The organism is Sphingomonas sp. Leaf17, assembly GCF_001421505.1.
Classification (GTDB): domain Bacteria; phylum Pseudomonadota; class Alphaproteobacteria; order Sphingomonadales; family Sphingomonadaceae; genus Sphingomonas.
The window spans coordinates 277,627-335,297 of record NZ_LMKL01000006.1 but is presented as its reverse complement, the minus strand read 5'-3'; the positions used below and the strand labels follow the sequence as shown (position 1 = coordinate 335,297).

General features: G+C 68.2%; 49 protein-coding genes (2 of these 49 only partly in view). 35 read left to right on the top strand and 14 right to left on the bottom strand.

The window, feature by feature from the left end:
* From feoB to ASE75_RS10575, 5 genes are all read left to right on the top strand, one after another.
* Positions 1-988, top strand: partial view of a ferrous iron transporter B gene (feoB, locus tag ASE75_RS10595; protein ID WP_055933081.1) — the 3' portion only. 884 nt of this gene lie to the left of the window's left edge; only the last 988 of its 1,872 coding nucleotides appear in the window; the start codon falls outside the window, past its left edge; it ends in the stop codon at positions 986-988.
* A gap of 19 nt (positions 989-1,007) precedes the next feature.
* Positions 1,008-1,583, top strand: coding sequence for a single-stranded DNA-binding protein (ssb, locus tag ASE75_RS10590; protein ID WP_055933079.1), 576 nt, complete (start codon positions 1,008-1,010; stop codon positions 1,581-1,583).
* Between the two features lie 50 nt (positions 1,584-1,633).
* The gene (locus ASE75_RS10585) at positions 1,634-3,151 is read left to right on the top strand and encodes a sensor histidine kinase (protein ID WP_055933077.1); all 1,518 of its coding nucleotides are present in this window, start codon (positions 1,634-1,636) and stop codon (positions 3,149-3,151) included.
* A 25-nt stretch (positions 3,152-3,176) separates the two neighbouring features.
* Positions 3,177-4,727: an ABC1 kinase family protein gene (locus ASE75_RS10580; protein ID WP_055933074.1), complete on the top strand. Its 1,551-nt coding sequence runs from the start codon at positions 3,177-3,179 to the stop codon at positions 4,725-4,727.
* A 117-nt stretch (positions 4,728-4,844) separates the two neighbouring features.
* The gene (locus tag ASE75_RS10575; protein ID WP_055933071.1) at positions 4,845-5,210 is read left to right on the top strand and encodes a CsbD family protein; all 366 of its coding nucleotides are present in this window, start codon (positions 4,845-4,847) and stop codon (positions 5,208-5,210) included.
* A gap of 7 nt (positions 5,211-5,217) precedes the next feature.
* Here the strand turns inward: ASE75_RS10575 and ASE75_RS10570 are convergent, their stop codons facing one another.
* Positions 5,218-6,111: a LysR family transcriptional regulator gene (locus tag ASE75_RS10570; protein ID WP_055933070.1), complete on the bottom strand. Its 894-nt coding sequence runs from the start codon at positions 6,109-6,111 to the stop codon at positions 5,218-5,220.
* A gap of 86 nt (positions 6,112-6,197) precedes the next feature.
* Here ASE75_RS10570 and ASE75_RS10565 point away from each other — a divergent pair, with 86 nt between their 5' ends.
* The 5 genes from ASE75_RS10565 to ASE75_RS10550 all read left to right on the top strand — a co-directional run bounded on the left by ASE75_RS10565 (position 6,198) and on the right by ASE75_RS10550 (position 11,716).
* Positions 6,198-7,337, top strand: a complete 1,140-nt coding sequence (locus tag ASE75_RS10565) for an isovaleryl-CoA dehydrogenase (protein ID WP_055933067.1) — start codon at positions 6,198-6,200, stop codon at positions 7,335-7,337.
* Entirely contained in the window at positions 7,334-8,932 is a 1,599-nt protein-coding gene (locus tag ASE75_RS10560; protein WP_055933064.1) for a carboxyl transferase domain-containing protein, read from the top strand. Before ASE75_RS10565 ends, ASE75_RS10560 begins: the two co-directional genes overlap by 4 nt.
* 74 nt (positions 8,933-9,006) lie before the next feature.
* Positions 9,007-9,420, top strand: coding sequence for an endonuclease domain-containing protein (locus tag ASE75_RS15160; protein WP_082463913.1), 414 nt, complete (start codon positions 9,007-9,009; stop codon positions 9,418-9,420).
* A complete protein-coding gene (locus tag ASE75_RS10555; protein ID WP_055933061.1) occupies positions 9,417-11,264 on the top strand; it encodes an acetyl/propionyl/methylcrotonyl-CoA carboxylase subunit alpha in 1,848 nt (615 codons plus the stop codon). The genes ASE75_RS15160 and ASE75_RS10555 overlap by 4 nt, the downstream gene beginning before the upstream one ends.
* Positions 11,264-11,716: a MaoC family dehydratase gene (locus ASE75_RS10550; RefSeq protein WP_055933058.1), complete on the top strand. Its 453-nt coding sequence runs from the start codon at positions 11,264-11,266 to the stop codon at positions 11,714-11,716. Before ASE75_RS10555 ends, ASE75_RS10550 begins: the two co-directional genes overlap by 1 nt.
* Positions 11,717-11,720: 4 nt before the next feature.
* On the opposite strand, the gene ASE75_RS10545 is transcribed toward ASE75_RS10550, so the two are convergent.
* Positions 11,721-13,022 (bottom strand): hemolysin family protein, encoded by a 1,302-nt coding sequence (locus ASE75_RS10545; RefSeq protein ID WP_055933055.1) that lies wholly within the window; start codon positions 13,020-13,022, stop codon positions 11,721-11,723.
* 139 nt (positions 13,023-13,161) lie between these two features.
* On the opposite strand from ASE75_RS10545, the gene ASE75_RS10540 reads away from it, so the two are divergent.
* The gene (locus tag ASE75_RS10540; protein WP_055933052.1) at positions 13,162-13,839 is read left to right on the top strand and encodes an OmpA family protein; all 678 of its coding nucleotides are present in this window, start codon (positions 13,162-13,164) and stop codon (positions 13,837-13,839) included.
* 214 nt (positions 13,840-14,053) lie between these two features.
* On the opposite strand, the gene ASE75_RS10535 is transcribed toward ASE75_RS10540, so the two are convergent.
* Both ASE75_RS10535 and ASE75_RS10530 read right to left on the bottom strand, forming a co-directional pair.
* Positions 14,054-14,485 carry a nucleoside deaminase gene (locus ASE75_RS10535; protein ID WP_055933049.1) on the bottom strand — a complete coding sequence of 144 codons (432 nt, stop codon included), beginning with the start codon at positions 14,483-14,485 and terminating at the stop codon, positions 14,054-14,056.
* A gap of 74 nt (positions 14,486-14,559) precedes the next feature.
* Positions 14,560-14,769: a hypothetical protein gene (locus ASE75_RS10530; protein WP_055933046.1), complete on the bottom strand. Its 210-nt coding sequence runs from the start codon at positions 14,767-14,769 to the stop codon at positions 14,560-14,562.
* A gap of 184 nt (positions 14,770-14,953) precedes the next feature.
* Between ASE75_RS10530 and rpmB the strand changes: the two genes are divergently transcribed.
* Positions 14,954-15,244, top strand: a complete 291-nt coding sequence (rpmB, locus tag ASE75_RS10525; protein WP_055933042.1) for a 50S ribosomal protein L28 — start codon at positions 14,954-14,956, stop codon at positions 15,242-15,244.
* A gap of 110 nt (positions 15,245-15,354) precedes the next feature.
* On the opposite strand, the gene ASE75_RS10520 is transcribed toward rpmB, so the two are convergent.
* Positions 15,355-16,329 carry an esterase-like activity of phytase family protein gene (locus ASE75_RS10520; RefSeq protein ID WP_235512642.1) on the bottom strand — a complete coding sequence of 325 codons (975 nt, stop codon included), beginning with the start codon at positions 16,327-16,329 and terminating at the stop codon, positions 15,355-15,357.
* Between the two features lie 270 nt (positions 16,330-16,599).
* Between ASE75_RS10520 and ASE75_RS10515 the strand changes: the two genes are divergently transcribed.
* Both ASE75_RS10515 and ASE75_RS10510 read left to right on the top strand, forming a co-directional pair.
* Positions 16,600-16,944, top strand: coding sequence for a glycine zipper 2TM domain-containing protein (locus ASE75_RS10515; protein ID WP_443025330.1), 345 nt, complete (start codon positions 16,600-16,602; stop codon positions 16,942-16,944).
* 155 nt (positions 16,945-17,099) lie between these two features.
* Positions 17,100-17,672: a hypothetical protein gene (locus ASE75_RS10510; protein WP_055933036.1), complete on the top strand. Its 573-nt coding sequence runs from the start codon at positions 17,100-17,102 to the stop codon at positions 17,670-17,672.
* 10 nt (positions 17,673-17,682) lie between these two features.
* On the opposite strand, the gene ASE75_RS10505 is transcribed toward ASE75_RS10510, so the two are convergent.
* Entirely contained in the window at positions 17,683-18,294 is a 612-nt protein-coding gene (locus ASE75_RS10505) for a hypothetical protein (protein ID WP_055933033.1), read from the bottom strand.
* Positions 18,295-18,560: 266 nt separating this feature from the next.
* Positions 18,561-21,230 carry an aconitate hydratase AcnA gene (gene acnA / locus ASE75_RS10500; RefSeq protein ID WP_055933030.1) on the bottom strand — a complete coding sequence of 890 codons (2,670 nt, stop codon included), beginning with the start codon at positions 21,228-21,230 and terminating at the stop codon, positions 18,561-18,563.
* 270 nt (positions 21,231-21,500) lie between these two features.
* Here acnA and ASE75_RS10495 point away from each other — a divergent pair, with 270 nt between their 5' ends.
* From ASE75_RS10495 to phbB, 5 genes are read left to right on the top strand one after another with little or no spacing between them, the layout of a single operon-like run.
* Entirely contained in the window at positions 21,501-23,336 is a 1,836-nt protein-coding gene (locus ASE75_RS10495; RefSeq protein WP_055933027.1) for a sensor domain-containing diguanylate cyclase, read from the top strand.
* Between the two features lie 39 nt (positions 23,337-23,375).
* Positions 23,376-23,750 (top strand): STAS/SEC14 domain-containing protein, encoded by a 375-nt coding sequence (locus ASE75_RS10490; RefSeq protein ID WP_055933024.1) that lies wholly within the window; start codon positions 23,376-23,378, stop codon positions 23,748-23,750.
* A gap of 54 nt (positions 23,751-23,804) precedes the next feature.
* Positions 23,805-26,042 carry a molybdopterin cofactor-binding domain-containing protein gene (locus tag ASE75_RS10485; protein ID WP_055933021.1) on the top strand — a complete coding sequence of 746 codons (2,238 nt, stop codon included), beginning with the start codon at positions 23,805-23,807 and terminating at the stop codon, positions 26,040-26,042.
* A gap of 9 nt (positions 26,043-26,051) precedes the next feature.
* A complete protein-coding gene (gene hemH, locus ASE75_RS10480; protein WP_055933018.1) occupies positions 26,052-27,059 on the top strand; it encodes a ferrochelatase in 1,008 nt (335 codons plus the stop codon).
* Positions 27,060-27,089: 30 nt separating this feature from the next.
* Positions 27,090-27,812, top strand: coding sequence for an acetoacetyl-CoA reductase (phbB, locus tag ASE75_RS10475; RefSeq protein ID WP_055933015.1), 723 nt, complete (start codon positions 27,090-27,092; stop codon positions 27,810-27,812).
* A gap of 297 nt (positions 27,813-28,109) precedes the next feature.
* Here the strand turns inward: phbB and ASE75_RS10470 are convergent, their stop codons facing one another.
* A complete protein-coding gene (locus tag ASE75_RS10470; RefSeq protein WP_055933013.1) occupies positions 28,110-28,844 on the bottom strand; it encodes a hypothetical protein in 735 nt (244 codons plus the stop codon).
* 179 nt (positions 28,845-29,023) lie between these two features.
* On the opposite strand from ASE75_RS10470, the gene ASE75_RS10465 reads away from it, so the two are divergent.
* Genes ASE75_RS10465 through ASE75_RS10450 form a run of 4 tightly spaced genes read left to right on the top strand, consistent with a single transcriptional unit; the run spans position 29,024 to position 34,176 of the window.
* Complete coding sequence (locus tag ASE75_RS10465; protein WP_055933010.1) at positions 29,024-31,036, top strand: HAD-IIB family hydrolase; 2,013 nt, start codon at positions 29,024-29,026, stop codon at positions 31,034-31,036.
* Positions 31,033-32,166 carry a glycosyltransferase gene (locus tag ASE75_RS10460; RefSeq protein WP_055933007.1) on the top strand — a complete coding sequence of 378 codons (1,134 nt, stop codon included), beginning with the start codon at positions 31,033-31,035 and terminating at the stop codon, positions 32,164-32,166. Before ASE75_RS10465 ends, ASE75_RS10460 begins: the two co-directional genes overlap by 4 nt.
* 13 nt (positions 32,167-32,179) lie before the next feature.
* On the top strand, positions 32,180-33,106 hold the full coding sequence (locus tag ASE75_RS10455; RefSeq protein WP_055933004.1) for a galactosyltransferase-related protein: 927 nt from the start codon (positions 32,180-32,182) through the stop codon (positions 33,104-33,106).
* Positions 33,103-34,176, top strand: coding sequence for a glycosyltransferase (locus tag ASE75_RS10450; RefSeq protein ID WP_055933001.1), 1,074 nt, complete (start codon positions 33,103-33,105; stop codon positions 34,174-34,176). Before ASE75_RS10455 ends, ASE75_RS10450 begins: the two co-directional genes overlap by 4 nt.
* A gap of 23 nt (positions 34,177-34,199) precedes the next feature.
* On the opposite strand, the gene purD is transcribed toward ASE75_RS10450, so the two are convergent.
* Entirely contained in the window at positions 34,200-35,489 is a 1,290-nt protein-coding gene (gene purD, locus ASE75_RS10445; RefSeq protein WP_055932998.1) for a phosphoribosylamine--glycine ligase, read from the bottom strand.
* Here purD and xseA point away from each other — a divergent pair.
* From xseA to ASE75_RS10425, 4 genes are all read left to right on the top strand, one after another.
* The gene (gene xseA / locus ASE75_RS10440) at positions 35,488-36,876 is read left to right on the top strand and encodes an exodeoxyribonuclease VII large subunit (protein ID WP_082463911.1); all 1,389 of its coding nucleotides are present in this window, start codon (positions 35,488-35,490) and stop codon (positions 36,874-36,876) included. The genes purD and xseA overlap by 2 nt on opposite strands.
* 18 nt (positions 36,877-36,894) lie before the next feature.
* Complete coding sequence (locus tag ASE75_RS10435) at positions 36,895-37,095, top strand: DUF2093 domain-containing protein (protein WP_055932996.1); 201 nt, start codon at positions 36,895-36,897, stop codon at positions 37,093-37,095.
* The gene (locus ASE75_RS10430) at positions 37,092-37,946 is read left to right on the top strand and encodes a peptidoglycan DD-metalloendopeptidase family protein (protein WP_443025329.1); all 855 of its coding nucleotides are present in this window, start codon (positions 37,092-37,094) and stop codon (positions 37,944-37,946) included. Before ASE75_RS10435 ends, ASE75_RS10430 begins: the two co-directional genes overlap by 4 nt.
* Before the next feature lie 339 nt (positions 37,947-38,285).
* Positions 38,286-41,192 (top strand): TonB-dependent receptor domain-containing protein, encoded by a 2,907-nt coding sequence (locus tag ASE75_RS10425; RefSeq protein WP_082463929.1) that lies wholly within the window; start codon positions 38,286-38,288, stop codon positions 41,190-41,192.
* A gap of 82 nt (positions 41,193-41,274) precedes the next feature.
* On the opposite strand, the gene clpB is transcribed toward ASE75_RS10425, so the two are convergent.
* Positions 41,275-43,854 (bottom strand): ATP-dependent chaperone ClpB, encoded by a 2,580-nt coding sequence (gene clpB / locus ASE75_RS10420; RefSeq protein WP_055932990.1) that lies wholly within the window; start codon positions 43,852-43,854, stop codon positions 41,275-41,277.
* A 158-nt stretch (positions 43,855-44,012) separates the two neighbouring features.
* On the opposite strand from clpB, the gene ASE75_RS10415 reads away from it, so the two are divergent.
* Positions 44,013-46,838 (top strand): M16 family metallopeptidase, encoded by a 2,826-nt coding sequence (locus tag ASE75_RS10415; protein ID WP_055932987.1) that lies wholly within the window; start codon positions 44,013-44,015, stop codon positions 46,836-46,838.
* A gap of 21 nt (positions 46,839-46,859) precedes the next feature.
* Positions 46,860-47,159: a hypothetical protein gene (locus ASE75_RS10410; RefSeq protein WP_055932984.1), complete on the top strand. Its 300-nt coding sequence runs from the start codon at positions 46,860-46,862 to the stop codon at positions 47,157-47,159.
* Positions 47,160-47,547: 388 nt separating this feature from the next.
* On the opposite strand, the gene ppc is transcribed toward ASE75_RS10410, so the two are convergent.
* The 3 genes from ppc to ASE75_RS10395 all read right to left on the bottom strand — a co-directional run bounded on the left by ppc (position 47,548) and on the right by ASE75_RS10395 (position 51,634).
* Positions 47,548-50,295: a phosphoenolpyruvate carboxylase gene (gene ppc / locus ASE75_RS10405; protein ID WP_055933365.1), complete on the bottom strand. Its 2,748-nt coding sequence runs from the start codon at positions 50,293-50,295 to the stop codon at positions 47,548-47,550.
* Between the two features lie 197 nt (positions 50,296-50,492).
* On the bottom strand, positions 50,493-50,861 hold the full coding sequence (locus tag ASE75_RS10400; RefSeq protein WP_055932981.1) for a hypothetical protein: 369 nt from the start codon (positions 50,859-50,861) through the stop codon (positions 50,493-50,495).
* Between the two features lie 206 nt (positions 50,862-51,067).
* Complete coding sequence (locus tag ASE75_RS10395) at positions 51,068-51,634, bottom strand: HNH endonuclease (protein WP_055932979.1); 567 nt, start codon at positions 51,632-51,634, stop codon at positions 51,068-51,070.
* Positions 51,635-51,801: 167 nt separating this feature from the next.
* Here ASE75_RS10395 and gluQRS point away from each other — a divergent pair, with 167 nt between their 5' ends.
* The 5 genes from gluQRS to egtD all read left to right on the top strand — a co-directional run bounded on the left by gluQRS (position 51,802) and on the right by egtD (position 55,852).
* Positions 51,802-52,656, top strand: coding sequence for a tRNA glutamyl-Q(34) synthetase GluQRS (gene gluQRS, locus ASE75_RS10390; RefSeq protein WP_055932976.1), 855 nt, complete (start codon positions 51,802-51,804; stop codon positions 52,654-52,656).
* A gap of 9 nt (positions 52,657-52,665) precedes the next feature.
* Positions 52,666-52,893: a twin transmembrane helix small protein gene (locus ASE75_RS10385; RefSeq protein WP_055932973.1), complete on the top strand. Its 228-nt coding sequence runs from the start codon at positions 52,666-52,668 to the stop codon at positions 52,891-52,893.
* 75 nt (positions 52,894-52,968) lie between these two features.
* On the top strand, positions 52,969-53,532 hold the full coding sequence (locus ASE75_RS10380; RefSeq protein WP_055932970.1) for a cob(I)yrinic acid a,c-diamide adenosyltransferase: 564 nt from the start codon (positions 52,969-52,971) through the stop codon (positions 53,530-53,532).
* A gap of 81 nt (positions 53,533-53,613) precedes the next feature.
* Positions 53,614-54,870 carry an ergothioneine biosynthesis protein EgtB gene (gene egtB, locus ASE75_RS10375; RefSeq protein WP_055932968.1) on the top strand — a complete coding sequence of 419 codons (1,257 nt, stop codon included), beginning with the start codon at positions 53,614-53,616 and terminating at the stop codon, positions 54,868-54,870.
* 4 nt (positions 54,871-54,874) lie between these two features.
* On the top strand, positions 54,875-55,852 hold the full coding sequence (gene egtD, locus ASE75_RS10370) for an L-histidine N(alpha)-methyltransferase (protein ID WP_055932964.1): 978 nt from the start codon (positions 54,875-54,877) through the stop codon (positions 55,850-55,852).
* 76 nt (positions 55,853-55,928) lie between these two features.
* Here egtD and ASE75_RS10365 read toward each other — a convergent pair whose 3' ends face one another.
* Positions 55,929-57,041, bottom strand: a complete 1,113-nt coding sequence (locus tag ASE75_RS10365; RefSeq protein ID WP_162233724.1) for a DUF1176 domain-containing protein — start codon at positions 57,039-57,041, stop codon at positions 55,929-55,931.
* Positions 57,042-57,140: 99 nt separating this feature from the next.
* Between ASE75_RS10365 and ASE75_RS10360 the strand changes: the two genes are divergently transcribed.
* Positions 57,141-57,671, top strand: partial view of a 3-hydroxybutyryl-CoA dehydrogenase gene (locus ASE75_RS10360; protein ID WP_055932958.1) — the 5' portion only. Its footprint extends 354 nt past the window's final position; the window shows 531 of its 885 coding nt (coding positions 1-531); the start codon lies at positions 57,141-57,143; its stop codon lies beyond the right edge, outside the window.

Sequence of the window (57,671 nt, the reverse complement as noted above, 5' to 3'; positions counted from 1 at the left end):
GCAGATCCTGATCCTGTTCGCGTTCATCCTGGTGCTGGAGGCGACCGGCTACATGGTCCGCGCCGCGTTCCTGATGGACCGGCTGATGGCGCAGGTCGGCCTGTCGGGCCGGGCGTTCATACCCCTGTTGTCGTCCTTCGCCTGTGCCGTCCCCGGCATCATGGCGACGCGCACGATCGACGACGAGAAGGACCGGCTGACCACGATCCTGATCGCGCCGCTGATGACCTGTTCGGCGCGGCTGCCGGTCTATACCATCATCATCGCCGCCTTCATCCCCGATCGCCGCGTCCTGCCGTTCGTCGGGTTGCAGGGACTGGTCCTGCTGGGTCTCTACGTCATGGGCATCGCCGGGGCGTTCGTCGCCGCGCTGGTCCTGCGCCGCACCGTGACCAAGGGCGCGTCGTCCGGCTTCATGATGGAGATGCCGAAATATCAGTGGCCGCGCCTGCGCGACGTGCTGCTGGGCCTGTGGCAGCGCGCGGTCGTGTTCCTGAAACGTGCCGGTACGACGATCGCGCTGACGACGATCGTGCTGTGGGCGCTGCTCAGCTTCCCCAAGCCGCCTGAGGGCAGTGCGGTGTCGCCGGTCAACTATTCGATCGCCGGCCGGATCGCCAACGGGCTGGAGGTCGTCGTCCGGCCGATCGGGTTCAATCGCGACATTGCGCTCGCGCTGATCCCGGCGATGGCCGCGCGCGAGGTTGCGGTGGCCGCGATCGCCACCGTCTATGCCATCGACAATCCCGAGGCCGAGCGGGGGCAGGTGGCGATCACCGAGCGGCTGAAGGCGGGCTGGAGCCTGCCGACCGCGCTGGCCTTCCTGATGTGGTTCGTCTTCGCCCCGCAGTGCATATCGACCATCGCCGTGACCCGGCGCGAGACGAATGGGTGGAAGTGGCCCGCGTTCATGGTTGGCTATCTGTTCCTGGCCGCCTATGTCATGGCCGGAATCACATACTGGTCCGCCGTCGCGCTGGGCCTCTAGCCAATCAACGGAGCGTTTCATGGCCGGTAGCGTCAACAAGGTCATTCTGGTCGGCAATCTGGGGCGCGACCCGGAAAGCCGCTCGTTCCAGAATGGCGGCAAGGTCGTCGAACTGCGGATCGCCACGTCCGAATCGTGGAAGGACAAGAGCTCCGGCGAACGCAAGGAAAAGACCGAGTGGCACACGGTCAAGATCTTCAACGAGGGTCTGGCCAACGTCGCCGAGCGGTTCCTGCGCAAAGGATCGAAGGTCTATATCGAGGGCGCGCTGACCACCCGGAAGTGGCAGGATCCGCAGGGTAACGACCGCTATTCGACCGAAGTGACGTTGCAGGGTTTCAACAGCGTCCTGACGATGCTCGATGGTCCGAACGGCGGCGGCGGGGCCGGGGGCGGTGGCGGCGCGCGCGGTGGCGGCGACGACTTTGGCGGCGATTACGGCGGCGGTGGCGGCCAGGGCGGCGGATCGTCCTATGGCGGCGGCAGCGGCGGTCGCAGCAGCGGCGGCGGGAACGCCGGCGGTCGCGGCGGGTTCAACCAGGGTGGCGGGGCCGGCGGCTTCGCCGACGATCTTGACGACGACGTACCGTTCTGAACCCCAAGGCGACCCGTTTCTAGGATTGTGACACGACACACGCTTCCATCATGACCGACGCTCCTGCCGACGCCGAGACACGGGCGCGTGTCATCGCGTCCTACGATGTCGACGGTGCACGGGCCGGCGGCGAGCTGGATGATATCGTCAATTTTGCCGCCGAGCTTTGCGCAGCCCCGGTATCGCTGATCTCGCTGGTCGAGGAGGAATATCAGCGGTTTCTCGCGCGGCGCGGTATCGAACTGGATTCGACTCCGCGCAGCCAGTCCTTCTGCGCCCACGCCATGCACGGCGCGGCCATCATGGAAGTGCCGGACGCCACGCAGGACGCGCGGTTTGCCGACAATCCGCTGGTCATCGGCCCGCCGCATATCCGTTTCTACGCCGGGACACCGCTGGTTTCGAGCGAGGGTGTCCCGCTTGGCGCGCTGTGCGTCATCGACAGCGTCCCCCGGCCCGAGGGGCTGACGCCGATGCAGCGTCGCGGCCTGGCGGTGCTGGCGCGCGGGGCGATGAGCCGGCTCGACGACCGCCGGACCGCGCGCGAACAGGGTATTGCCGAACGCGAGTCGCGCCGCGCGCTGGAAGAAAGCGACATGCGCTTTCGCACGCTCGCCGATTCCATGCCGCAGATGGTCTGGTCGACGCTGCCCGACGGGTTCCATGATTATTACAACGCGCGCTGGTACGAATATACCGGGATGCCGGTCGGATCGACCGATGGCGCGGCGTGGAACGGCATGTTTCACCCCGACGATCGGGATACGGCCTGGGCGGCGTGGCGACACTCGCTGGCGACCGGCGATCCCTATTCGATCGAATATCGTTTGCGGCACCGCGACGGCACCTATCGCTGGGTGCTGGGTCGTGCCCTGCCGATGTACGGACCGGACGGCACGATCCAGCGCTGGTTCGGCACCTGCACCGACATCCACAGCCAGAAACTGGCGCTGGAGGAACGCGAGATCATCAGCCAGGAGCTGAGTCACCGTATCAAGAACATCTTCGCGGTGATTTCCGGCCTGATCGGTTTTTCCGCGCGCGGTCGGCCGGAGTTCGCGGGCATTGCCAACGACCTGCGCCAGCGGATCACCGCGCTGGGCCGGGCGCATGACTTCGTGCGACCACACAGCGCCCAGTCACAGCCCAGCGCCCAGCAGGACAGCCTGACCGGGCTGCTCGCCGACCTGTTCGAGGCGTATCAGCAGGGTGACAGTCCGCGCATCATCGTCCGTGGCGACGACATCGCGATCGATGACCGGTCGGCCACGCCGATCGCGCTGCTGTTCCACGAGCTGGCGACCAACGCGACCAAATATGGCGCGCTCTCCACGTCGGACGGGACGGTCGCGCTGACCATCCATACCGGTGCCGTCACGCACGACCTGGTCTGGCGCGAACGTGGGGGGCCGGCCGTGTCGCCGCCGACCAAGACCGGCGGTTTCGGCAGCCAGCTGATCGAACTCAGCGCCGTCCGTCAGCTGGGCGGCACCGTCACCCGCGACTGGGCGCCGGAGGGCCTGACGGTGACGATCGCCATTCCCGTCGCGGCGTTCAGCCGCGCCTGACCATGGGACGGCGGCCGGCACGGGCATGTTGAAGGCGCTGAGCGCCGTCGTGCGTGACCGGGAGCGACTGACCGAGATCGTCGCCATCGCCACCCGGCACGGTCTGGGTGCGCTGCTGCACCGGCTGGGGATCGCGACCGACGGCCCGGATACCGGCTCCAACCCGGATGACGACACCGCGCTGCCCGATCGCGTCCGCCGCGCGATGGAGGATCTGGGGCCGACCTTCGTCAAGCTGGGCCAGATCCTCGCCACGCGCGGCGACCTGCTGACATCGGACTGGATCGCCGCGTTCGAACGGCTGCACAGCAATGCGCCGACTCTGCCCTTCGGCGTCCTGCGCGATGCGGTCGAGGCGGCATTGGGTGAGCCGCCCGAGACCGCGTTCGCAACGTTCGATCCTGCGCCGCTGGCCGCCGCGTCGATGGCGCAGGTTCACCGGGCGACCCTGCACGACGGGCCACAGGGCAAGGGACGGGCGGTCGTCCTGAAGATCCGCCGGCCCGGCATCCGCCCGCGCATGGAGGCCGATCTGCGGCTGATCGCGCAAGCCGCCGCGATCGTCGAGACGACCAGCGTGGAGGCGCGTCGCTTCGCGCCCGTGGCACTGGTCCGGCAACTGGCGCAGGCGATGCTGGAGGAGCTGGATTTCACCAGCGAAGGCCGCAACGCGGACCGGTTGCGCGCCGATTTCGCCGATGATCCGCGCGTGGTCGTGCCGGTCATCCACTGGGCCTGGACGTCCGAAACCCTGCTGGTGATGGATTTCGTCGACGGCGTTCGCCCGACCGATGGCGCGGCCCTGCGAGACCATGGGATCGACCCGGTGGCGATCGCCGGTCTGGGCGCGGACGTCGTGCTGGACATGGTGCTGATCCACGGGCGGTTTCATGGCGATCCGCATCCCGGCAACCTGCTGTGCCTGCCCGGCGACCGCATCGCGCTGCTCGATCTGGGCATGATCGGCCATGTGCCGCCGCGCCGCCGGGTGGAGGTGATGGGTTTTGTCCGGGCGCTGGATGCGGGCGACTCGTCGGCGCTGGCGGATATTCTCACGCGCTGGTCGCAGCCGACCGATGTCCCGCCCGCCCGGATCGCCGCCGCCGCCGATCGTCTGGCGGCGCGGCATGGCGGCGGGCCGCTGGTCCTGTCGGCGGTCGTCGCCGACATCCTGCCGCTGATGCGCGACGAGGGGCTGACCCTGCCGCCCGACCTGTTGCTGCTGTTCAAGGCGCTGGTGACGATCGACGGGGTGCTGGCGCGGATCTGTCCCGGGTTCGACATGACGGCGGCGGTCCGGCGCGCCTCGTTGCGAATTGCGAAGGAACGGCTGTCGCCCGACCATTGGGGACCGATCGCAACCGCGCTTGCCTGGGATCTGGCGGCGGTCGGTGACGACGCGCCGCGTCTGGTGCGGGCCGCAGTCCGGCTGCTGGAGGACCGGGCACAGGCCGCGCGGCCCGACCCCGCCGCCGATCCGGTCGCGCTGGCGGTGACGCGCGCCGGGCGCTGGATTGCGCTGGCGATCGGGGCGGCGGGCGTGGCGATCACCGCTGCACTGACTTTGGCGCATTGAGGATGGCGCACTGAGGGCGCGTTGCCGGTGGGGGAACGTTACGCGGGCGCGACGGTTTATCGGGCTGAACCAGGATCGGCCCATGCGCGGCCGACCCCGCAGCCAAGGAACCGCATCATGAACGACGACCAGTTCAAGGGCACGATCCGCAACGTCACCGGCAAGATCGAGCAGGGCGCGGGCAACATCGCCGGCAAGCCCGGCTGGCAGGCCGATGGCATCGTCGACCAGATCGCCGGCAGCGCGCAGCATGCCTATGGTGCCGTCAAGGACGCGGTGCGGGGCGCGATCGACGATGCGCCGACGCTGGCCGATCGCGGCGGCGCGCAGCTTCGCGCAACGGCGGAGCAGGCCAAGGATGCCGCCCAGCGTGGCGGGGTCGCCGTCCGCGCCTCGGTCGAGGACAGCCCCGTTCTCTGGGCCGCCGCCGCAGCGATCGGTGCCTATGCGCTGGCCTGGGCGATCCACGGCCGCCACGACTGACCGGTGGTCAGGCCGCCCCGTCGTCGACCGGCAGGGCGGCCGCCATCCGTAAGGCGTGAAGGAATGGCGCGCCGCCGCCGGCCAGATGCTCGGCCTGTGCGCCAAAGATCAGCCCGACCGTGCGTCGCGCGTCGAACCCCGCCAGCCTTGGCCGCGTCAAGCCGGGATGACGATGCCGCTCCGGCATGACCGTGACGCCCAGCCCGGCCGCCACCAGCAGCATCACCCGTTCGTCATTGGTGGCGCGATAGGCGAAATGCGGCCGCACACCGCGTTCGATGAAATGGCGGCTGGTATCGGACAGCATCTCGCAGTGCCGCCGCACGATCATGGTGTTGTCCGCGAGCGATTCGGCGGCGACCACCGCTTCCCCGGCCAATGGGTGATCGGCGGGCAGCGCCAGCGCATAGCCTTCCTCGAACAACGGCTGCTCCAGGAACCGGTCGCCACCGCGCTCCACAAGCGTCAGCGCGCAATCGACGCGGCCGCGCGCGACATGGCCGTTCAACTCGCGCTCACTGCCCTCGACCAGTTCGACCTGTGCGGCAGGATCGGCGGCGCGCATCCCCGCCGCCGCCCGCGCAAGCAACGCGCCGGATATGCTGCGCAGCACGCCGATCCGCAGCACCGACGCGGCAGGACCGATGTCGGTCATCGCCTGCAACGCCTGGTTGAACTCGCCCTCGATCCGCCGCGCGTGCAGCAGGAAGCGCGAACCCGCCGGGGTCAGCTCGACCCGCTGGCTCGACCGCAGGAACAGCGGCGCGCCCAGAAACCGTTCCAGCTTGGCGATGCCGACCGACAGCGTGGGTTGCGACACGTTGCAGCGTTCGGCCGCGCGCGAGAAATTGCCGTGGTCGACCACGGCCAGGAAATAGCGCAGCTGATACCGGTCTATCATAGACCGTATCTATAGCGTCACGTCGCATCATTCAATTTTCATCCGGTCCGCGAACGCGCTACCTTGCGGCAAAACAGGAGAGACGGATGTTCGATTTCGCGCTGGGCGACACCGCCGACATGATCCGCGACACGACACAGCGGTTCGCAACCGACCGGATCGCGCCGATCGCGGCCAAGATCGACGCCGACGACTGGTTCCCGCGCGCGCTGTGGACCGAAATGGGTGACCTTGGCCTGCACGGCATCACGGTGGCCGAGGAGGATGGCGGGCTTGGCCTCGGCTATCTCGAACACGTCATCGCCTGTGAGGAAGTCAGCCGTGCCTCGGCCTCGGTCGGCCTGTCGTACGGCGCGCATTCCAACCTGTGCATCAACCAGATCGCGCGCTGGGCCAGCCCGGAGCAGAAGGCGAAATATCTGCCCAAGCTGATCTCCGGCGAACATGTCGGCAGCCTCGCCATGTCGGAGGCCGGGGCGGGATCCGATGTCGTCTCGATGAAGCTGAAGGCGGATCGTGTGCAGGGCGGCTATGTCCTGAACGGCACCAAGTTCTGGATCACCAACGCGCCCGAGGCCGATACGCTGGTCGTGTATGCCAAGACCGGCGAGGGCAGTCGCGGCATCACCACGTTCCTGATCGAAAAGGACATGCCCGGCTTCGCGATCGGCCAGAAGATCGACAAGATGGGCATGCGCGGCAGCCCGACCGCCGAACTGGTCTTCAATGACTGCGAGGTGCCCGAGGCCAATGTGATGGGGCCGGAAAACGGTGGCGTCGGCGTGCTGATGAGCGGGCTGGATTACGAGCGCACCGTGCTGGCCGGCATCCAGCTGGGCGTGATGCAGGCATGCCTTGACGTGGTGTTGCCGTATGTGCGCGAGCGGAAACAGTTCGGGCAGGCGATCGGCGGGTTCCAGCTGATCCAGGCCAAAATCGCCGACATGTACGTCGCGCTGAATTCGGCGCGTGCCTATGTCTATGCGGTCGCGAAATCCTGCGACGCGGGCCGGACGACGCGGTTCGACGCGGCCGGCGCGATCCTGCTGGCCAGCGAGAACGCGTTTCGCGTGGCGGGCGAGGCGGTGCAGGCGCTGGGCGGTGCGGGCTATACAAAGGACTGGCCGGTCGAACGCTTCCTGCGCGACGCCAAATTGCTGGATATCGGCGCGGGGACGAACGAAATCCGCCGGATGCTGATCGGGCGGGAGCTGATCGGCGCATGAGCGGTCCGGTCCTTGCCACCACGGTCGTGCGCGACAGCGATGGGTTCCGCGCCAACGCCGCGCACAACCGTGCACTCGCGGCAACGCTGCGGGTGACGGTGGCGGACGCGGCACGGGGCGGGTCCGACGCCGCCCGCGCCAAGCACGTCGCGCGCGGCAAGCTGCTTCCGCGCGACCGGGTGGGGCAGTTGCTTGACGCCGGCAGTCCGTTTCTGGAGATCGGCCAGCTTGCCGCAGGCGGCCTGTACGGCGACGACGTGCCCGGCGCGGGCATCATCGCCGGCGTCGGCCGGGTGTCCGGGCGGCAGGTTATGATCGTCTGCAACGACGCGACGGTGAAAGGCGGCACCTATTACCCGCTGACCGTGAAGAAACATCTGCGCGCGCAGGAGATCGCCGCCGAGAACCGATTGCCGTGCGTCTATCTGGTCGACAGCGGCGGCGCGAACCTGCCCAACCAGGCGGAGGTGTTTCCCGACCGCGATCATTTCGGCCGCATCTTCTTCAATCAGGCGCAGATGAGCGCGGCGGGCATCGCGCAGGTCGCCTGCGTGATGGGCAGCTGCACCGCCGGCGGCGCGTACGTCCCCGCCATGTCCGACGAAAGCGTCATCGTGCGCGGGCAGGGGACGATCTTCCTCGCCGGGCCACCTTTGGTGCAGGCGGCGACCGGCGAGGTCATCAGCGCCGAGGATCTGGGCGGCGGCGACCTGCACGGACGGCGGTCGGGCGTGGTCGATCATGTCGCCGACAGTGACGCCCACGCGCTGTCGATCGTGCGCGATATCGTCTCGACGCTGCCCGCCGATCGTGCCCCGGCGATCGACCCGGATGCGGCCCCGCCGCTCTACCCGGCCGACGACCTGTACGGCATCATCCCCGACGACGTCCGCGCGCCCTATGACGTGCGCGAGGTGATCGCGCGGCTGGTCGACGGCAGCCGCTTCCACGAATTCAAGGCATTGTACGGCACCACGCTGGTATGCGGGTTTGCCGAGATCCACGGCATGAAAGTCGCGATCCTGGCGAATAACGGCGTGTTGTTCAGCGAAAGCGCGGTCAAGGGCGCGCATTTCATCGAACTTGCGCAGCAACGTGGCATCCCGCTGCTGTTCCTCCAGAACATCTCGGGCTTCATGGTCGGCGGGAAGTACGAGGCCGAAGGGATCGCCAAGAACGGGGCCAAGCTGGTCACCGCGGTCGCGACCGCCAGCGTCCCGAAGATCACCGTGCTGATCGGCGGCAGCTTCGGCGCGGGCAATTACGGCATGTGCGGCCGCGCCTATTCCCCGCGCTTCCTGTTTACCTGGCCCAATGCGCGGATCAGCGTGATGGGTGGGGAGCAGGCGGCCAGCGTGCTGGCCACCGTCCACCGCGACGCTGCGACCTGGACCCGGCAAGAGGCCGAGGTGTTCAAGGCCCCGGTCCGCGCGAAATACGAGGCGGAAGGCAGTCCGTACTACGCCACCGCCCGCCTGTGGGACGACGGCATCATCGACCCCGCGCAGACCCGCGACGTTCTGGGTCTGGCCCTGGCGGCATCGCTGAACGCGCCCGTGGCGGAGGGCGCGCGCTTCGGCGTGTTCCGGATGTGAGGGGGGTGGGTGCACCGCCAATACCTCCCCGGAACGGGGAGGGGGACCGTCCGGCGCAGCCGGATGGTGGAGGGGTGTTTGCCACGAGTCGAAAGGTCATTGATCTCGCCCGCCGCGAGCGCCGAAGCGGCAACCTCCCAGAGGTCGTCCTGTGGCGCGTCCTTCGTACCCGGCCCGGCGGTTTCAAGTTCCGCCGGCAACATCCGATCGACGCCTACAGCCTCGACTTCGCCTGTCTGTCCACAAGGCTCGCGATCGAAATCGACGGCGAAACCCATGCTTGTGGTGATACACCCATTCGTGATGGGCGACTGACGGCTCTGGGCTTCCAGACGCTCCGCATTCCCGCGCGCAATGTGCTGACCGATCTGGACGGCGTCGTTCGTGCCATCCTGCTATCCTGTACAGCGCGCCAACCCCTCCACCAGCCTTCGGCTGGTCCCCCTCCCCGTTCCGGGGAGGTTTTGACGGTGGACGAAAACCCATGATCCAGTCCCTGCTCATCGCCAATCGTGGCGAGATCGCCTGCCGCATCATCCGTACCGCAAAGGCGATGGGGATCCGAACGATCGCGGTCTATTCCGATGCGGATGCCGATGCGCTGCATGTGCGTGCGGCCGATGCGGCGGTGCATATCGGCCCGGCCCCGGTGCGTGAGAGCTATCTGCTCGGCGACCGGATCATCGCCGCCGCGCGTGAGGCCGGCGCGGAGGCGATCCATCCCGGCTACGGTTTCCTGTCGGAAAACGCAGCGTTCGCGCAAAGCGTGATCGACGCGCGTCTGGTCTGGGTCGGCGCACCGCCGGCCAGCATCACCGCGATGGGGCTGAAGGATGCGGCCAAGGCGCGGATGATCGCGGCGGGCGTGCCGGTGACGCCGGGCTATCAGGGCGCGGACCAGTCGCCCGAACGCCTTGCGGACGAGGCATCGGCGATCGGCTATCCCGTGCTCATCAAGGCGGTGGCCGGCGGCGGCGGCAAGGGGATGCGCAAGGTCGACGCCCCCGCCGACTTCGCCGAGGCGCTGGCATCGTGCCGGCGCGAGGCGGCGGCGAGTTTCGGCAACGACCATGTCCTGCTCGAAAAATGGATCACCAACCCGCGCCATATCGAGGTGCAGGTGTTCGGCGACACCCACGGCCAGGTCGTTCATCTGTTCGAGCGCGACTGTTCGCTGCAACGTCGTCACCAGAAGGTGATCGAGGAAGCACCCGCCCCCGGCATGGACCCCGCCACCCGCGACGCGATCTGCGCGGCGGCGGTGCGCGCGGCCAAGGCGGTCGACTATGTTGGCGCGGGCACGATCGAGTTCATCGCCGACGCCGGCCTTGAGAATGGCGATGGCCTGCGCGCCGACCGCATCTGGTTCATGGAAATGAACACCCGGTTGCAGGTCGAACATCCGGTGACCGAGGCGATCACCGGCGTCGATCTGGTTGAATGGCAGTTGCGGGTGGCGTCGGGCGAGCCGTTGCCGATGACGCAAGGTGATCTGTCGATCACTGGCTGGGCGATGGAGGCGCGGCTGTATGCCGAGGATCCCGCCAAGGGATTCCTGCCGTCGATCGGCCGGCTCGACCGGTTCGCGCTGGACGGGCGTGTCCGCGTCGACACCGGCGTTGACGAGGGCGGCGAGATTTCGCCCTGGTACGACCCGATGATCGCCAAGCTGATCGCGCACGGCCCCACCCGCGACGCGGCGCGGACAGCCTTGTCGGACGCGGTGGCGGGCAGCGTCATCTGGCCGCTGCGCACCAATGCCGGATTTCTGGTCAAGGCGCTGGCGCATCCCGATTTTGTCGCCGGCACGATGGATACCGGGCTGATCGCGCGGGCCGGGGGCGCAATGATGCCGGCGGATGCACCGCCTGCGCCGGTACTGGCGCAGGCGACCGGACGGCTGCTGGGGGCGACCGCGTTGCCGGGCTTTCGCCTGAACGCCGCGCCGGTCGAGCGGGCGATGGTGCTGGTCGACGGCACACCGGTCGAAACCGCGATTGGCCCGCGGGTCGGGTCGGGGATGGAGTCGGTCCTGCTGACCGATGCCGGGCAAAGCTGGCCGGTCACGCGCTGGCGGGTGGATTTGGCGGGCGGGGCCGCCGCTGGCGACGGGTCGATCCTGTCGCCGATGCCCGGGCGGATCATTGCGGTTGCGGTGGCGCAGGGCGACCGCGTCTGCAAGGGGCAGCCGCTGCTGACGCTGGAGGCGATGAAGATGGAACATGCGCTGGTCGCGCCGTTCGACGGTGTCGTCGCCGAACTGGCGGCGGTGACGGGCGCGCAGGTCAATGACGGGTTGCTGCTCGCCCGCATCGCGAAGGACGAGGGATAATGGCCGGCCGCTTCTACGATCAATGGACCGTCGGCGACGTGCTGGCGCATGACATCCGCCGGACCGTCACCGAAACCGACAATCTGCTGTTCACGGTGATGACGCATAATCCGCAGCCGCTGCACCTGGATGCGGAGGCGGCGAAGGCGTCGGAGTTTGGCCGGATCCTCGTCAACGGCACCTTTACGTTCGCGCTGATGGTCGGCCTGTCGGTCGGTGACACGACATTGGGGACGCTGGTGGCGAACCTTGGCTATGACAAGGTCGTGATGCCCAACCCGGTGTTCATCGGCGACACGCTGCGCGCCGAAACAGAGGTCGTTGCGCTGAAGGACAGCCGGTCGCGACCCGGGGCGGGGATCGTGACCTTCCGCCACCGCCTGCTGAACCAGACCGATGCGGTGGTCTGCGAATGCCTGCGGATGGCGTTGCTGAAGCGGTCGGCGGGGTAGGGCCTTACGCCTCGCTGACGAGGACCTTGTCGATGCGGCGGCCGTCCAGATCGACGATCTCAAACTTCCAGCCCTGTTCGACGAAGCTCTCGCCCTCGCCCGGCAAATGGCGGAAGACGGCCAGCGCAAGGCCCGCGACGGTGGCATAGTCGCGGTCCTCGGGCAGGTCGATCCCGAGCCGTTCGGCCAGTGTGTCGGCGGCGGTGGTGCCGGCGACCAGCAGCGACCCGTCGTCGCGCACCACGATTGACGGCGCGTCGTCGGGGTCGGTGTCCGACGCGAATTCGCCCGCGATCGCGGCGAGCAGGTCGGCGGGCGTCACGATCCCCTCGAAATGGCCGTATTCGTCATGGATCAGCGCCATCGGCACTTCGGCCTGACGCAGCGCGATCAGCGCGTCCATCGCGTCGATCCGGTCGATCACGACGGGGGCTTTCCGCATCAGCCGGCGCAGGTCGAGCGTTTCGCCACGAAACAGCGCGGCGGCGATGTCGCGCGCCTGCACCACGCCGACACAGGCGTCGACCGATCCTTCGGCGATCGGCAGGCGGGTGTGCGAGGTCGCCAGCAGCTTCGTTCGGATGCCGTCGGCATCGAGGTCGATGTCCATCCAGTCGACCTCGGTGCGCGGCGTCATCACTTCGCGCACCGGCCGGTCAGCAAGGCGGACGACGCCGGAAATGATCGTGCGCTCATGCTCCTCGATCACGCCCGACTTGGAGGCTTCCGCCACGATCAGGTGCAGTTCCTCCGCCGTCACATGCTCCTCCGATTCGCGGTTGAGGCGCAGGATGCGGAAGATCAGCGCGCTGGTCCCGTCGAGCAGCCAGACGATCGGCGCGGTGCCGATCGCCAGCCAGCGCATCGGCATCGCCATGAACGCCGCGATCGGCTCGGGCGCGCGGAGGGCAAACTGCTTGGGCACCAGCTCGCCGATGATGAGCGAGGCGAAGGTCGTCAGCGCGATGACCAGCGTGTAGCCGATCGTATAGGCCAACTCGTCCGCCACCCCCAGCATCGCGATTCGCGCGCCCACCGGCGTGCCCAGGCTCGCGCCCGAATAGGCACCGGCGACGATGCCGATCAGGGTGATGCCGATCTGGACCGTCGACAGGAACTTGCCCGGATCGGCCGCCAGCACCATCGCCGCCCGCGCGCCGGCCTTGCCGGCACGGGCCATCGCCTCCAGCCGGGCTTTGCGCGCGGACACGATCGCGAGTTCGCTCATCGCGAACACGCCGTTCAGCGCGACGAGGGCGAAGATGATCGCGACGTCGATCCAGGGGAAGGGGGGAAGCGGTGCCATTGGCTTGCAGCATCCTTTGCCGTCATTTCGCCGCAACGACAACCGTTCTGTCAGCGGGTATTCAGTGCGCAGGTGGAACAATGACCCGCCGCACCGTGTTATCCGGCCAGTTTCGACCTAAAAAGGGGAGTTCCAACCGATGAAGACGTCCACCCGCCTGATGCTGACCGCCGCCCTGGCCGCGCTCGTCACCACCAGCGCCTGCACCACCGACCCCGTCACTGGCGAGCGTCGCCTGTCCAAGGCCGCGATCGGCGGGATCGGCGGCGTGCTGGGCGGCTATCTGCTGGGCGATCTGGTCGGCGGCCGGCGCGACCGGACCGAAAAGATCCTGGGTGCGGGCATCGGCGGCCTCGCAGGGGCCGGCATCGGCGCGTACATGGACAAGCAGGAGCGCGACCTGCGCGCCCGCACCGCCGGCACCGACGTGCAGGTGATTCGCCAGGGCGACGACCTGGTGCTGAACATCCCGTCGGGCATCACCTTCGCCTATGACAGCGCCAACGTCGCGCCGCAGTTCCAGCGGACGCTGGATCAGGTCGCCGACACGCTGGCCCAGTACAACCAGACCTATATCGACGTGTACGGCCACACCGATTCGACCGGCAGCGACGCGTACAACCAGACCCTGTCGGAGCGTCGCGCGACGTCGGTTGCGGATTATCTGGCGGGTCGTGGCGTGCAGACCGCGCGCATCGGCACGCGCGGTTACGGCGAAACCCAGCCGATCGCGCCGAACGATACCGATGCCGGTCGCGCCGCAAATCGCCGTGTCGAGATCAAGATCGTCCCGATCGCGCAGACCGACCTGCGCTGAAGACGATCCGGCAGGGAAGGCGATATTCACCGCCGTTGATGCCAAACCCTGCCGTCTCCTCCGTCATCCCGGCTCGAACCCGGGATGACGGCTGGACCGGGGATGCGATTGGATGAAATGTGATCGATGCCGGTGCCTGTTCTTCCGCAAAGACGGGGAAGCAGAGCGTGTAATGGTGGGGATTAACGCTTAACGCATCCTCATTGCGCTTTGGTCACGGTCGCCGTGCGGCAAAGAAAGTCCGCAACAAATCCGCTGCCTCGGTTTCGCCGATGCCCGCGTAAATTTCAGGCCGATGGTGGCAGGTCGGCTGGCCGAAAAATCGGGGTCCGTGTTCCACCGCGCCACCCTTGATGTCCGCCGCGCCGTAATAGAGCCGTGCGATCCGGGCGTGAGCGATGGCACCCGCACACATCGCGCACGGTTCCAGCGTTACCCACAGGTCACAGTCCTCTAGCCGGTCCCGGCCCAGCAGCCGTGCGGCCTCGCGAATTGCGCGGATTTCGGCATGGGCGGTGGGATCGGACAACAGGCGCGGCGCATTGGCCGCCACAGCGACGATACGGCCGGCCCGCACGATGACCGCGCCGACCGGCACTTCGCCATTCCCGGCGGCCTCTGCGGCGGCGTTCAGGGCAATACGCATTGGATCAGGCAGGGGAAACATCGTCACCCCCTGCCCGTCGCCCGTCGACCAGTCAAAACCGGTCGGTCAGACAGTTACTGGGTATTGCCGGGCTTTTCCACCGACAGGGTCGGAACGGCGACGGTCTTTTGTTCGGTGCCAAGCTGGACCTTGGCCACGTTGGCCTCGAACTTCGGGGCCTGAACGACGCCGGCCCGGGTCTGGTCGATGTTGATGATACCGAACTGCATGGCGGCGACGCCGGCGAGCAGGACGATGCCGATGAGTACCAGAAACGTGCGCATGAAGATTCCCCTTTTACCGAATCGGTCCGATGGCGTAACAACGCAGGCGTACAGACATGGGTTGCATGGACGCGCGGAACCGTTCGCGTTTGATAGGCTGTTCGGGTGAATCGGTTGACGCCGCGCGTGGTGTCGGCTATCCGCGCGGCCTTTCCGGGCAATCCCGAAACACAAGGTAAGAACAATGTCGCGCATCTGCGAGCTGACCGGCAAGGGCCGTCAGGTGGGTAACAACGTCTCCCACGCCAACAACAAGACCAAGCGTACCTTTCTGCCGAACCTGCAGAACGTCACGCTGATGTCCGAGTCGCTTGAGCGTTCGGTGCGCCTGCGCGTTTCGACCGCCGGCCTGCGCTCTGTCGAGCACAACGGTGGTCTGGACAACTGGCTGGTGAAGACCAGCGAGGACAAGCTGTCGCTGCGCGCGCGCCGCCTGAAGCGTGACATTGTGAAGAAGATCAGCGTCGCCGCCTGATCGGCTTTGCGTCTATTGACGGCACGAAAGCCCGCCTTCCATGATGGGAAGGCGGGTTTTCGCGTGTCCGCGTGCGATCGCCCCTTGCGCTGCGTATGGCCGTTTCAGGGTTAGTCGAGCCTGAACTTGAGCAGCAATGTGCGTTGCAGGACGAGCTGGTTGTCGTCGGACACGATCCAGATCATCGTCGCGCCCCGTTCCTGCGTCACCGAGACGCCCTCGAAATTGTCGTTGATCAGCGGTGCCGCGATCGTCGCGATGCGGCGGCCGCGCGCGACGCCGTTCGGGCGGATATCCTGCCGCCGGACGATCGACAGTGTGTTCGACCAGCGAAACGGCAGCGCAAAAGCGCGGTCGAGCACCAGCAGGTCGCCGTTCGGCAGTTCGGTCATGTCGGCCGGATCGAATCGCCCGGTCGCGACATAGGCGAACCGGAAGGCGATCTGCGGATCGCGCGTCGGGTCGCCGGCGAACACCAGTCCCTCGCGCGTGCGCAGCCGGTCGCGGTCGCTGCCCCGCCACCATTTTCGCGAAACGTGCGCTTCCTCGCTGATCGTCACAAATCGGCCGTCGCGCAGGCGGACCAGTGATTCGGGACCGCCATTGTCGGGCCATCGCGCCATCGCGTTCGACACCGCCAGTCGTTCGGCCCGCGCAAAGCCCGCGGCGTAGCGCCAGATCGCGTTATACCCCTCGAACCCGACCCAGATCCGGCCGGTGGCGGGATCGACCGTCATTGATTCGCTGTCGCGGTCGCGCTTTTCCCAGCCCAGGCCGGGGCCGGCGGGCAGATTGGCAAAGGCAAGGCCATGCGGTTGCCAGTCCGCCCCCATGTGAAACTGGACGATGTTGCCGCCGTCGCTGAGCAGGGTGAAGCGGTCGCCGGTGACGTTCAGGGCGGAAAATCCGCCGAATCCGGAATCGCGACTGCCCAGTATCACGCCACCCTGAAAGGTCAGGCCGCCGACGCGCGTCCGGGCCGGATCGCGCCGGTCCAGCACCACCCGCGTCGCGGTCATCGACGGCCGCGTGCCGAGCAGCGCCAGCCGTTCCTCACCGGACCAGCCGGGGACCAGGGTCAGCACGAGCAGGACGACGACGACTATCCGAAGAGGTAAAATCCGAATGGGCAATATCCGCATGGCCCGCGTCATAGAGGCGATCGACGTCACGGGAAGCATGAACAGCGGATAACGAGTGCATTCAGTATCGGGTCAATGCGCCTGCGCCATACAGGCTGCATCGACGGCGAGCCTCCTGGACCTAACGGCCCCGGCCACCGCCGACGAAACAGAGTTCGAAAGGGAGTATGCGTCGTGTTCAAGAAGCTGTCATTCGCCGCCGTCGCCATGGCCATGAGCGCCACCGCCCTGGTTCCCGTCGCCCCCGCGATGGCCCAGCGTGGCTATTATCAGAACGACCGGTACGATCGCTATGACCGCGACGACCGGCGCTATGATGATCGGCGCGTCTACAGCGACCGTCGCGGCTATGCGCGGAACCGCTATGACCGGTCGCGCCAACGTTGCGACAACGGCACGGGCGGCACCGTCATCGGCGCGATCGCCGGCGGCCTGCTTGGCAACACGGTTGCCGGGCGTGGCGACCGCCTGCTCGGCACGATTCTTGGCGGTGGTGCGGGTGCCCTTGCGGGCCGTGCGATCGACCGCTCCGATTCACCCGGTTACTGCCGGCGGTAAGCCGGCAGTAGTATCCCCCGCGTAGCGTATCGGGGGTGGGGTCGGTGCCTTCCTGTTGGAGGTGCCGGCCCCTTTTTCATGTCGGCCCCTTTTTGATATCTCCCGCCATCGACCATCGCTAAGGGCCGAAGCCTTGGGGTAGTCCGGGGGAAGCGATGAGCCTGTTCGACATGGCGTTCGGTCTGTACGGCCTGGTGCTGGGCATGGCGATCACCGAGGTGCTGGGCGGCTTTTCCCGCCTGTTGCGGCATCGGGGGCGGACGCGGATCGGCTGGCAGGTGCCGCTTCTGGGCGTGGTCGTGCTGCTTGATCTGACCACCTTCTGGATGGATGCCTATCAGAACCGGGCGATCATTCCGGTGAACCAGCTGACGCTGTTCGTCGCCGTTGTACTGGTCGGCTGCTATTACCTGATTGCCGGCCTGGTGTTCCCCGATGATATCGTCGACTGCCCCGACCTTGACGATCATTATGCGCGGCACGTTCGCGTGGTTGCCGGCGGCATGCTGGCGATCAGCTTCATCATGCAGATTTCGTTCGGTATTCTGGAAGGCAGCGCCGCGCCGGGTACGGCGGTCGCGCCCGAACCGGGTACCGTGGCGCTGCTGCTTGAGGCACTGACCCTGCCGATTCTCGTCGCGCTGCTGTTCGTGCGCAAGCGGCGACTCACCATCCCGATGCTGGTCATCCTGATCGTCGCGATGCTGGCCGGGGCCGCGTTCGACTGACGACGCGCGATCAGCCGACGATATCCGCCCATTCCGCGCGGTGGTCGCCGCCGTGATTGTCCATGCCCGGTTTGGTCAGATAGCCGCGCGATTCGGGGATGTGGCTGTAGACCATGCGCGACGGCTTTTCGTGCCACGACAGGTTGAACGCGAAACGGACGGGAAAGAATTCCATCGTCGCATAGGGCAGATGATCGTGGATCCACCACGCCAGCTTCTTCCAGTCCTGTGGCCCCGTGAAGCGGTTGGCGAAGCGTGGCACGACGATGCAGGCGGTCGCGCCCATGTGCCCGGCGAAATCGCGCATGTCCCAGATATGCGCCGCCGCGTTGCGCTCGTTCGACGCGCAGTTATAGCCCTTGGCAGCACCCAGTGCGTTCACCTCGGCCGAGCGATAGGCGGATCGGATCGCGAGTCGCCCGAACGCATCCTGCAACGGTTCCAGCAGATCCTGGCACAGTCGCGTACCGGCGGCGATGGCCAGATCCGGATCGTCGGGAATGTTCGACAGGCCGTGGATCGCGGCAATGTCCGAATAGAGAAAATCGCGCAGGAAAAACGTATCGGACAGCTGGACCCGGCCAAGCTCGGTCAGCTTCGCCACCGTCTGCGGCTTTTTCACACACTCTCTCCCCGACCTTGATTCCGCGATCCTAGCCGTAACGGCCGGCAAATGGCGCGTTATGTTCCGGGTGTCGTGTCAAAGCAGGATGAACGGCGTCGTCGGGGTGCCCGGACAGCGCGACCGGAGCCTGACACGGTCCTGTAACATCGCGCATCCATGATCCGCGACAGGCCGCACATCCCCCCGTCGCGGCCCTCCCTGAACTACGGGGCGTCCCATTCGGACTGCCCCGCTTTTTCGTTCAGGACGCGCGCGCTGGCGGATCAGGCCGCCAGGTTGCGCAGCACGTACTGCAGGATGCCGCCGTTCAGGAAATATTCCAGCTCGTTGACGGTGTCGATCCGGCAGCGCGTCTGGAAGGTTTCGGTCGAACCGTCGGCGCGGGTCATTTCCACCGTCACGTCCTGACGCGGGCGGATGTCCGCCACGCCGGTGATTGTGAACGTTTCGTCGCCGGTCAGCCCCAGCGTCTGGCGCGTCACGCCGTCCGCGAACTGCAGCGGCAGGACGCCCATGCCGACCAGGTTCGACCGGTGGATCCGCTCGAACGATTCGGTGATGACCGCGCGCACGCCCAGCAGATTGGTGCCCTTGGCCGCCCAGTCGCGCGACGATCCAGTGCCATATTCCTTGCCCGCGACCACGACCAGCGGCGTGCCGTCGGCCTTGTGCTTCATCGCCGCGTCATAGATCGGCATGACCTCCTGGCCATAGCGCGACATGCCACCCTCGACGCCGGGGACCATCTCGTTCTTGATGCGGATGTTGGCGAAGGTGCCGCGCATCATCACGTCATGGTTGCCGCGACGCGCGCCGTAGCTGTTGAAGTCGGCCTTGGCGACCTGATGCTCCTGCAGGAACACGCCGGCCGGTGAATCCGCCTTGATCGAGCCTGCCGGGCTGATGTGGTCGGTGGTGATCGAGTCGCCCAGCACCGCCAGCAGCTTGGCGTCGCGAATGTCCTGCACCGGCGCCGGCGTCATCTCCAGACCCTCGAAGTACGGCGGGTTGGCGACATAGGTCGATGCGGGCGGCCAGGCATAGGTATCCGAACCCGTGACCTCGATCGCCTGCCACTTGGTGTCGCCCAGATAGACGTTGCCGTAGCGCGCGCGGAACATGCCGTCGTCGATATTGGCGTCCATCACGCTGCGGACCTCGGCGTTGGTCGGCCAGATGTCGCGCAGATAGACGTCGTTGCCGTCGCTGCCCTGGCCGATCGGGGTCGACACCATGTCGGTGGTGACGGTGCCCTTCAGCGCATAGGCGACGACCAGCGGCGGCGATGCGAGGAAGTTGGCGCGGACGTCGGCCGACACGCGGCCCTCGAAGTTGCGGTTGCCCGACAGGACCGATGCGGCGACGATGTCGTTGCCGTTGATCGCCGCCGAGATCGGTGCCGCGAGCGGACCCGAATTGCCGATGCAGGTGGTGCAACCATAGCCGACCAGATTGAAGCCGATCGCGTTCAGGTCGGCGGTCAGCCCGGCCTTGTCGAGATAGTCGGTGACGACCTGGCTACCGGGGGCGAGCGAGGTCTTGACCCACGGCTTCGGCGTCAGGCCAAGGGCGTGCGCCTTGCGTGCCACCAGACCGGCGGCCACGAGGACGCTTGGGTTCGACGTGTTGGTGCAGCTGGTGATCGCCGCGATCACGACGTCGCCGTCGCCGATGTCGTGCGATGCGCCCTCGACCGCGACACGCTTGGCGTCGTCACGGCTGTACAGCTTGGACAGGTCGCCGTTGAAGACGTCGTCGACATTCTCAAGGCTGACCCGGTCCTGCGGGCGCTTCGGTCCGGCAAGGCTGGCGACGACGGTGCTCATGTCGAGGCCGAGCGTGTCGGTGAAGATCGGATCGACGGCGTCGGCCTCACGCCACATGCCCTGTGCGCGGGCATAGGCCTCGGTCAGGGCGATCGTCTCGTCCGGGCGACCGGTCAGGCGCATATAGTCCAGCGTCTTATCGTCGATCGGGAAAAACCCGCAGGTCGCGCCATATTCCGGGGCCATGTTGGCAATGGTCGCGCGGTCGGCGAGCGTCATCGTGTCGAGGCCGGGGCCATAGAACTCGACGAAGCGGCCGACGACGCCCTTGGCGCGCAGCATCTGGGTGACGGTCAGCACCAGATCGGTGGCGGTGATGCCCTCGTTCAGCGCGCCGGTCAGCTTGAAGCCGACTACTTCGGGAATCAGCATCGACACCGGCTGGCCGAGCATCGCGGCCTCCGCCTCGATCCCGCCGACGCCCCAACCGAGCACGCCCAGGCCGTTGATCATCGTCGTGTGGCTGTCGGTGCCAACCAGGGTGTCGGGATAGGCAATGGTCGACGTCTCGTTGGTCGACGACCAGACGGCCTGACCGATATATTCCAGGTTCACCTGGTGGCAGATGCCGGTGCCCGGCGGCACGACCGAGAAATTGTCGAGCGCCTTCGATCCCCACTTCAGGAACTCATAGCGTTCCATGTTGCGCTGATATTCCAGGTCCACGTTATCATGGAACGCCTGCGGCGTGCCGAATTCATCGACCATGACCGAATGGTCGATGACGAGGTGGACGGGCACCTGCGGATTGATCTTGGCCGCGTCGCCGCCCAGCTTGGTGATCGCGTCGCGCATCGCCGCCAGATCGACCACGCAGGGGACGCCGGTGAAATCCTGCATCAGCACGCGCGCGGGGCGATACTGGATCTCGCGGTCGCTGCGGGCATCCTTCTGCCAGTCGATGATCGCCTGTACGTCCTCGATGGTGACGGTCTTGCCGTCCTCAAACCGGAGCATGTTCTCCAGCAGCACCTTCATCGAGAAGGGAAGCCGCGAGATGTCGCCCAGCTTTTCCGCCGCCTTGGGCAGCGAGAAATAGTCATAGGTCTTGCCGTCGACGTCGAGCGTCGTGCGGGTGGAGAGCGTGTCCTGGCCGATCGCGGTCATATGGGTCCTTCCCTTGAGCGAATATCCCGAAAAGGCGCGGGGGGAAGGCAGGCGCGAATGGCCTGCGCGGGCGCGTTTCGGGATCTGAAAGTCGTGGCGTCCCGCGGGCCTTAGCAAGCGTGCGCGGACGGGGGAAGGGGGCGCGCGGCCCTCGACCCATCGCAAAACCACGGGTCGCCGCCGCGCCATGCCGGTCCGCTGGCGCATCGGCCGCGCGGATCGGGTGCGGTGGTAGTACCGCGTTAACCCGAATTTCCCTATACGGTAACCATGGCCTCCGATCCCGACCGTGCCCATGACGCGTCCGAAGCATCCTTTACCGGGCTGATCTGGTCCGTCGTGCTTGGCCTGTCCTATTTTGCGACCGCGATGGTCTCGCTCTACCTGACCCGGGGGGCGGACGGTGTCGCCACGATGTGGCCGCCAAGCGGTTTCCTGTTCGCGGTACTGCTGCTGGTGCGCCGTCGCGCCATGGCCGGTTGCATGGTAGCCGCCGGCGTGGCCAGCCTGGCGGCGAACCTGTTCGCCGGCAACGGTGTGGCGAATGCGGTCGGCTTCACGGTCGCCAATCTGGCCGAGGCGTGGACGGCCATGGCGCTGCTGCGCCGGCCCGGCGGCCCGCGCGTGTCGTTCGTCAACCCGGCGGGCGTCATCGCCTTCGGCCGGTCGGCGGCGGCCGGCGCGATCGTCAGCGCGGTGCTGGCCACGGTGGTCGTCGCGATCACCACGCACGGCGCGTCGGTGCGGTTTTTCCTGTCGTGGCTGACGACGGTCCTGCTGGGCATGTTGCTGGTCGCGCCGATGGTCCTGCTGTCGGCGGAGATGTGGCGCGCGCGCAAGCGGACGCTGGGCACCATCCGCCCGGTGGAGGCGATGCTGATGCTGGCGCTGGTCGCCGGAGTCGCGGCGGCCACGTTCCTGCAATCGGCGCTGCCCATCCTGTTCCTGCCGATGATGGCGATCGGGGCGGCGGTGTTCCGGCTGGGCACCATCGGCGCGGTCGCGGGCATACTGGTCGTCGCGGTCGTCGGATCGGTCGCGCTGGCGTTCGGTCAGGGGCCGCCGACCCTGGTGGCGGGTGGGCGCGACATGCAGGTCCTGTTCCTGCAATTCTACCTGCTGACCCTGTTCGCCTCCGCCCTGCCGACCGCCGCGCTGCTGGCCGGGCGCAACCGGTTGCAGGTCGAGCTGGCGGAAAAGCTGCGGCTGCTGTCGCTGGCCGAACGGGCCGCGCAGATCGGCCACTGGCGCGTCGATACGGTGCGCCGCGAGATCTTCTGGTCGCCCGAGGTGTTTCGCATCCACGGTCTGCCACTGGGCAATCCCCCGGCGTTCGAGGAGGCGGTCAACGCCTATCACCCCGACGATCAGGCCCGGGTCGGCCGGATCGTCGAACAGGCGCTGGCCGATGGACTGCCGTTCGAGTTCAAGGCGCGGATCGTGCGGCCCGACGGGTCGGTCTGTTTCGTCGTATCGCGCGGCGAGCGGGATTATTCGTCGGAGGATTCGGCGATCGGCCTGTTCGGCCTGATCCAGGACGTCAGCGCGCAGATGGAGGTCGAACGGGTGCTGACCGACGCGCGCGAAACCGCCGAGCGGGTGGCGAGCGCGGCGACGATCATGGCGGAAACCGACCAGCTGACCGGTCTGGCCAACCGGCGCAAGATCCTGCACCTGATCGACCGGGCGATGGAGGTCGCGCGCGGGGACGGCAGCGCCCTGTCGGTCGCGATCTTCGACATCGACCATTTCAAGAGCATCAACGACACGTTCGGCCATGCGGTCGGCGATCAGGTGCTGTGCCGGGTGGCACGCGCGACCGAAGCCGCGTTGCGCGCGACGGATGCGGTCGGCCGCTTCGGCGGCGAGGAGTTCGTGCTGCTGCTGCCCCGCGCGACGCCGGAAGCGGCGATGGCCGTGGCCGAACGTGTGCGGACCGCGATTCAGGCCGGTGGCGGCGGACCGGGCGCACCGCGCGTCACCACCAGCATCGGCATCGCGCTGTTCACGCCCGAGGATACCGCCGACCTGCTGCTCCACCGCGCCGACACCGCGCTGTACGCCGCCAAGCACAATGGGCGGAACCAGTCGCGGCTCGCCGCCTGATGCCGGCGGTCATGTCATGACGGATCACGGGACGATTTGATGGTCGATATCGACGAGACGGCGGGTTTGCTGACGATCACGATCGACGGGTTCCTGACGCCGGACGAAGTGCCCGTGCTGGCCGCCACCCTTGGCGGACGCGCGCGCGACGCCCATGCCGCCGGTCGGCCGTTCGACGTGCTGGTCGATTCGCGCGGTTTTCCGGTGCAGGCCAACGACGTCGCCGACGGGCTGGCGCTCATCATGCGCGGCGGCATGGCCCTGACGCCCGGCCACGCCGCGGTGGTGGTCGGCAGCCACCTGAACAAGTTGCAGGCGGAACGGACGCTGGTGCATCCCCGGCTGCGTGTGTTCATGACGCTGGACGAGGCGAAGGCCTGGCTTGCCGACCGGCGGGGTCCGGTCCCGGCCTAGACCCCGGTTTTGGGGGCGTTGCCGTAACGCGGTTTGGCGCTTAGGCGGGTCGTCATGGCGGATGGATGGATCGACAGGCGCAGGCTGCTGATCGGCGGCGGGGCGGGACTCGGGCTGGTCGTCGCCTGGGGGCTGTGGCCGCGCGACTATGCGCCGAGCGTGACGCTGAACCCGGGTGAGACCGGTTATGGCGCGTGGCTGAAGATCGGCCATGACGGGCACGTCACCGTCGCGGTGCCGCAGACCGAACATGGCCAGGGCATCTGGACCGTGCTGGCGCAGGTCGTCGCCGACGAACTGGGGGCCGACTGGCGCACGGTCGGGGTGGAACCCGCGCCGCTCAGCCCGCTCTACGCCAATCCGCTGGGACTGGATGACCTGTTCGAGGGCGCGTTCGACCGGATGCCGGACGGGGTGCGCGCCACCCATGCGACGCGGACCGCGACGATGCTGACGGCGGCGTCCAGCTCGGTCAGGATGTTCGAGGATGGGTGCAGGCGTGCGGGGGCAGGCGCGCGCGCGCTGCTGTGCAAGGCCGCCGCCGCGCGCTGGGCCGAAGAGGGGCGGGACGTGGACTGGACCGCCTGCACCGTCGCTGCCGGCTTCGTCGTGAACGGCAACCGGCGGATCCGCTTCGGCGAGATCGCGGACGCGGCGGCGGGCGGCACGCTGCCCGACCCGTTGCCGCTGGGTACCCAGGGTGCGGGCGCGCTGACGGGGCGGCCGGTGCCCCGGCTCGACGCGCCGTCGAAGGTCGACGGGTCGGCCAATTTCACCGCCGACATCCGCCTGGCCGACATGATCCATGTCGCGGTGCGCGCCGGGCCGATCGGCGACAGCCGGCTGGTGGCGGTCGACCGGGCCGCCGCCGACCGGGTGGCGGGCATGGTGAGCGTGGTCGAAACCGATCGCTGGGTCGCCGCCGCCGGCGTCACGAGCTGGGCGGCGCAGCGCGGGCTGGACGCGCTGGCCCCCCGGTTCGCCACGCGCGGGGTCGTGATCGACGATGCGTCGATCGCCCGCGCGCTGGACGCGGCACTCGACGCGCCCGGCATCCGCATGGCGCAGGCCGGCGACCTGGCGACGGTGTTCCGCCAGGCCACGATCGTCACCGCCGAATATACCGTCGGCCTTGGCGTCCATGCCGCCATCGAGACACCGGCGGCGGTCGCGCAGTACCGCGAGGGGCGGCTGGAACTCTGGCTGCCGACGCTGGCCCCGGTACAGGCCCGCGCCGCCGCCGCGCGCGCGGCCGGCATCGCGGAAGGGCAGGTCGTCGTCCATGTCATGCAGGCCGGCGGGTCGTTCGGGGCCGGTCTGGAAAACGACGCGGCCGAACAGGCGGCGGTGCTGGCGGTGAAGCTGAAACGCCCGGTCAGCGTCGTGTGGAGCCGGGGCGAGGCATCGCTCCACGACCGGTTCCGCCCGCCTGCCAGGGCGCGGATGGCGGCGCGCCTCGCCCCGGGCGGCGGGATCCTTGGCTGGAGCGCGAGGATCGCGGCGCCGGCGACCGGCCACGACCTTGCGCGGCGGCTGATGCCGGGGGCCTATACCGACGTGGCGCTCGGCGGGCGGACGGGAGACCCCTATGCGGTGGCCGGCGCACTGCCGCCCTATGCCATGCCGACCTATGCGATCGACCATCATCCCGCCGATATCGGCCTGACCACCGGGCATTTGCGCGGCGGGATGCACGCCCTGACCGCGTTCTTCACCGAATGTTTCCTCGACGAACTGGCGCATGTCGCAGGCGTCGAGCCGATGTCGTACCGGATCGGGATGCTGGGCGGTGACCCCCGGCTCGCGCGCTGCCTGTCGACCGCCGCCGCACTGGGTGGCTGGGACGGCGGCGTCGCCGGCGGTGGACAGGGCATCGCCGCGCACCGGTTTCGCGGCAGCCGGGTCGCGGTGCTGGCCGAGGCGCATATCGACGAAAGCCAGTCGCCGCGCATCGACCGGCTGGTCGCGGCGGTCGATTGCGGCCGCGCGATCAACCCCGACATCGTCCGCCAGCAGATCGAGGGCGGGCTGATCTTCGGCATGGCCCAGGCGCTGGGGGCCAGCACCGGCATCACGCGCGGTCTGGCCGATGCGCGCGGGTTCGACGCGCTGGCGCTGCCGCGACTGGCCGACGCACCCGACATCACGGTCGAGCTGATCCAGAGCGGCGAGGCCCCCGGCGGCGTATCCGAGATCGGCGTACCCGCGGTCGCGCCGGCCATCGCCAACGCGCTGCGCGCCGCGACGGGCTATCGCATCCGTACGCTTCCGCTGCGAACGGGGGGGCGCTAGGACCGGACCATGAACCTTCCCGCCGACCACCCGCCCGTCCCCGCGCCGAAAATCGGTGTGCTCGTGATGAACCTCGGCACGCCCGACGCGCCCGATGCAAAGGCGGTGCGCCGCTATCTGGGGGAGTTCCTGTCCGACAGGCGCGTGGTCGAGATTCCGGCGCTGGCGTGGCAGCCGATCCTGCGCGGGATCATCCTGAACACCCGGCCGAAAAAGTCGGCGCACGCCTATGCGCAGGTCTGGACCGACGACGGCTCGCCGCTTGCCGCCGTCACGCGCGCGCAGGCGACCGCGCTGAAGGATGCGTTCGGGCCGACCGTGCTGGTCGACTGGGCGATGCGCTACGGCAAGCCCGCGATCGCCGAACGGTTGCAGGCGATGAAGGATGCGGGGTGCGAGCGCATCCTGCTGGCCCCGCTCTATCCGCAATATTGCGCGGCGACGACCGCGACTGCCAACGACAAGGCGTTCGCGCATCTGGCGAAACAGCGGTGGCAGCCGGCGATCCGCACCCTGCCGCCCTATTATGACGACCCGCGCTACATCGACGCGCTGAAGGAGTCGGTGGAGAGGGGGCTTGCCGATCTGGACTTCGTGCCGGAGGTGCTGATCGCCAGCTTCCACGGCATGCCGAAGCGGACGCTGGCGCTGGGCGACCCGTATCACTGCCACTGCCAGAAGACCGCGCGGCTGTTGTCCGAGGCGCTTGGCAAGCCCGTGACCATCGCGTTCCAGTCGCGCTTCGGCCCGCAAAAATGGCTGGGGCCGGCAACCGACACGACGCTGGAGGATCTGGCGCGCAGCGGTACGAAGCGCGTGGCGATCTTCGCGCCCGGCTTTTCCGCCGACTGCCTGGAAACGCTGGAGGAGCTGGCGATCCGGGGCCGCGAGAGCTTCACGGGCGCAGGCGGCAGCCATTTCGCCTATATCCCGTGCCTGAACGACAGCGAAACCGGTATACGAATGCTGCGCCGCATCATCGGAACAGAGCTTGAAGGCTGGGTAAAGCCTCTCTAACCGTAGGGGAAACCTTGGGAGAGAGAGACTATGGCACGGGTAGCAATCGTCACCGGCGGTACGCGCGGAATTGGCGAGGCGATCAGCTTCGCGTTGCAGGACATGGGCGTGACCGTCGCCGCGACCTATGCCGGCAATGACGAGCGCGCGGCCGAGTTCACCGCTCGTACCGGGATCAAGTCCTACAAATGGGACGTCGCCGACTATGACGCCTGCCAGGCGGGCGTGGCGCAGGTCGCCGAGGAGCTGGGGCCGGTCGACATCGTCGTCAACAATGCCGGCATCACCCGCGACGGCACGATCCTGAAAATGACCTACCAGATGTGGAAGGAGGTCATGGATACCAACCTTGGCGGCTGCTTCAACATGGCGAAAGCGGTGTTCCCGGGCATGCGCGAGCGCAAATGGGGCCGTATCGTCAACATCGGGTCGATCAACGGCCAGGCCGGCCAGTACGGCCAGGTCAACTATGCCGCCGCCAAGTCGGGCATCCACGGCTTTACAAAGGCGCTGGCGCAGGAGGGCGCACGCGCCGGCGTGACGGTCAACGCGATCGCGCCGGGCTATATCGACACCGACATGGTCGCGGCGGTTCCGGCCGACGTGCTGGAAAAGATCGTCGCCAAGATCCCAGTCGGGCGTCTGGGCCAGGCCAGCGAGATCGCGCGCGGCGTCGCCTTCCTGTGTTCGGAAGAGGGCGGCTTCGTCACCGGATCGACACTGAGCATCAACGGCGGCCAGCACATGTATTGACGCTGGCCCAAGAGGGCGGGGGCTGTTTCTCCGCCCTTTTTTTGGGGGGGGCAGTGTGTAATCAAGGTCTTGCCGAAGACAGGGCTAGTCGTTCCGCAGGCTATGGCCGTGTAAAATCACATGCAGTTCCCCCGCGCAGGCGGGGGCCAGGGTTTCGCGTACCGCAGGCTGGTGTTCTGCTGGTTTCTGGACTCCCGCCCGCGTGAAGGACCGGGGGCAACCGCCGCCATTCGTCTTGCCCCCGCCGGTGTCAGGCAACGGAACTGGCAGTATCTTTGACGATACGCACCCCGCCAATCACAACTTGCCGAACGCGGCCTCGAACCCCTTGATGTCGCCGGCCGCCAGCAACTGTGCCTGATCGATCCAGCGGTCGCGGCCCATGCGGCCGGTGAACGCGCCAAGCTGTGCGTCGATGGCCTGCGCGCTCGGCGTGTCCAGCGCGGCCATGTCGGCGATGGTGGTCACGCCGTGCTGCCCCAGCATCGCCGCGACCTTTGGCCCCAGACCTTTCAGCGTCGTCACCGGCCAGTCGCCCGGATCGGCAACGGGCGCGGGTGGCGTCGGGGCGGGGGCTGCGACCGGCGCGATATCCGCGACCGGCACCGGGTCGGGTGTGACCGGTTCCGGCACGAGCGGAGCGGGGCTTGGGTCGAACGGCGCGACCGCGGCGACGGGTTCGTCGGCCAGCGTGGCGTGGGCGGGCGGCTCGTCACGCGGCGCGGGTTCGGGCGCGGGTTCGGGCGACGCCACCGGTTCGGCCGGTACGGGTGCCGGAGGAGACGCTGGCGGTGGGGGCGGCGGCGGCGGCGGCGCGACCGCCTCCGCCTCGGTCGCCGGGGGCGGTGAGATCGCGGGAGCCGGGGCGGAGGCCGTCTGGCTTTCGATCGCCTCGTCCTGCACGGCCTGCGCTTCGGCACGGCGGCGTTTCAGGATGACGCCGCGCGCGATCATGGCGATCGTCAGTACCGCGAGGATCGCGATCAGGATCAGGTGTAGCGTCGTGACGGGGCCGGCGCCGGGGGTGTTCATCGTGACTGAGCCTCTTTGTAAGCGAACCGGACACTAGGCCGGAACGCGCGCCGCCGCACCAAATATCGCAGAACCATCGCGTGGCCGGACGGCACCGGCTCCCGCTGGTGCGATCCAGACTATCACGGATCAGTACGACTCGTGTTGTCGCCGCTTTTCCAGCCGGATACGGCACGATCTTGTTCATCCTGCATCTGGCTCTGGCGGGCTGCCTGAAAGCGCCGCCGATCGCGTTCGGCTTTACCGCGGATACCGGGGGCCATATCGCCTATGTCCTGGACGCGGCCATCGCCCAGGCCGCGTCGCCGGGGGTGATGCGCGTGTCGATCGTCACCCGCGCGTTCCGGGGCGCACATCTGCCGGCGATCCACGCGCAGGCGCAGGAGCGCGTGACCGATCGCGTGACGATCGACCGGATCGCCACCGCCAACACCGCCTATCTCGAAAAGGAACGGCTGGCCGCCGATCTGCCGGCGTTCACCGAGGCGTTCTGCGCGCACCTGTCGCGGCTGCCGGACCTGCCGGACGTGATCCACGCCCATTTCGCCGATGCGGCGGCGGTGGCGATGGCGGCGCGGCGGCGGTTCGGGATTCCGGTCGTCTACACCCCCCACGCGCTGGCGATCGACAAGCGTGGGTCGGGGGCAGGCGATACAGCCGCACTCGAAGCGCGGATCGCCGACGAACGCGCCGCCATCGCGCAGGCCGATGCGCTGATCGTTTCGACCCGCGACGAGGGGGAGCGGCAGGTGGCGGCGTACGGCGTATCCGTCGACGGCCGGATCCACCGCCTGCCGCCCGGCGTGCCGCGGCGGGCTGGTGCGCCCGGCGCGACGACGCTGGCGGACGGGCTGGACGACTGGTTCGACGCGCCCGACCGGCCGATCATCCTTGCCATCGCCCGGCCGGTCGCCAAGAAGAACCTGGCCGCGCTGGTCCGTGCCTATGCCGGCAATGCCCTGTTGCGCGATGCCGCCAACCTCGTGATCCTGGCCGGCCAGCACGACGGGCAACCCTCGGACGAGGAGCGGGTGGTGCGCGACGCGTTGTTCGGCCTGTGCGCCACGCCGGCGCTGTGCGGGCGGGTCGCCCTGCCGTCCGCGCATGACGCGGCCGACGTGACCGCGCTGTACGCCCGCGCCAGCCGGGGCGGGGTGTTCGTCAACCCCGCGCTGCACGAGCCGTTCGGCCTGACCCTGATCGAGGCCGCGGCGATGGGCGTGCCGGTGGTCGCGACCCGGGCTGGCGGCCCGGCGGAGATCGTGGCCACCATCGGCCACGGCCTGCTGGTCGATCCGCGCGACGACGCCGCGATCGCCGATGCCTGTCTGGCGATCATCAGCGATCCGGCGACGCACGCACGGTACCGGGCGGCGGCGCTGGCGGGCGTCGGGCGGTATGACTGGGCGGCCTATGCTGCGGGATCGGTTGCGGTCTATGCCGGGCTGTCACGCCGGCCTGCGTTGCTGGCCAGCGACATCGACAACACGCTGACCGGTTGCGCCGATGCCGCCCGCGCCTTTGCCCGGTGGCGGCGGGCCAGCGACCTGCCGTTCGTCGTCGCGACCGGCCGGTCGTTCGACGAAGCGCGTCGCGTGCTGGCGCAGTGGCATCTGCCCGACCCCGATGGCTGGATCGTCGATGTCGGCACCCGGATCATGATCGCCGACGCCGCCGGGGGCTGGCAGGAATGGGCGGCCTATGCCGACGCCCTGGACGCGGACTGGAATCTGCCGGCGGTGCGCCGTACGCTGGCCCCGCTGGGCATCGCACCGCAGCCGGAATCGACCGCCGGCCCGCACAAACTGAGCTTCTTCGGCACCGCCGCCGACGCCACGGCGATCCGCACGGCGCTGGCGGCGGCGGATCTGTCGGCGCGGGTCGTGTTCTCCCACGGGCGGCTGATCGACGTGCTGGCCCCGGCGGCGGGCAAGGCGGCGGCGGTGGCGGCCTATGCGGCGCGCACGGGCTTGACGCTGGCCGACTGCATCGCGGCGGGCGACAGCGGCAACGACGCCGACATGCTGGCGGCATGCGGCTTTGCGATCGTCGTTGCCAATGCCGGCGACGAGCTGGCCGATCTTGCTCCCCGCGCCGGACTGTACCGCGCGACGCGGCTCCACGCGGCGGGCGTGATCGAGGGGCTGGCGCGCTTCATGTCGATGCCGGATGCGGCGCAGGTGGCGGCATGAGGCGGCCGTTCGGCTATTTCGTCCATCATCAGGGACGCGGCCATGCCGAACGCTGCGCTGCGATCGCGCACGCCTTGCCCACCGACCGGCCGCTGACGATCTTCTGTGCAGCCGACGACATCTTCCCGCCGCTGCCCGCGCACGCCACCATCATCCGCATCCCGTCGCTGTTCGAGGCGACGGGCGGCGAGGCGGCCGGCATGGACTGGGTGCCGACGCCGGCGACGCTGCACTGCGCGCCGCTCGGCTGGCCGGGCATCCGTCATGCAATGGCGACGATCGCGACCTGGTTCGACAGCGCCGACCCTGCGCTGATGATCTGCGACGTGTCCGCCGAGATCGCGCAACTGTCCCGCATCTGCAGCGTGCCCCACGTCAAGGTGCTGCAGCATGGCGACCGCAGCGATGCCGGCCACCGCGCCGCCTATGACGGGGCGGCCGGGCTGCTCGCCGCCTTCCACGCCGATCTGGCCCAGCCCGACTGGGACGCCGCCATGCGCGCCCGCACCTGCTTTGCCGGCGGGCTTGGCGTCGACACGCGTGTGCCCGACCGCGCGCAGGCCCGCCTGCGGATCGGCGTCGCCGAGGATGCCGAGATGATCCTCGTCATGGCGGGCGGCGGCGGCAGCGGTTTCGGTCAGGCTCCGCTCGGCGTCGGCGCGCGCAGCCGCCCGGACGCCCGCTGGATCACGATCGGCCCGGTCGTGCGCGACTGGCACGCGACCGAGCTGGCCAATATCGAGCATCGCGGCTGGGTCGACACCGCCGCCGACCATATCGCCGCCGCCGATCTGGTCATCGCCTCGACCGGCAACACCACCTGTCAGCAGATCCTGGCGGCGGCGCGGCCGTGGCTGGCGGTGCCCGAATGGCGCTATTTCGACGAACAGCACCGCAAGGCCGACGCGCTGGCGGCGGCCGGCGTCGCGTGCGTCCGCCCGCACCTACCCTCGTCCGCCGATGCCTGGACCAACGCGATCGGGGAGACGCTGGCCCGTCATCGCCCCGACCGCCAGCGCGCGATGATCGCGGACGCGCCCGCCGCCGACGCAGCCGACTGGCTGGAGGCGCTGGCCGCGCGGCTCTGGCCGACCGACACCCCATCCATTCCGACCCCCCATCTATCCTGACCGGAGCCTGACAATGCCGACCGTTTCCGTCGTGACGCTGGCCAAGGGCCGGCCCGACCATCTCCACAATCTTGTCCTTGGCCTGACGCGCCAGTCCGCCATGCCGGTCGAACTGATAGTCGCGGTGATGCAGGATACCGCCTACGCCTTGCCCGATGCGCCGTTCCCGATCCGCCAGATGATGATCGCCGGCGACACCCTGCCGCTCGCCGCCGCGCGCAACGCCGCCGCGCGCGCGGCATCGGGCGAGGTGCTGGTCTTCCTCGACATGGACTGCATCCCCGCGCCCGACCTGGTCGCCGACTATGCGCGGCATACGGCCTCGTTTGACGGCCTGCTGATGGGTGAAGTGCTGTACCTGCCCGGCGGTGCGACTAAAGGCGGCTGGCGCAGCGAGGACTTCGATTCGGTCGCGGTCCGCCATTCCGACCGGCGCGGTCCGCCGGCGGACGGTATCGAACTGTGCACCGACTATCGCTGCTTCTGGTCGCTCAACTTCGCGATGCGGCGCGACACGTTCCTGCGCGTCGGTGGTTTCCACGAGGGCTATGCCGGCTATGGCGGCGAGGATACCGATTTCGGCAAGGTGCTGGACACCGCCGGTATCCCGATCGCGTGGATCCGGGGCGGTCTGGCGCATCACCAATATCATCCGCACCACATGCCGCCGGTCCACCACATCGACAGCGTGGTGCGCAACGCGGAACTGTTCGAGGCGCGCTGGGGCTACCGGACGATGGGCCACTGGCTGCATGCGTTCCGGCTGATGGGGCTGATCGACGACACGGCGGGGCGGCCGATCCGCATCCTGCGCCTTCCAGACGCCGACGACCTCGCGCTGACCGGGCAGCAGAGCCACCAGCCCTATGCCAACACCGCCACCGTCATCCGCATGCTGGAGGCGCGCGCGGCCGCCAGGACAGCCAGCGTCGCGGCGTGAGGATCGCGCTGCTCGCCCATGTCCGCCAGCCGATCGCCCAGCCGTTCATGGGCGGGATGGAGGCGCATAGCTGGTATCTGGCGGACGGTCTGACGAAGCGCGGCCACGACGTCGTGCTGTTCGCGGCCGGCGACAGCGATCCCCGATTCACGATCGACCCGGTGCTGGCCGAACATTACGACCGCACATTCCCCTGGGCCGAGCATCGCGGGTCCGCAGCCCTGATCGCGCATGTCGATACAGGCTATGCCGCCGCCTGCGACCGGATCGCCGCCGGCGGATTCGACGTGGTCCATAACAACAGCCTCAGCCGTATCGCCATCGCGCCCGAGCGCACCGCGCGCGTGCCCACCGTCACCTCGCTGCACGTTCCGCCCTTCGATGCGCTGCACTGGTTCGTGAAGGCGAGTGCCGGCCCCGCCCACCGGCTGACCGTGACATCGGCGACGCAGATGGCCGCGTGGTGGCCGGACGGCGCGGCGCCCGAAGCGTCGGTCCTGCACAACGGCATCGACCCCGCCAATTGGCCATACCGGCCTGAGGGCGATGGCGGCGCGGTGTGGTGCGGACGGATTACCCCCAACAAGGGGACGCATCTGGCGATCCGCGCGGCGATGCTGGCCGGCGTGCCGCTGGCCGTTTTCGGAACGATCGAGGACCCGGACTATTGGGCCGCCGAGATCGCGCCGCTGCTGGGACCGACGATCCGCTACGGCGGGCATTTGGACGGAGCCGCGCTGGCCACCGAACTGGGCCGCGCGTCCGTGTTCCTGTTCACGCCGTGCTGGGACGAACCCTTCGGCCTCGTCGCGATCGAGGCCATGAGCTGCGGCCTGCCGGTCGCCGCATTCGATATGGGCGCGGCCCGCGAAGTCGTCGGGGAGGTGGGGCGGTTCGCCGACCCCGGCGACGTGGCGGGGCTGGCCCGCGCGATCCCGGAAGCACTGGCGATCCCCCGCCGCATCGCCAGGGCGCGCGTCGAACGCCTGTTCACCCACGACCGCTGGCTCGACGGCTGCGAGGCGCTGTATGCGCAGGTTCGCGCTACGACGGCATCACCGACCGCCTGACGCGCTGCGGCCAGGGTCGTGCCCTACGCCTGCCCGTCACCCCGCTCGCGCGCCACTTCGCGCCAGCCGATGTCGCGGCGGCAGAAACCGTCGGTGAAGTCCAGCGCGTCGACCGCGCGATAGGCGGCGGCCTGTGCCTGCGCGACGGTCGCGCCGGTGGCGGTGACGGCCAATACCCGGCCGCCGCTGGCCACGATGCCGTTTTCACCCGCCCGCGTACCCGCCTGGAACACGATCGCACCGGTCGCCTCGGCCGCGTCGATCCCGCCGATCGCGCCGCCCGCCGCCGGTGTGCCGGGATAGCCGCGCGCGGCCATCACCACGCTCAGCGCCGGATCGTCATAGAAGGCCGCGCCGCCAAGGTCGGCCAGTCGCCCTTCGGCCACCGCCAGCAGCGTTTCGAGCAGGTCGCCGGCGAAGCGCAGCATCAGCACCTGACATTCGGGGTCACCGAAGCGCGCGTTGTACTCGATCAGCTTCGGCCCCTGCGCGGTCAGCATCAGCCCGGCATACAGGACGCCGGAAAAGGGCATGCCCTCCATCGCCATCGCCGCCACGGTCGGCGCGACGATCTCGCGGATCGCCTGCGCCTCCAGCGCGGGCGTCAGCACGCGGGCCGGGCTGTAGGCACCCATGCCGCCGGTGTTGGGGCCGACATCGCCGTCGCCGACGCGCTTGTGGTCCTGTGCCGACCCGAACGGCATCAGCGCATTGCCGTCGGTCAGCACGAACAGGCTGACCTCCTCGCCCTCCAGAAATTCCTCGATCACCGCTTCCGCGCCGGTTTCCGCGAACAGGTCGGCGATCGCGGCATCGGCCTCGGCGCGGGTCATGGCGACGGTCACGCCCTTGCCCGCCGCCAGCCCGTCCGCCTTCACCACCACCGGCGCGCCGAACAGGTCGAGCGCGATCCGCGCGGCGTCCAGCGTGGCAACGCGGGCATAGCCGGCGGTCGGGATGTTCGCGCGGGTACACAGGTCCTTGGTGAACCCCTTCGACCCCTCCAGCTGCGCCGCTGCCTTGCCGGGACCGAAGACGGGCACGCCGGCCGCGCGCAGGGAATCGGCGAGACCGTCGACCAGCGGCGCTTCGGGGCCGATCACGACCAGCCCGACGGCCTTGTCCTTCGCAAAGGCGACGACGGCCGCGTGATCCGTCGCGTCGAGCGGCACGATCGTCGCGTGGGCGGCGATGCCGGGGTTGCCCGGCGCGGCATACAGCGTATCGGTGCCTTTACGTAAGGTCGGCGACTGGGCGAGCTTCCACGCCAGCGCATGTTCGCGACCACCCGACCCCAGCAGCAGGACGTTCATGGCAAACCTTTCTGATGACGCGCCCGACGGGCTTTCCGCGCGGCTGGTAGCCGAGGACACGCCCGGCGACAACGCCGCCGCGATGTCGGTCGGCGAGCTGGCGTTCAAGCTGAAGCGCGTGGTGGAGGGCGAGTTCGGCCACGTCCGCCTGCGCGGCGAGATTTCGGGCTACAAGCGCGTCGCCTCGGGCCATGCCTATATGGCGTTGAAGGACGATGCGGCGGTCATCGACGGCGTCATCTGGAAGGGGCAGGCCGCGCGCCTCGCTTTCGTGCCGCAGGACGGGATCGAGGTGATCGCCACCGGCAAGCTGACCACCTATCCCGGCCGGTCGAAATACCAGATTGTCATCGAACGGATGGAACTGGCCGGCGCGGGCCAGCTGATGGCGCTGCTCGAAAAGCTGAAGATGAAGCTGGCGGGCGAGGGGCTGTTCGCGCCATCGGCGAAAAAGCCGCTGCCCTTCCTGCCGCGCGTCATCGGGGTGGTGACGTCGGGCACGGGTGCGGTCATCCGCGACATCCTCCACCGGCTGGAGGATCGCTGCCCGACCCATGTCATCGTCTGGCCGGTGAAGGTGCAGGGCGAGGGATCGGCGGCCGAGATCGCCGCCGCCGTGCGCGGGTTCGATGCGCTGGCCGAAGGTGGCCCGGTGCCGCGCCCCGATCTGGTCATCGTCGCGCGCGGCGGTGGCTCGATCGAGGATCTGTGGGCGTTCAACGAGGAGGTCGTCGTGCGCGCGGTCGCCGCCTGCTCGATTCCGATCATTTCGGCGGTGGGGCATGAGACCGATACGACCCTGTGCGACCACGCCGCCGACCTGCGCGCGCCGACGCCGACCGCTGCCGCCGAAATCGCGGTGCCGGTGCTGGCCGACCTGCGCCTGACGATCGCCGCGCACGGCCAGCGCATCGAACGCTATGCCCGCCGCTATGCCGAGCGCGGGCGCGAACAGTTGACCGCGCTGGTGCGGGTGATGCCCAAGCGCGACCAGTTGCTGGGGCCACAACGCCAGCGCGCCGACGATCTGGGCCAGCGGCTCGACCGGGGCTTGGAGCGGCGGGTGACGGTCGCGCGCGGGGGGCTGGACCGGTCGGGCGGGGCGTTGCGCCCGGCGACGCTGCTGCGGCTGGTCGAGGCGCGGCGGGCGCAGCTGGACGCGACCTGGCGGCTGGTGAAGTCGCTGAACCCCGACGCGGTGCTTGATCGCGGCTATGCCCGCGTCACCGCGCGTGGCTCCTCGGAAACGTTGGCGACGCGCGGCGCGGCGCGGACGGCGGGCGCGGTGACGCTCCACTTCCGCGACGGCGCGGTCGACGCGCGGGTTGAGCGGCCGGCGGCAAAGGCCTATCCCGTCGACACGCCCGAACAACCGTCGCTGCTGTAAGATACGGAACCGCTAGTCATGCTGATGTCGAACTCCGCCCGTCCCGCCAGGCTGCACTACATGGCCAATGGCTTTCGCGTGCTCAGCGCGGGCGACCATGTGGCCTGCGCGGTATCGGGCGCGCGCATCCCGCTGGAGGATGTCCGCTACTGGAGCGTCGCGCGGCAGGAGGCCTTCGCCACGCCCGAGATCGCCAGCGAGGCGCTGGCGCCGAAATGATGCGCGCGCTTCCGGCGGCGCTGATCGCGCTTGGCATGGTCACCGGGACGAGCGTCCCGCTGGCCTCCGCGCAGGAGGCCGCCGACGCGCCGGTCCGCTGGACCGGCACGCCGATTCAGGGCGGGCTGTTGCAGGCAAGCGCGCCGGCCGGTTCCACCGCGACGCTGAACGGGATCGCGGTGCCGGTGGCGGCCGATGGCCGGTTCCTGCTGGGCTTCGACCGCGATGCCGGGCCGCAGGCGACGCTGGTCGTCACCACCCGCGACGGCCGCGCGCTGACCCGCACCATCGCGGTCGCCCCGCGCGCGTGGCGGATCGAGCGGCTGGACACGCTTCCCAAATATCCCGCGCCCGATCCCGTGTTCGCGAGGCTGCGCCCGCCCGAACTGGCGCAGATCGTCGCTGCCCGCGCGCGCGTGACCGACGCGGACGGCTGGCGTCAGACATTTCGCTGGCCGGTGACCGGGCGGATCTCCGGCCAGTTCGGCGCGCAGCGCGTCTATCGCGGCGAACCGGGCAGCTATCATTCGGGTACCGACATCGCGCGGCCGACCGGCACCGTCGTCGTCGCACCCGCCGACGGCGTCGTGATCCTGGCCGCATCCGCGCCGTTCTCGCTGGAGGGCAATCTCCTGATGCTGGACCATGGCATGGGCCTGAACAGCGCGTTCCTGCACCTGTCGCGAATCGACGTGGGCGCAGGCGATCACGTCCGCGCCGGCCAGCCGATCGGCGCGGTTGGCATGTCCGGCCGCGCCACCGGCCCCCACCTCCACTGGTCCCTGCGCTGGGGCACGGCCAAACTCGACCCCATGCTGGTTGCCGCACCAATGAGCAGCACTGCCAAATAAAACGGCGTATACCGTAGCCAGCGCCTTATAAAACAGCGCTGCAGTGCCGCATCGGACAGTGTTTGTGTCATTTACGCTACAGGGCCAGCGTAAACGTCTTCGTGTCGTCGATGCCAGCTTTACAGCATCCGGCCGCCGCCTATTCCTTTGCGCCATGTCTTCGGGGGTCGTGCGTGTCACGACTGAGGGGGCGGCAACGCCTGGGTGCGGACCGTCAAGAGCGGACGCCGATCGGGCCAGCAAGGATAAGAACGGGTGACCACTACTTTGAATTTCGCGCGCAAGGCACTGCGCGGCAGCAGCGCCCTCGGCGCGATTGCCCTGCTCGGTGCGGGTACGATGTTCGCTGCGCCTGCTTTCGCGCAGACGACCGTGCCGGATCAGGCACAGACCACCCCGGCACCGGACGCCGCAACCCAGGACGGTGGTGACATTGTCGTGACCGGTTCGATCCTGCGTGGCGGTGACACGGGCGTTTCGCCGGTGACCACGCTGACGACCGAGAACCTCGACCGTCGCGGCATCAACACCGTGCAGGACGCCATCCAGCAGCTGTCGTCGAACAACGGCGCGGCCCTGACCAACTCGTTCACCGCCAACGGCGCTTTCGCTGGTGGTGCATCGGCCGTGTCGTTGCGCGGTCTGTCGACCAGCTCGACGCTGGTCCTGTTCGACGGTCTGCGCGCCGCCTATTATCCGCTCGCGGATGATGGCTCGCGCAACTTCGTCGACCTGAACACGATCCCCGACGACATCGTCGAGCGCATCGAAATCCTGCGCGACGGTGCATCGTCGAGCTACGGTGCCGATGCCATCGCCGGCGTGGTCAACGTCATCACGAAGCGCAAGTTCAACGGCGTTTCGGGTCGTGCCGAAGCCGGCATCTCGGAGGACGGCGTTGCCGCCAACCAGCGTCTGACGCTGACCGCCGGCACCGGCGATCTCGATGAGAAGGGCTACAACGCCTATATCAGCGGATTCTTCTATCGCAGCGAAGCCGTCTACAACCGCGACCTGCCGGGCGTATTCGGCACCGACGACCAGCGCAGCATCGGTGGACCGAACGGCATTCTGAACGGCCGCGACGCAAACGGTGCGATCGGCGCGTTCGATCTTGGCAGCACCCTGTATATCCGCCCGGGCACGACCGGTCGTTTCCAGATCCTGAACCCGACCGCAGGCTGCAAGGCCGGACCTTCGATCTCGCCGACCGCCGCCGATCTCGCGGCCAGCGCGACCCTGCCGACCAGCAACATCTGCCAGGAAGACTTCACCAACCAGTACGGCGTCGTTTCGCCGAACATCGAGCGTTTCGGCGGCTCGGCCCGCTTCACGGCCAAGATCGGCGATAGCTCGGAAGCCTATCTGGCGGTCAATTTCCAGCAGAACACGTCGAGCTACACCGGCTTCCCCGCCACCATTCGCGGTGCGGCGCCGACCGGCATTCTGTTCCCGCAGTTCTCGACCGCATCGGGCGCGGCCAACTTCGCACCCGGCTCGGCGATCCTGACCCTGCCGGTCTATGTCTGCGCGGCCCGCGTCAACTGCACCGCGGCCAACGGCACCCTCAACCCGAACAACCCGTTCGCCGTCGCCGGCCAGACCGTGCAGCTGGTCGGTCGTTCGCCGACCGGCGTCACGCAGAACGAGACGCGCAGCCGTGTGTACCGGGCAGCCTTCGGCATCGGTGGTACGGTGTTCGGCGACTGGGACTACAAGGTCGACGCAACCGCGATGCACACCGACCTGCGTCGCAAGCAGAACGGCTATGTCTACATCCAGAACCTGCTGAACGTCATCGCCGACGGTACGTACAACTTCGTCAACCCGTCGCTGAACAGCGCCGCGATCAACAACTACCTGACGCCGGAAAACATCACCGACGCGTCGTCGGATTTGTATCAGGCCCAGTTCACCGTCGGTAAGGCGCTGTTCGACCTGCCGGGCGGTCCGTTGCAGGTCGGTGTTGGTGGCTCGATCTTCTATGAAGCCGTCAACGCACCCAGCGCCAACCCGGACATCAACGGTCCGACCCAGCGGTATTTCACGATCAACGCATTCGGTACCGAGGGCAACCGTACCGTCACTTCGGCGTTCGGTGAAATCAAGGCACCGGTGTTCGACCAGCTCGAACTGACGGCAGCGGGGCGTTACGATCACTACTCCAGTGGCCAGAGCAACTTCTCGCCGAAGTTCGGCGCCAAGTTCACGCCGTTCCGTCAGCTGACCCTGCGCGGTACCTATTCGCGTGGTTTCCGTATCCCGAGCTTTGCAGAAGCCAACGCCCTGCCGACGACCGGATACGTCACCCAGCAGATCTCGGCTATTCCGGCTGCCTTCCTGGCGCAGTATGGCGCGAATTGCCGCCCGGACAATTCGGCGGGCTGCCCGACCTATCTGACGGCCTATTCGATCGGCCAGACCACCCTGGCATCGCCGAACCTGCAGCCTGAAAAGTCGCGCAGCTTCACCGGCGGCGTGGTGTTCGAACCGCTCAGCAACGTCACGCTGACGGTCGATTATTACAACATCCGCAAGACGGGCGCGATCACCTCGCCTTCGTCGGCACCGGCCATCGCGGCCTATTATGCCGGCGCAGCCATCCCGGCCGGGTACAATGTCATCGCCGACGCACCCGACGTCAACACGCCGAACGCGCGTCCGCGTATCGCCTTCGTCGAATCGCAGCTGATCAATTCGGACACAATCAAGTCCGAGGGTATCGATTTCGGTGCGAACACCTACTTCGACATCGGTGCGTTCAAGTGGACCAGCAATCTGAACGCCAGCCTTATCCTGGAGCTCAGCACGACCTTCCCGGGTGGACGTCGTGAAACCTATGTCGACACGCTGGGCAATTTCAACCTGACGGCCGGCAGCGGAACGTTCCGCTGGCGCGGCAACTGGGCGAACACGTTCGAGTATGACAAGGTCGCTCTGACCGGTACCGTGAACTACACGTCGGGTTATGACCTGTCGGCGATGGATCAGGGTGATGCCTATGCCGATTGCGGCCAGGCACCGGGCTACACCGGCTGCCGCGTGAAGAGCTACATCACGTTCGACATGAACGCGAGCGTCGCGGTCACTGACAAGTTCACCTTCTATGTCAACGCGTTGAACCTGTTCGACCGCCTGCCGGACGTCGATCCGGTGACCTATGGCGCCCATCTGTACAACGCGGTGCAGGGCGGCAACGGCATCTTCGGCCGCAGCTTCCGCGCCGGCGCGAAGTTCGGCTTCTAGTCCGAACGACGCTGCTAAAAGAGAAGGGCCGCTCCATCACGGAGCGGCCCTTTTTTTGTGTCCCGGTGTCGGTGGCGACCGGTCAGTCGACGACCATCACCAGCTTTCCGTCGCCCTCGTCGACATGCACGGTCGCGCCGTCCTTCACGTCGCCGCGCAGGATCAGGTCGGCCAGCGGGTCCTGCACATAGCGCTGGACCGCGCGCTTCAGCGGTCGTGCGCCGTACACCGGGTCATAGCCGACGCGGCCCAGCCAGCCGCGCGCGGCGTCGGTCAGGTCCAGCCGGATCTTGCGATCGGCCAGCAGCGTGCCGACCCGCGCCACCTGGATGTCGACGATCGGGGCCATGTGCGCCTGACCCAGCCGGTGGAACAGGATGATCTCGTCCAGCCGGTTCAGGAATTCCGGGCGGAAATGCGCGCGGACGACGTCCATCACTTGCGGCTCGACCTTCTCCACCGCCTCGTCCTCGCCCAGCCCGGCAAGATACGCCGAACCGAGGTTCGACGTCAGGATGATGAGCGTGTTGCTGAAATCGACCGTGCGGCCCTGGCCATCAGTCAGGCGACCGTCGTCCAGCACCTGCAACAGCACGTTGAACACGTCGCCATGCGCCTTCTCGACCTCGTCGAACAGCACCACCTGATAGGGCCGGCGACGGACCGCTTCGGTCAGGACACCGCCCTCCTCATAGCCGACATAGCCCGGAGGCGCGCCGATCAGCCGGGCGACCGCGTGCTTCTCCATGAACTCACTCATGTCGATGCGGACCATCGCTGCGGGATCGTCGAACAGGAACTCGGCCAGCGCCTTGGTCAGCTCTGTCTTGCCGACACCCGTCGGCCCCAGGAACAGGAACGACCCCAGCGGCCGGTTCGGATCCTGCAACCCCGCGCGCGCGCGGCGGACGGCGGTCGACACGGCGTGGACCGCCGCTGCCTGGCCGATCACCCGCTTGCCGATGATGTCCTCCATCCGCAGCAGCTTGTCGCGCTCGCCCTGCAACATCCGCTCGACCGGAATCCCGGTCCAGCGGCTGACGACGCCGGCGATGTCGTCGGCGGTCACTTCCTCGCGCAGCATCGCGCCTCTGGTCGCGCCGGCCGCCTCGTCTAGCTGGCGCTGCAACTGCGGGATGGTGCCGTAGGACAGCTCGCCCGCCCGGCCCAGATCACCCGACCTTTGCGCCTGTTCCAGCTCCAGCCGCGCGGCGTCGAGCTGTTCCTTGACCTTCGCCTCGGCGTTGATCTTGTCCTTCTCGCCCTGCCAGCGGGTGGTCAGTTCGGCCGACTGCTGCTCCAGATTGGCCAGTTCGCCCTCCAGCGTCCCGAGCCGGTCGATGCTGGCCGCATCGGTTTCCCGCTTCAGCGCCTCGCGCTCGATCTTCAGCTGGATGATCCGGCGGTCGAGGTTCTCGATCTCCTCGGGCTTGCTCTCCACCTCCATGCGGATCCGGCTCGCGGCCTCGTCCATCAGGTCGATCGCCTTGTCGGGCAGGAACCGGTCGGCGATGTAGCGGTGCGACAGCGTCGATGCCGCGACGATCGCGCCGTCGGTGATCCGCACGCCGTGATGCAGTTCGTATTTCTCCTTCAGCCCGCGCAGGATCGAGATCGTGTCCTCGACCGTCGGTTCGCCGACGACGACCGGCTGGAACCGCCGTTGGAGCGCGGGATCCTTCTCGACATATTTCCGGTACTCATCCAGCGTGGTCGCGCCGACGCAGTGCAGTTCGCCGCGCGCCAGCGCAGGCTTCAGCAGGTTGCCCGCATCCATCGCGCCTTCGGATTTGCCCGCGCCGATCAGCTGGTGCATCTCGTCGATGAACAGGACGATGTCGCCGTCGGCCGCCTTCACCTCGTCGATGACGCCCTTCAGCCGCTCCTCGAACTCGCCGCGATATTTGGCCCCGGCGATCAGCGCGCCCATGTCGAGCGCCATCAGCGTCTTGTCCTTCAACCCGTCGGGCACGTCGCCATTGGCGATGCGCAGCGCCAGCCCCTCGACGATCGCGGTCTTGCCGACGCCGGGTTCGCCGATCAGCACGGGATTGTTCTTGGTCCGGCGGGCCAGCACCTGGATCGTGCGGCGGATCTCCTCGTCGCGGCCGATGACGGGATCGAGCTTGCCGTCGCGAGCCGCCTGGGTCAGGTCGCGCGCGAACTTCTTCAGCGCGTCGTACCGGTCCTCGGCCCCGGCGGTGTCGGCATTGCGGCCCTGGCGCAGGGTGTTGATCGCGGTGTTCAGCGCCTCGGGCGTGACGCCCGCGGTCTTCAGCGCCTTGCCCGCCGCGGTGTTCAGCGACAGCGCGAGCGCGACCAGCATCCGTTCGACGGTGACGAAGCTGTCACCCGCCTTGGCTGCGATCTGTTCGGCCTGGTCAAGCATCCGCACCGTGTCGTTGTCGATGCCAGGCGAGCCTTGCGCGCCCGAACCGGAAACGGCCGGGATCTTCGCCAGCGCAAGGTCGGTTTCGGCAACCGCGCGTTTGGCGTCGCCACCGGCGGCGGTGACAAGCCCGGCGGCCATCCCCTGCTCATCCTCCAGCAGCGCCTTCAGCACATGTTCGGGGGCGATCCGCTGATGGTTCATGCGGATCGCGACGGTCTGCGCGGACTGGAGAAAGCCTTTTGCGCGGTCGGTGAATTTTTCGAGGTTCATGGTCGCCCCTATCTGAGTTGCCCCCGATGTAATGTTGTATTTATGCCACACAAGAGGGTTCGGTATCGTAATGATCGCGGGGCGTCATGCCCGCTTGCGCACTGTCAGCGGAGTGCTACACTCCGGCAATACACGTAACGACCGGGGACCGTCATTTCATGAATCTCAAGGCTTTCGCGCTGGGTAGCGCTGCTGTCGTCGCCTTCGTCTCGCCCGCCATCGCGCAGCAGGCGGCCCCTGTGTCGACGCTCGTGAAGTCGGTCGACATTCCCTATCAGCAGTTCACGTTGAAGAACGGCCTGCGCGTCGTCGTCCATACCGACCGCAAGGCCCCCGTGGTCGCGGTGTCGGTGTGGTACGATGTCGGGTCGAAGCATGAGCCGAAGGGCAAGACCGGCTTTGCCCATCTGTTCGAGCATCTGATGTTCAACGGCAGCGAGAACGCGCCGGGCGACTTCTTCGAACCGCTGAAGCAGGTTGGCGCGACCGACTTCAACGGCACCACCTATTACGACCGCACCAATTATTTCGAGACGGTGCCGACCGCGGCGCTGGACCGCGCGCTGTACCTGGAAAGCGACCGCATGGGCTATCTGCTCGGCGCGGTGACGCAGGGCGTGCTCGATGAGCAGCGCGGCGTGGTGCAGAACGAGAAGCGCCAGGGCGACAACCGGCCCTATGGCCTGATCCAGTACAAGGTGACCGAGGGTCTGTTCCCCGCCGGCCATCCCTACGGCCACACCACGATCGGCTCGATGGCCGATCTGGACGCCGCCAGCCTCGACACGGTGAAGCAGTGGTTCACCGACAATTACGGCCCGAACAACGCGGTGCTGGTGCTGGCCGGTGACATTGACGTCGCGACCGCCAAGCCGCTGGTCGAAAAGTATTTCGGGGCGATCAAGCCGGGCCGCAAGGCGGTGTTGCCGAACGCGCCGATCCCGACGCTGGCCGCGCCGGTGAACGAGGTGATGAAGGATAATGTCGCCGCCACGCTCATCACCCGCAACTGGGCGGTGCCGGGCCTGAACGATCCCGATTCGGCGGCGCTGACGGTCGCTGGCCGGGTGCTGGGCGGCCTTGCCTCCTCGCGGCTCGACAATGCGCTGGTGAAGAAGGAAAAGCTGGCGGTTCAGGTGTCGGCCGACAACAGCGACTTCGCGCAGGTCGGCATGTTCGACATCACCGTTCTCGTGCGCCCCGGTGTCGATCCGGCGGTCGTGTCGAAGCGGGTCGACGAGATCCTGGCCGAGTTCCTGAAGAACGGGCCGACCGCCGACGAGGTCAACCGGGTCGCCACGCAGGCGGTGTCGAGCCGCGTCAAGGGGCTGGAATCGGTCGGCGGCTTTGGCGGCAAGGCCGTCGCCCTCGCCGAGGGCGCGCTGTATTCCAACGACCCCGGCTTCTACAAGAAGCAGCTGCTGGCCATCGCCGCGCAGACCCCCGCCACCGTCAAGGCGGCGGCGAACAAGTGGCTGACGCGGCCGGCCTACACGCTGACCGTCGAGAAGGGCGCGCGTGAGGCGTATGTCGATGCCGCTGGTCCCGCCGCCGGTCCCGCCAAGGCCCCCGTCGCGGTCCCGGCCGCGCCAGAACAGGCGGTGAAGGGCACGCGTGCGCCATTGCCGGGTGTCGGCACGATCGCCGGCCTGACCTTCCCGACTGTGCAGCGCGCGAAACTGAACAATGGCATCGAGCTGGTCTATGCGCAGCGGACGGCCGTGCCGGTGACCAACGCGGTGCTCAGCTTCGACGCCGGTGTCGCCGCCGACGTGCCGGACAAGCTGGGTACCCAGGCGCTGACGCTGAACCTGATGGACGAGGGCACGACGACCAAGGATTCGATCGCGCTGGCCGAGGCCAAGGAGCGGCTGGGCGCGTCGATCGGGACCGGCGCGTCCGCCGACCGGACCTTCCTGTCGCTGAGCGTGCCGAGCGCGAACCTGAACCCCGCGCTGGACCTGTTTGCGGATATCGCGCGCAACCCCGCCTTCGCCGAGGCCGAGGTCGCGCGGCTGCGCACCACGCAGCTCGCCGGCATCCAGCAGGAGCTGACCAGCCCCGAGGGGCTGGCCGGCCGTGTCGTGCCGAAGATCGCCTATGGCCCAAGCTCGCCCTATGCCAAGCAGTTCGGCGGTGGCGACCCGAAGGCGGTCGCGGCGCTGACCCGCGCCGATCTGGTCGCGTTCCAGCAGGCGTGGCTGCGCCCGGACAAGGCCAAGATCTTCGTCACCAGCGATCGGCCGCTGGCCGAGGTACAGGCAGCACTCAACACCCGTTTCGGCAACTGGACGCCGACCGGCCCGGCCGGTGTGAAGACGTTCGGCGCGCAGGATCCGGCGCTGGCGCCCAAGATCATCCTGGTCGACCGGCCGGATTCGCCGCAGTCGCTGATCTCGGGCGTCATCCGCACCGGGCTGGTCGGCACCGACGACCTGTTGCCGGTGGCGACCGCCAACGACGCGCTGGGTGGTGGCTTCCTGGGTCGCCTGAACATGGACCTGCGTGAGGACAAGCATTGGTCTTACGGCGTCGGCGGCAATTTCGCGCGCAACGCGATGGCCGCGCCCTATATCGTCCGCGCACCCGTACAGGCCGACAAGACCGGCGCGTCGATCGCCGCCCTGCGCGGTGACATCGGCGATTTCGTGACCACCAAGCCGATGACGCAGGTCGAGTTCGACCGCGCGATCAACGGCGCGATCCGGTCGCTGTCGGGCAATTTCGAAACGTCGAACGCGGTGCTGGGCGCGATGCAGCAGAACGATCTCTACAAGCGGCCCGACAATTACTACTCGACCATCACCCAGCGTTATCAGGGCTTTACCCTGCCGCAGATGAACAGCGTGATTCAAAAGGCGATCGACCCCAAGGCGATCACCTGGGTCGTGGTCGGCGACGCCGCCAAGGTGAAGCCGCAGCTTGACACGCTGGGCCTGCCAGTCGAGGTCGTTCCCGCAGCGTCCGTCGCGGACGCAAAGTAAGCAACGATACGGAGAGAGACGATGGCGGATATCGACGGCAGCTATGAGTGCGTGGTCAAGTCGCCGCTGGGCGACCAGAAGTCGACGCTGACCATCACCAGCGACGGCGCGACCTTCAGCGGCACCAATTCGGGCGGCATGGGGTCGAGCGAGGTGTCGGGCACCGTCGACGGCAACACCATCAGCTGGAAGCAGCAGATGACCGTGCCGATGCCGATGACGCTGGATTGCACCGCGACCATCGACGGCGACGCGCTGACCGGCACCGTCAGCGTCGGCGCGTTCGGCAGCTTCCCGATGTCGGGTACCCGGGCGGCCTGACCGCATCGGTTCGACGCGGAACGGCCCGTCTTTCCAAGAGGGAAGGCGGGCCGTTTGCGTTTGGGGCTGGGTTATACGCTTCGGGCGGTCCGGACCGGTGTCACGGTAAGCACAAGAAGCGGGATCCTCGCCTGCGCAAGGATGACGGGCGTGGGGGCGGACTTCGGCCAGCATATCGCGCGGCGGAAGCCCGTTTCACCTGCCCGTCATTGCGAGCGTGAGCGAAGCAATCCAGGGCGTCCTGATCCAACCCTGGATTGCTTCGCTCACGCTCGCAATGACGGCGGGGTGGGGTTACGGCCCGACCATCGTCTTTCGCGCGCAGATCGTCCTTGTCCCCCGGGCAACGCGAGCACCTGGCGGTCACACACGACCATCGCTCCGTCGTTCACCCCGAATTACGCAGTGCCGTCGCAATACCGTTGATCGACAGCAGGATCCCCTCGCGGATCCGCACGTCCTCGTCGCCCGCCCGGTGGCGCTTCATCAGTTCGATCTGCAATAGGTTCAGCGGCTCGATATAGGGCAGGCGCAGGCGGATCGACGCATCGAGCGCGGGATGCCTTTCCAGCAGCCGGCTCTGCCCGGTCGCCGCCAGCAGGCCGTCGTGCGTCCGGTGCCAGCCGTCGCGGATGCGGCCGAAGATCGCGTCGCGCATCGCCGCATCCTCGACCAACCCGGCGTAGCGCGCGGCGATGCCCATGTCGGATTTCGCCAGCACCATCTCCATGTTGGCGAGCGTCGCGGCGAACAGCGGCCACCCCTGCGCCATCTCGGTCAGCAGCCCCTTGTCGGGAAACGCCTCCAGCGCGGCGCCGACGCCGTACCAGCCGGGCAGCATGACGCGCGCCTGTGCCCAGCTGAACACCCACGGAATCGCGCGCAGATCCTCGATCGCGTCGCTTTTCTTGCGGCTGGCCGGGCGCGATCCGATCTTCAGGTTCGCGATCTCGGCGATCGGCGTCATCTGGCGGAAGAAGGTGCGAAACCCCTCGGTGTCATAGACCAGCCCGCGATACGCCTTGAACGCACTGTCCGAAATCGCGTCCATCGCGGTCGAGAAGGTCGCGTTTTCGGCCGACGACAGCGTGCCCGGCTCCAGGCTGGCGAGCAACGTCGCCGACGCCATCGCCTCCAGATTGGTCATCGCGCTTTCGCGGGTGCCGTATTTGCCGGCGATCACCTCGCCCTGTTCGGTGATGCGGATGCGGCCCTGCACGGTGCCCGGCGGTTGCGCGCGGATCGCGGCGAAGGCCGATCCGCCGCCGCGCCCAACCGCGCCGCCGCGCCCGTGGAACAGCTGCATGCCGACGCCGGCGTCCGCGAATACCGGGGCCAGCGCGGCCGACGCCTTCGACAATTGCCAGGTGGACGTCAGGTAGCCGCCGTCCTTGTTGCTGTCCGAATAGCCGATCATCACTTCCTGATGGCCGCGCGCCCCCGCGATGGCGGCAATTTCGGGCAGGCCGAACCATGCGGTCATGACGGCGGGGGCCGCCTCCAGATCGCCGATCGTCTCGAACAGCGGTACGGCCATGATCGCGGCGGTCGGCTTCGTATCGCCGCCGCCCGGCCGGTACAGCCCGGCCTCCTTCAGCATCAGGTTCACTTCCAGCAGGTCGCTGACCGAGGTGGTCATCGACACGATGTAGTTGGTGATGCACCCCGGGCCGTAGGTCGCATGGGCGTCGGCGGCCGCCTGCACGATCGCGATCTCGCCCGCCGTCTCCTCCGAATAGTCGGCATAGCGGCTGGTCAGCGGCCGGGCATTGGCGAGTTCGCGGCGCAGCAGGGCAACGCGCGCGTCCTCGTCCAGCGCCAGATAATCGTCCTCGACACCCGCCACCTTCAGCAGTTCGGCGACGACGCGCTCATGGACCGCGCTGTTCTGCCGCAGGTCGAGCGTGGCGAGGTGAAAGCCGAACGTCTCGACCGCACGGATCAGCCGACCCAGCGCGCCGCCCGACGCCAGCGGCCCGTTGCCGCCGGTCTGCAACGCGCGCGCGATCGCCACCAGATCGGCACGGAACGCGCGCGGGTCGGCATAGGGCTCGCCGGTCAGCGCGCCGGGGCGCGGGGCGGGCTTGCCGGTCAGCGCCAGATGCGTGGCGGCGAGGCGCGCATAGATGCCCGACAGCGCGCGGCGATACGGCTCGTCGGCGCGGCTGGCCGCCCCGTCGCCGCTCGCTTCGGCCAGCGCGACCAGCGCGTCGTCGACGCTGGCATGTTCGGTCGAGATCGACAGTTCGGCGCCCAGCGCATGGATACCGTCGAGATAATGGCCCAGCACCGTCTCGCTCGCCCGGCCCAGCGCGGCGCGCAGCGAATCGGCGGTGACGAACGGGTTGCCGTCGCGGTCGCCGCCGATCCAGCTGCCGGGCCGCAGGAAACTCGGCACCCGCGCGCCCATCGCCCGGTCCCACCGCTGGTACAGCGCGGGAAGGGCGGGCAGGAACACGTCGCGCAGATAGCTGAGCGCGGTTTCGACCTCGTCCGTCACATACAGCCGCTCGCGGCGCAGCACGCGGGTCTGCCACAGCAGCGCGATCTGGCGCAGGATGGATTCGTCGATCCGGTCGCCGTCCGGCGTCGACTCCAGCCCGCGGTCGCGCATCAGCATCAGTTCGGAAATGCGGTTGCGGTGGTCGATCATGCTCTTGCGCCGAACCTCGGTCGGGTGCGCGGTCAGCACCGGCACGATCAGCGCCTTGTCGAGCAGCGCCATGACGCCTGCCTTGTCGATGCCGTCGGCCTCCAGCTCTTTCAGCGCGGAGGCGACATCGGCCCCGCCCCCCCGGCCTGCTCCGCCCTCGGCCGCAATCCCCTGACGATCCTCGGCTAGGTTGGCGAGCATCGAGAACAGCATGAAGCCGCGCACGAAATCCAGCGTCTCGTCCAGGTTCAGCTTTTCCAGCTGAAGGTCCAGCGCGGCGGTATCGCCGCCATCGCCGGTGCCGTCACCCTGCCCGTTACTGCCACCCTGCCCGTTACTGCGATGCCGCTCGACCGAGGCCTTGCGGATCGTCTCGGTCGCCTCGAACAGCGCATCGCCGCCATAGGCGCGAATGACGTCGCCCAGCAGGGCACCAAGGAAGCGGACATCCGCGTTGTTTGCGATCGGGGGAAGACTGGCCATGTCCGCCTTGCTGCATTGCGGCACGCGCGCGGTCAATCGGGTGTCGATGCTTTATGACCGAAATGCCGCGTATTTTGCCGGATCAGCGACGACGTTGACGACGGTTGCGACGGAAAATTACGCAAGCGCATCGCGGGGCCTTCACCGCGACTGGACCGGCATCGGTTCCCCGATGCCGGCGCGCAATCACGAAAAGCCTATCGTCCGCCGCGCGATGTCTCGCGTTCCTCGGACGTTACCGTCCCGTCCTTGTTCAGGTCCATCGCGTCGAACCGGGCAAGTGCGCCCTCGCTGAACTCGACCGAGCCGATCTCGCCATTCCCGTCGCGGTCCAGCGCCAGCAGGCGGCTGTTGTCGCCGCGCGGCAGTTCGTCGTTCGTGATCTTGCCGTCGGCATTGCGGTCGAGGCGCTGGAACCGGCGTTCCTGCGCGCTGCCGAAATCGAGCCGCGACATCACCGACGGCGGCACGAAATCCGCCGCCGCCGCGTCGGCGTTGCCCGCCTTGTCATCCGTGCCGCACCCGGCCAGCGCCATCAGCGCGCAAAGTCCCAGAACCAACCGCATTCCCGTCTCCAGCCAGCTCTCGAAACACCCAAAACCACGCCGCCCGGCGTCCGGTTCCCCCGACCACCGTTCTGGCGTCGGGTTTTCCCGGAGCCGTATCAGTCAGGCGTCGAGTTCCCCCAACGCCGTCAGGCGTCGAGTTCCCCCAACGCCGTCAGGCGTCGAGTTCCCCCAACGCCGTCAGGCGTCGAGTTCCCCCAACGCCGTCAGGCGTCGAGTTCAATGTCCCAGTACAGCCAGTCGCGCCAGCTTTCGTGCAGAAAATTGGGGGGGAAGCTGCGGCCATGTTCCTGCAACTGCCAGTTGGTCGGGCGGATCGCCGGAATATGCAGCGGCATGCCTGCCTGTTTCGGCGTCCGCCCGCCCTTTTTCAGGTTGCACGGCGCGCAGGCGGTGGCGACGTTTTCCCATGTCGTCCGCCCGCCCTGCGCGCGCGGGACGATGTGATCGAACGTCAGGTCGTGGCCCGATCCGCAATATTGGCAGGCGAACCGGTCACGCAGGAACAGGTTGAAACGGGTGAAGGCGGGAAATTGCGATGGCCGGACATATTGCTTCAGCGCGATGACCGAGGGCAGCTTCATCGCCAGCGACGAACTGCGCACCTCGCGCTCGTAATGCGCGACGATGTCGACGCGGTCGAGGAACACCGCCTTGACCGCCGTCTGCCACGGCCAGATCGACAGCGGATAATAGGAAAGCGGCGTGTAATCCGCGTTCAAGACGAGCGCGGGGCACCCCTCGGGGTGACGCATCAAATCGGGATGAAACACGGCTCCTCCCACCATCTGGTGTCCGGTGGCGATCAGTGACCGATCCCGGTGACAGGGTGATGACAGCACGGGCGGGGGCGTGCGGTCAAGGGGTGGGCGCGGGGCGGGGTGGGAGCGGGGCCGGACCGTGATGGGCAAGCCGGTTGTCCGGTTGTAGGGTCGCGGCGATGATCGTCACCCGCTTCGCCCCCAGTCCGACCGGCCGGCTGCACCTTGGCCATGCCGCCTCGGCCATCGCCGCGCACGACCGCGCGCGCCGGGCCGGCGGGCGCTTCGTGTTGCGGATCGAGGATATCGACGGCACGCGCAGCCGGGCCGAGCATGTCGCGACCATCCTCGACGATCTGGCGTGGCTTGGCCTGACCTGGGACGGGCCGGTCGTGTTCCAGTCGCAACGGCTGGCGACCTATGCCGCCGCGCTCGACCGGCTGAAGGCGCGCGGCCTCGTCTATCGCTGCTACTGCACCCGCGCCGAAATCGCCGCGAGCGCCAGCGCGCCGCATGGGGCGGTGCCGGTCTACCCCGGCACCTGTCGCGGACTCGACCCGGCGACGCGGGGGCATGATCCGCACAGCTGGCGGATCGACATGGCCGCCGCGGTGGCCGCCGCCGGTCCGCTGATATGGCAGGATTCCACCGCCGGCCGCGTGGTTGCCGATCCGCTGGCGCAAGGGGACGTCGTGCTGGCGCGCAAGGATGCCGCCGCCAGCTATCACCTCGCCGTTACGGTGGACGATGCCGCGCAGGGCGTGACCGACATCGTGCGTGGCCTCGACCTGTTCGCCGCGACCGATGTCCACCGGCTGTTGCAGGCGCTGCTCGACCTGCCGGTGCCGGCCTATCACCACCACCCGCTGCTGACCGACGATCAGGGCCGGCGGCTGGCCAAGCGGCATGGCGCGCCGGCGCTGGCCGACCTGCGCGCGGCCGGGGGCGACGGGCGGGTGCTGGCCGATGCCCTGCGGACTGCGGGGCAAACTACGGGCTTTGGTCCCTCTGGATTTAGCGCGGCAAAGGCGTAGACTGCGCGCATGAACACCTTTCTCGTCATCCTGCTCGTCGCGGCCATGATCGCGACCGTCGTGGCCCTGGTGCGCGGCATCGTCGCGTTCCTTCAGGATTCCACCGCACAGGTGAAAGGCGACGGCCCCGCCGCCTCGTCGGTCAAGTCCAACAAGATGATGCAGCAGCGCGTGCTGTTTCAGGCGATCGCCATCCTGATCGTCGTCGTCATCCTGTTCGCCGCCGGCCGCACCTGAACCGGTGCGACTGGCCCCCCCCCTTCGCCGGGGAGCGGATGGACCGGACAGATTATCCCTTTACGGAATACCCCCATGGTCAAGCTGAACCGCATCTACACCCGCACCGGCGATGACGGCACTACCGGGCTGGTCGACGGATCTCGCCTGCCCAAGGATGCGGCGCGGATGGTCGCGATCGGCGATGTCGACGAGGCGAACAGCGCGATCGGCATGGCCGTCACCGCCCTTTCCCCCGGGGACCTGCGCGACTCGCTGTTGCGGATCCAGAGCGACCTGTTCGACCTCGGGGCCGATCTCGCCACGCCGGGCGATGATTTCGCGCCCTCGCCAATGACGCTGCGCATCGTCGCGAGCCAGGTCGCGCGGCTGGAGGCTGAGATTGACGGCATGAACGACACGATGCCGCCGCTGGCCAGCTTCATCCTGCCTGGCGGCACGCCCGCCGCCGCCGCCATCCACCTCGCCCGCGCGATCGCGCGCCGGGCCGAACGCGCGGCGGTCGCGATTCCGCAAGTCATCAACCCGCAGGCCCGCGCCTATCTGAACCGACTGTCGGACTTTCTGTTCGTCGCCGCGCGCTTCGTGAACCAAAATGCCGGTGGGGACGTTTTGTGGTCACCCGGCGCAACCCGTTGAACATGCATCAATGGTCGCGGACCTACCGGGTCGGATAGAAGCGGCCTGTCGGGCGCGGTGGTCCGTCGGAGGACCAAAGATATGACGCCGCAGCCAAAAGCCTCTCCTACCAGCGCACTGGCGACCCGTTACGGCCGTGTCCGCGACCTGTCTCTGGCGCTCGCCGCGCCGCTGTCCGACGCCGATGCCAGCGTACAGTCGATGGCCGATGCCTCGCCGACCAAATGGCATCTGGCGCACACCAGCTGGTTTTTTGAAACCTTCGTCCTGCGCGACCATGTGCCGGGCTATACGCTGCATGACGACCGGTTCCCGTTCCTGTTCAACAGCTATTACGAGGCGGAAGGGCGGCGGCACGCGCGCGACCGGCGCGGCATGATTACCCGGCCGACACTGGACGAGGTCCGCGCCTATCGCGCGCATGTCGACTCGGCATTGCTGGCGGCGCTGCCCGATCTGCCGGCGGCGGCGCGCGAGCTTGTGGCACTTGGCTGCCATCATGAGGAACAGCATCAGGAACTGCTGGTCACCGACATCCTGCATCTGTTCGGCGAAAATCCGCTGGAACCCGCCATCTGGCCGGCCGCACGCAAAGTGCCGGTGGCGATGCCGCCGGCGATCGGCTGGATCACGGGGGCGACCGGCCCGGTCGAGGTCGGCCATGGCGGCGACGGCTTCGCGTTCGATTGCGAGGGGCCACGCCATACCGCCTGGCTCAGCCCGCACGCGATCGCCGACCGCACCGTCACCAACGGCGAATGGGTCACCTTCATCGCCGATGGTGGCTACCGCGACGCGCGCCACTGGCTGGCCGATGGCTGGGCGTGGGTAAAGGCGCACGGCATCGATGCGCCGCTGTATTGGGAACAGCAGGACGGGGCATGGACCCGCTTCGGCCTGGACGGTCGCCGTGCGATCGACCCCGCGGCACCCGTCACGCACGTCAGCCTGTACGAGGCCGACGCCTATGCCGCCTGGGCCGGCGCGCGCCTGCCGACCGAGTTTGAATGGGAGGCCGCCGCCGCGTCTCACGCGCCCGACGGCGGCAATCAGATGGACACCGCCGGCCCGGTCGAGCCGCGTCCCTCCGCCGATGGCCCGGCCTTCTTCGGCGATGTCTGGGAATGGACCGGCAGCGCCTATCGCCCCTATCCCGGTTTTCGCGCGGTCGAGGGCGCGGTCGGCGAGTATAACGGCAAGTTCATGTCCGGGCAGTTCGTGCTGCGCGGCGGATCCTGCGCCACCCCGCGCGGCCATGTCCGGGCGGCCTATCGCAACTTCTTCTATCCCCACCAGCGCTGGCAGTTCACCGGCGTCCGGCTTGCCAAGGACCTGTAATCCGATGCTCAAACAGGAAATCGAGGATGGCTGCATGACGCTGGCCGATCCGGCGTTCCGCGCCGACGTGCTGCGCGGTTGCACGCAGGTGCCGCGCGCCATTCCCGCCCGCTGGTTCTACGACCGGCGCGGATCGGAACTGTTCGAGGCGATCACTGACCTGCCCGAATATTACCCGACCCGTACCGAAAGCGCGCTGCTCGCCGAATGTTGTCCGGAGGTCGCACAGGCGGTCGGTCCGGGCCGTGCGGTGATCGAGTTCGGATCGGGGTCGTCGACGAAGACGCCGACGCTGCTGCGCGCGATCGCGCCGTCGGCCTATGTGCCGATCGACATTTCCGGCGACTTCCTGCGCGAATCCTCCGCCACGATTTCGCGGGCGTTCCCCGACCTGCTGGTCCTGCCGTTCGAGGCGGACTTCATGGCCCCGCTCACCCTGCCGCGCACGATCGAGGATGCGCCGAAGCTCGGCTTCTTCCCCGGCTCGACGATCGGCAACATGACGCCGAAAATGGCGGTCGACCTGTTGCGGACCATGCGCCAGTCGCTGGGGCAGGGGGCGATGCTGCTGATCGGCATGGACCGGATCAAGGATCCCGATATTCTCGTCCCCGCCTATGACGATGCCGCCGGGGTCACCGCCGCGTTCAACCTGAACCTGCTGACGCGGATCAACCGTGAGCTGGCGGGCACGATCCCGGTCGAATCCTTTCGCCACCGCGCGATCTGGAACGACGACCGCGCGCGGATCGAAATGCATCTGGAGGCGACCGCCGACCTCGGCTTCACCATCGACGGCCAGGATTTCACCATCGGGGCCGGCGAGACGATCCACACCGAGAACAGCCACAAATACGGCGCGCGCGACGCCCGCATCCTCCTGCGCTCCGGCGGCTGGACCCCGGTCGCCGAATGGACCGACCCGCAGAGGCTGTTCGCGATCTATCTGGCCGAGGCACAGGCGGAGCGGCCGGCTCCGTAAGGGGCGGCCTGCTCGCCACCCCGGCGATATTGCACCACCCCGGCGCAGGCCGGGGCGGCGAGGAACGAGCCTTTCCTCAGCGGCGCACGACCCGCGCGCGCCACACCGGGATCGTGTCGGTATTGCCGCGACATTCGTCCATGATCTCCTGGCCCGACAGGCGCAGCATCGTGCCGTCCCAGACGAACGACTGCGACACGCCGCAATCGCCGATCCCGCGTCCCTTGGCATAGCTGGTCAGGACGCCGTCGGCGAAGTCGCCATTGACGACGAACGCGACCGGGCCGGGCGTATCCCCCTCGGTAAAGCCGGACACCGCGTCGGTCCGTGCGGGGCTGACGCCGGCGTCGTCCATCACGAACAGCGCGCTGCTCAGATTATACGCGCCGGTCGAACAGGGCAGCATCACCAGCGTCTTGCCACCGCCGATCGCCGCCGTCTGCGGCGTCATGTCGACGCCATCGGGCAGGTCGCAGTCGGCCTGCTGCTTCATCGCCGTCACCTGTGCCGCGCTTGGCCGGGCGACGGTGCCGCCGGGGGTCAGCGCGACGATCACCGGCAGGGCCGGGGTCGGTGGCGTCGTCGTCGCCTTGCCCTTCGCGACCACCGCGCTCGTGGTGCCGGCGCGGCCCTGCCTGTCGTCGATATAGCGCAGCGCGGCCGACGCCCCTTTCAGCGAGATCGTGCCGATCGCCGCGCCCTTGCCGTCACGCGCCTGCATCGTCGTGGCGTTGGCAATGGCCGTGGCGATCGCGGCGGCGGCGTCGCCGGTGAGTTTGCCGTCCTGCGCGGTGCCGCCGATCGGCTTGCCGTCGATGGTCACGGCGCTGGCCTCCGCCTGATCCCGCGTGGCGATGGCGATGCGGACCGCACCGGGCAGGCCGGGATCGCGCGTCACGCTCATCGTCAGCGATCCCTCCACGTCCCCCTCGGGCAGCAGCGACGCCATCATGCAGGCACCGCCATTGTCGCAACCCACTGTCCAGTCGCCGTAGGTTTTCACCGCGCCCAGCACCGGGACCGCGCGCGAATCCGTGGCGGTCGCGTCCATCGCCTGCCCCGCTGGTGCCGCGGGCATGGCGACGGGGCCGGCGGGGGCCGCCACCGACGCCGCGCGATTGCCGGCCTCATCCGCCGACCCGCATCCCGCCAGCACGGCCAGAATCGCCGTCATCATCATTTCACGCATCATATTGCTCCCGCATCCGTGCCGCACCCGGCCTAGCGACTGGATATCGAACCGGTTAAGTCCCCGCCAGCACCAACGAAAACAGACAGGATTGAGCGGATGCAGGATTCGGCACACACGACCATCGGCGTGATCGGCGCGGGGCAGATGGGCGCGGGGATCGCCCAGGTATCGGCGCAGGCGGGCTATCACGTCCTGCTCGCCGATGTGTCGCGCGATCGGGCGGACGCGGGCAAGGCCGGCATCGCCAGGGCGCTCGACCGGCTGGTCACCAAGGACAAGATCACCGCCGCCGCGCGCGACGAAACCCTGTCGCGGATCGAACCGGTCGATTCGGTCGCCGCCATGGCCCCCTGCGGTCTGGTGATCGAGGCGGCGACCGAGCGCGAGGCCATCAAGCGCCAGATCTTCGCGGAGGTCGGCAAGGTGCTGGGATCGGACGCGGTCCTCGCGTCGAACACCTCGTCGATCCCGATCACCCGGCTGGCGCAGGCCGCGCCCGATCCTGAGCGGTTCATCGGCGTCCACTTCTTCAACCCCGTGCCCGTCATGGGCCTGATCGAGATCATCCGCGGCCTCGCCACCGCCGACGCGACCGTCCGGCTGATCGAGGAGTATGCGGCCAAACTT

Excerpts from the sequence above, each read along its gene's own strand:
- xseA (WP_082463911.1), top strand. The coding sequence starts at position 35,488 with ATGGCAAACCTTTCTGATGACGCGCCCGACGGGCTTTCCGCGCGGCTG.
- ASE75_RS10540 (WP_055933052.1), top strand. The coding sequence starts at position 13,162 with ATGAAGACGTCCACCCGCCTGATGCTGACCGCCGCCCTGGCCGCGCTC.
- ASE75_RS10425 (WP_082463929.1), top strand. The coding sequence starts at position 38,286 with ATGTTCGCTGCGCCTGCTTTCGCGCAGACGACCGTGCCGGATCAGGCA.
- ASE75_RS10460 (WP_055933007.1), top strand. The coding sequence starts at position 31,033 with ATGAGGCGGCCGTTCGGCTATTTCGTCCATCATCAGGGACGCGGCCAT.
- ASE75_RS10435 (WP_055932996.1), top strand. The coding sequence starts at position 36,895 with ATGCTGATGTCGAACTCCGCCCGTCCCGCCAGGCTGCACTACATGGCC.
- ASE75_RS10580 (WP_055933074.1), top strand. The coding sequence starts at position 3,177 with ATGTTGAAGGCGCTGAGCGCCGTCGTGCGTGACCGGGAGCGACTGACC.
- ASE75_RS10380 (WP_055932970.1), top strand. The coding sequence starts at position 52,969 with ATGGTCAAGCTGAACCGCATCTACACCCGCACCGGCGATGACGGCACT.
- egtD (WP_055932964.1), top strand. The coding sequence starts at position 54,875 with ATGCTCAAACAGGAAATCGAGGATGGCTGCATGACGCTGGCCGATCCG.
- ssb (WP_055933079.1), top strand. The coding sequence starts at position 1,008 with ATGGCCGGTAGCGTCAACAAGGTCATTCTGGTCGGCAATCTGGGGCGC.
- ASE75_RS10415 (WP_055932987.1), top strand. The coding sequence starts at position 44,013 with ATGAATCTCAAGGCTTTCGCGCTGGGTAGCGCTGCTGTCGTCGCCTTC.
- ASE75_RS10570 (WP_055933070.1), bottom strand. The coding sequence starts at position 6,111 with ATGATAGACCGGTATCAGCTGCGCTATTTCCTGGCCGTGGTCGACCAC.
- ASE75_RS10510 (WP_055933036.1), top strand. The coding sequence starts at position 17,100 with ATGAGCCTGTTCGACATGGCGTTCGGTCTGTACGGCCTGGTGCTGGGC.
- ASE75_RS10515 (WP_443025330.1), top strand. The coding sequence starts at position 16,600 with ATGAGCGCCACCGCCCTGGTTCCCGTCGCCCCCGCGATGGCCCAGCGT.
- ASE75_RS10495 (WP_055933027.1), top strand. The coding sequence starts at position 21,501 with ATGGCCTCCGATCCCGACCGTGCCCATGACGCGTCCGAAGCATCCTTT.
- clpB (WP_055932990.1), bottom strand. The coding sequence starts at position 43,854 with ATGAACCTCGAAAAATTCACCGACCGCGCAAAAGGCTTTCTCCAGTCC.
- ASE75_RS10485 (WP_055933021.1), top strand. The coding sequence starts at position 23,805 with ATGGCGGATGGATGGATCGACAGGCGCAGGCTGCTGATCGGCGGCGGG.
- ASE75_RS10585 (WP_055933077.1), top strand. The coding sequence starts at position 1,634 with ATGACCGACGCTCCTGCCGACGCCGAGACACGGGCGCGTGTCATCGCG.
- ASE75_RS10455 (WP_055933004.1), top strand. The coding sequence starts at position 32,180 with ATGCCGACCGTTTCCGTCGTGACGCTGGCCAAGGGCCGGCCCGACCAT.
- ASE75_RS10530 (WP_055933046.1), bottom strand. The coding sequence starts at position 14,769 with ATGCGCACGTTTCTGGTACTCATCGGCATCGTCCTGCTCGCCGGCGTC.
- ASE75_RS10470 (WP_055933013.1), bottom strand. The coding sequence starts at position 28,844 with ATGAACACCCCCGGCGCCGGCCCCGTCACGACGCTACACCTGATCCTG.
- ASE75_RS10400 (WP_055932981.1), bottom strand. The coding sequence starts at position 50,861 with ATGCGGTTGGTTCTGGGACTTTGCGCGCTGATGGCGCTGGCCGGGTGC.
- egtB (WP_055932968.1), top strand. The coding sequence starts at position 53,614 with ATGACGCCGCAGCCAAAAGCCTCTCCTACCAGCGCACTGGCGACCCGT.
- ASE75_RS10555 (WP_055933061.1), top strand. The coding sequence starts at position 9,417 with ATGATCCAGTCCCTGCTCATCGCCAATCGTGGCGAGATCGCCTGCCGC.
- ASE75_RS10385 (WP_055932973.1), top strand. The coding sequence starts at position 52,666 with ATGAACACCTTTCTCGTCATCCTGCTCGTCGCGGCCATGATCGCGACC.
- purD (WP_055932998.1), bottom strand. The coding sequence starts at position 35,489 with ATGAACGTCCTGCTGCTGGGGTCGGGTGGTCGCGAACATGCGCTGGCG.
- gluQRS (WP_055932976.1), top strand. The coding sequence starts at position 51,802 with ATGATCGTCACCCGCTTCGCCCCCAGTCCGACCGGCCGGCTGCACCTT.
- ppc (WP_055933365.1), bottom strand. The coding sequence starts at position 50,295 with ATGGCCAGTCTTCCCCCGATCGCAAACAACGCGGATGTCCGCTTCCTT.
- ASE75_RS10535 (WP_055933049.1), bottom strand. The coding sequence starts at position 14,485 with ATGCGTATTGCCCTGAACGCCGCCGCAGAGGCCGCCGGGAATGGCGAA.
- acnA (WP_055933030.1), bottom strand. The coding sequence starts at position 21,230 with ATGACCGCGATCGGCCAGGACACGCTCTCCACCCGCACGACGCTCGAC.
- hemH (WP_055933018.1), top strand. The coding sequence starts at position 26,052 with ATGAACCTTCCCGCCGACCACCCGCCCGTCCCCGCGCCGAAAATCGGT.
- ASE75_RS10560 (WP_055933064.1), top strand. The coding sequence starts at position 7,334 with ATGAGCGGTCCGGTCCTTGCCACCACGGTCGTGCGCGACAGCGATGGG.
- ASE75_RS10365 (WP_162233724.1), bottom strand. The coding sequence starts at position 57,041 with ATGCGTGAAATGATGATGACGGCGATTCTGGCCGTGCTGGCGGGATGC.
- ASE75_RS10430 (WP_443025329.1), top strand. The coding sequence starts at position 37,092 with ATGATGCGCGCGCTTCCGGCGGCGCTGATCGCGCTTGGCATGGTCACC.
- ASE75_RS10490 (WP_055933024.1), top strand. The coding sequence starts at position 23,376 with ATGGTCGATATCGACGAGACGGCGGGTTTGCTGACGATCACGATCGAC.
- ASE75_RS10575 (WP_055933071.1), top strand. The coding sequence starts at position 4,845 with ATGAACGACGACCAGTTCAAGGGCACGATCCGCAACGTCACCGGCAAG.
- phbB (WP_055933015.1), top strand. The coding sequence starts at position 27,090 with ATGGCACGGGTAGCAATCGTCACCGGCGGTACGCGCGGAATTGGCGAG.
- rpmB (WP_055933042.1), top strand. The coding sequence starts at position 14,954 with ATGTCGCGCATCTGCGAGCTGACCGGCAAGGGCCGTCAGGTGGGTAAC.
- ASE75_RS10410 (WP_055932984.1), top strand. The coding sequence starts at position 46,860 with ATGGCGGATATCGACGGCAGCTATGAGTGCGTGGTCAAGTCGCCGCTG.
- ASE75_RS10545 (WP_055933055.1), bottom strand. The coding sequence starts at position 13,022 with ATGGCACCGCTTCCCCCCTTCCCCTGGATCGACGTCGCGATCATCTTC.
- ASE75_RS10550 (WP_055933058.1), top strand. The coding sequence starts at position 11,264 with ATGGCCGGCCGCTTCTACGATCAATGGACCGTCGGCGACGTGCTGGCG.
- ASE75_RS10565 (WP_055933067.1), top strand. The coding sequence starts at position 6,198 with ATGTTCGATTTCGCGCTGGGCGACACCGCCGACATGATCCGCGACACG.